This is a genomic window from Streptomyces laurentii, assembly GCF_040635425.1.
Lineage (GTDB): Bacteria > Actinomycetota > Actinomycetes > Streptomycetales > Streptomycetaceae > Streptomyces > Streptomyces laurentii.
On the sequence record NZ_JBEYHT010000028.1, the window covers coordinates 1 to 57,671 of the forward strand.

The following is a 57,671-nucleotide window of genomic DNA, read 5'->3' on the forward strand; positions in this document are numbered from 1 at the left end:
GCGGTGGGGGTACCTCCCGTGCCCGAAGGGCTACGGGGGAGTTGGCGACCGACGACAACGCGGCGAGCGCGCGTGCCGGGGCACGCGAGCCCAGCCTGATCCAAAAGAAAGGCCCTAGGGCTCGCTTCGGCGCGGAAGGCGGAGTACGCGTGGCGGGCACTCGGTGACAGGAGTTCTGTGGGGGTGGCTTCATGACCCCGGCGCGGGTCGGGCCGCCCGGTGGCCAGGCGGCCCGACCCGCGCCCTCCGTCACTTGCGGGCGACGCCGCCGTACATCGCGACGGGCTCGGCCGGGGTCTCCGGGCGCCAGGCGGAGCAGGTGACCACGCCCGGGTCGAGGAGTTCCAGGCCGTCGAAGTAGCGGGTGACGGCGGCGGGGGTGCGCTGGGTGAGCTTCGGGGTGCCGTGCTCGTTCCAGAAGGCCACGGCCTCGTCGACGTCCGGCATGTCGGGGTGGGTGACCGTGTGCGACAGGACGAGGTGGCTGCCGGGGGCGAGGGCGTCCATGAGGCGGCGGACGAGGGTGTACGACTCCTCGTCGTCCTCGACGAAGATGACGACCCCGAGCAGCATCAGCGCGACGGGCTGCGAGAAGTCGAGGGTCTTCGCGGCGGCGGCCAGGATCTCGTCGACGTTGCGCAGGTCGGCGTCCAGGTAGTCGGTGCGGCCCTCGGGGGTGCCGACCAGCAGGGCACGGGCGTGCGCGAGGACGAGCGGGTCGTTGTCCACGTAGACGACGCGGGCGTCGGGGGCGACGCGCTGGGCGACCTCGTGGGTGTTGTCGGCGCTCGGCAGGCCCGTGCCGATGTCCAGGAACTGCCGGATGCCCTGCTCCTCGGCCAGGTAGCGCACCGCCCGCCCCAGGAACAGCCGGTCCGCCTTCGCGTACGAGCCGATCCCGGGGTGCAGCTGCCGGATCCGGTCGCCGGCCTCCCGGTCGACCGGGTAGTTGTCCTTGCCGCCGGTCCAGTAGTTCCAGATCCGGGCGGTGTGGGGCCGGGAGGTGTCGATGCGCGAGGCGATGTCTGTCACGACGCCAACGTATCGCAGCGACCTGCCAACTCCCCTGCGTAGCTGACATATTGCCGACCTTCCGATCCCGCTCCCGCGCTCGTTCCCGTTATAAGGTCCGCGCCATGGCCTCGAACGCGAGCGGGCACCCGGCGTTCATTCCGGTCGGCATATGCCTGGTCGTGGGGCTGCACTTCTTCCCGCTCGCCCGGCTCTACGACCAGCGCCAGTACACCGCGACCGCCGCCCTCCTCACGGCCCTCGCCGTCGTCGGCTTCGGCCTGCTCCTCGCGGGCATGGCCGCCGAGTCCCTCCGCGCCGTGGTCGGTCTGGGCGCGGCACTCGTGCTCTGGGGCTCCGCGCTCCACGTGGGGACGCGCGGCTGAGCGGTCCGAAGCGGGTTCCTACGGCAGCAGCCAGTGCGGGTCCGGGACGACGGTGAGGAGCGCCGAGACCACGACCACGGCCCCCAGGACGCCCAGTTCGACGCGGGCCGGCGGCTGGGCGTCGGCGCCCCGCATCAACCTGCGGCGGGCGGTGAGCGCGAGCAGCGCGGTCACCCCGAAGAGGGCCAGTTTGACCAGGAGGACCCGGCCGTAGGCCGTGGTGAACAGCCCGTCGAGCGGAAGACGGCGCAAAGTCGAGAAGGTGCCGGTGACGGCGAGGGCGGCGAACAGCCAGCCCGCCATGCGCGCGTACCGTAGCAGCACGTCCCGCCCGCCGCCGCGCAGCCGTATGGTGCGCAGCACGTACAACAGGGTGCCGAACCACAGCGAGGCGGCGGTCAGATGGACCACGGTGAGGCTGATGCCGACGGCCGGGCTGTACGTCTCCGGGTGGGCGCGCATCGCCTCGGCGCCGACGGCGGCGGCCAGCGGCAGCGTGGCGAGGTCGTGGTGGCGGGTGGCGGCGCAGAGCGCGGCGAGCACGAAGGCGTTGGCGGTGATCAGCAGCAGCCGGCCCTCGCGCAGCCCGTACACGGTGCTGAGCTTGAGTCCGCTGAGGGCGGAGAGCAGGACGAGCAGTCCGGCGGAGGCGGCGAATCCGGTGACGGCGGCGGGCAGCGACCAGCGGCGCGGCAGGGGCCCGTCGCCCGCCATGCGGACGCCGGCGAGTTCGCCGATGTGGACGGCCAGGGCGGTGACGACGAGGAGCCGCAGCACGGTGATGCCGCCGGCGGCGGGGATCTCGAGTTCGCCAGTGCCCGTCTGGGCGAGCGAGTCCCCGAGCAGGGCGATGACGAGGACGGCGAGGACCGCGAGCGCGGCCGCGGCCGTCCGGCGTATCGGAGTGCCGAGGGGCCCGCGAGGTTCGGGGGGTCCGGGAGGCGTCACCGGACGATCGTCACCGGGGTACGGACGGGCGGCAACTCGCGTACGTGCGCATGGTGTACGCCGTACGGGTGACCCGAGGCGGTGTACGCCGGGGCCTGCGGGCCGCCTGTCCGTCCCCGGGAGGATCAGGCCTGGCTGAGGTGGGCCCAGAACTCGTCCCAGGAGAGCCGTCCGTCGCCGTTGTCGTCACGCTGCTTGATGAGCGCCTCCGCGACGGTCTCGGTCACGTGGAAGTCGCCCATCTCGGCCATGACGTGCTTGTACTCGGCGGCCGTGATGAAGCCGTCCCCGTCCACGTCGAACTTGTTGAATGCCGTGCGCGCCGACTCGATGTCCGCCACTGCTTCCGCCCCTTCATGGTGCTTCGATGTCGGGGCCAGATTATCGGTCGATCCTATGGCCCATGATGGGGGCATGAGCGCGGACGTGGCGGGGATCCTGGCGGCGGCGGCCCGGGGGGACTTCCCGGCACCGGACGGTTCGACGACGGTGCTGCCGCAGCCGAACGCCCGCGACGCCGGGGTGCTGGCGTTCACGGCGCACTCGGTGGTGTTCCTGGACGAGGATCCGGAGTGGATCCGGGCGGAGCTGGCGGCGGCCTGCGCCGATCCGCTGGCGGCGTCCATGAACCCGCGGTTCCTCGCCGCGCTGATGGCCCGGACGGGCCGTTCCATGAACACGATCGATCTGCTGACGGTCGCCGGCGCGCTGCCGGGCGCACCGGAGATCGCGCTGCGCGAGATCGCGGACCAGGAACATCCGCGGGTGGCCCGCGCGCTGGCGTACCGGGACGAGGTACGGGTTTGGGTCGCCGACGGCGGCATGGTGACCCTGGGCCGGGGCGTGGCGGGCCGGATGGAGGCGGCGGTCGAGGTCGACGAGGACGCCCGCCACCGGGGCCTCGGCCGCGCCTTGGCGCGGGCCGCCCGCCACCTCACCCCGGACCCGGTGGTCTGGGCCCAGCAGTCCCCCGGCAACGCCCGCAGCGTCCGCGCCTTCCAGGCGGCGGGCTACCGCCCAGTGGGCGGCGAGGCGCTGCTGACGGCACACTGAGCGTCCGGTCCGGACGCCCGGGCGGGGCCGACGGCGCGCCGAGCGCCCGGACGGAGGGTCAGCGGAACACCCCCGTGTGCCCGAGCGAGTAGCGCCCCGGCTGCGGGTAGACCGCGAGGCCGTGCGGGCCGCTGCCGACGGGGATGCGGGCGAGCTGCTTCCCGCTCGTCGTGTCGATCGCGTACACCTCGGAGTTGTAGCGGCCGGACAGCCACAGCACCTTGCCGTCGGCGGAGACGCCGCCCATGTCGGGCGAGCCGCCCTGGGGCAGTTTCCACTTCTTGGTGAGCTTGTCCTCGGTGAAGTCGAAGACGGAGATGGTGCCCTCGCCTCGGTTGGAGACGTACATCTCCTTGGAGTCGCGGGAGACGTAGAGCCCGTGGCACCCCTTGCCGGTGGGCAGCAGGGTCGGGGTGGTGAACTTCTCGCCGTCGAGGACCCACATGCCGTGCGCCATCATGTCGGCGACGTAGAAGGTCTTGCCGTCGGGAGAGATCTTCACGTCCTGGGGCATGGCGCCCTTCAAGGGCAGTTTCTGCTGCCCGACGACCTTCATCGCCGCCGTGTCGACCTTGAGCAGTTCGCCGGAGAACTCGCAGGAGACGACGAAGTAGCGGCCGTCGGCGGAGAAGTCGGCGTGGTTGACGCCGTAGCAGCTGACCGGGACGGACTTCTTCCGCTCCATGCTGTGGGCGTCGCGGAAGACCAGCTCGCGGTCGAGGGAGGCCATGACGACGGCGTACTTGCCGTCCGGGGTGAAGTAGAGGTTGTACGGGTCGTGGACGTCGACGGGCTTGCCGGCGCGGCCGGTGGCCGGGTCGATGGGGGTGAGGGTGTTGCCGCGGTCGTTGTTGACCCAGAGGGTCTTCAGGTCCCAGGAGGGGACGACGTGCTGCGGCTGCTTGCCGACCGGGATGGTCTCGATGACCTTGTAGGTGGCGGGGTCGATGACGGAGACCGTGTTCGAGTTGGTGTTGGGGACGTAGACCCGGGACGGGAAGTCCTTGACGACCGGGGAGAGCGCGTTCGGGCGGTCGGCGGCGTAGAGGTCGTGGGGGTCGAGCGGCGGGGGCATGCCGGGCAGTGCGTCCGGGTCGGCGGGCCGTTTCGGTACGGCGGGGAGCGCGGCGGCCTCCTTGGTGCCGGTGGCGGCGGGCGAGACCGGGGAGGAACCGCCGCCGCAGGCGGTGAGGCCGGTGCCGAGGGCGAGGAGCAGGGCGGCGGCCGGCAGCGTACGGGATCGGGACCCGGACAGGGAACGGGAACGGGCACAGGGGCGGGGGCGGGGGCGGGCGGGGTTCGGCATCAGCTCAGCAGCTCCGTGGTGGTCACCGCGCGCAGGCCGCGGCGGTCGAGGTCGGCGAGGAGTCGGGGCAGCGCGGCGACGGTGTCCGGGTAGCCGAAGTGGAGGCTCACGATCGATCCGGCCCGGATCCGCCCGGTGACGTTCGCGACGACGGCGGCCGCGCCGGGCGAGGTGTAGTCGAGGGAGTCGATGTCGTACGACAGGACGTGCGGGTATCCGGCGCGCCGGGCGGCCGCGCGGACGGTGTCGTTCGCGTGCTGGGTGCGCGAGGGGCGGAACCAGGTGCCGATGGAGCCGGTGAGGCGGCGCAGCCGGCGGGCACAGCCGTCGATCTCGGCATATGCCTCGGCTTCGGTCATGTCGTTGATGCCGATGTGGCGCTGGGTGTGGTTGCCGAGGTCGTGGCCGCCGTCCAGGACGCGCCGGGCCATCTCGGGGTGCCGGTCGAGCCAGTCGCCGACGGCGAGGACGGTGAGGCGGGCGCCGCCGTGTTCGGCCCGGTCGAGGACGGCGCGGGTGAGGTCGGGGTCGCCCTGTCCGTGGAAGGTGAGGGCGACCCGGGGGCGGTCGGGCGGGCCGGTGGCGATCTCGGCGGGGCGGCCAGGGTAGCGGCGCGGCGCGGGGGCGGCGACGGGCGCGGCGGGGGCGGGGCCCCGGGAACGGGCGGAGGCGGCGGGTGCGGGGGTGGCGCGGGGCTCCGTACCGCAGGCGGTGGCGAGGGCCCCCGCGAGGGCGGTGGCCGCACCCGCCCGGAGGGCGCCGCGGCGCTCGATCGGCATCACGGGACCATTTAAGGATGATTGATCCCGTAAGGCGGCGATTGGTCCGATCAAGGACGTTTGCGACCCCGCCCGCCTGTCCACCATACGGACGGGGAGAGGAAACAATCAGCGAACCCCATATTTATTCATGGTTTGAAAGGTTGGTGCTGTACATCACCGAGGATTCATCTACGATCCGCCCATGTTTGTCCGCATATTCCCGGTAAAGACTTTTGGCGACAAGGCCACCTGTCTGAGATAGTCGGTGACACGACCCCCATTGACCCGGGCCAGGTCGTCAAGCGGCCGTGGATACACCCCCCCCGTCCACGGCGCATCACACGAAAGCCCCCACGCGCCCCACCAACGGCGGACGGGGGCTTTCGTGCGTCGTGGGGCGGCAGCGGGGGCGGGTGACAGCGGACCGGCGGTGGCGGGTGGGCGCCGACGGGCGAGCGGGCACCGCTCAGCGGTCGATCACCCGCATCTCGAACCAGACGGTCTTGCCGCGCGGGGCCAGGTCGACACCCCACCGGTCGGAGAGCTTGTCGACGAGGAAGAGCCCCCGGCCGCTGGTGTCGAGTTCGTGCACCGGCATGAGGCAGGGCAGTCCGCGCGAGGGGTCGCGCACCTCGATCCGGATCCGGCCGCGACGGCGGTGCATCCGCAGGGTGAAGACGCGGGCGCCGGTGTGACGCACGGCGTTGCCGACCAGTTCGGACACGAGCAGCACCGCGTGCTCGGAGATCTGCGGCCCGAGTTTCCAGTCACGCAGGACCACCCACTGGGTGAGCCGGCGGGCCAGCGCGGCGGACTGGGGAAGCGACGGAAGCCGTACGTCCTGCTCCGCGGGGTTGCCGTACTCGGCCAGCGCCCGCGCGGCCACCCGGTGCGCCTCGGCGGTCCGCTCGTCCTCGGCGCCGGGCCCCCAACGGGCGACGACGCCCGTGCCGGGCTGCCGCGGCTGTTCCATACCTTCCAGGCCCGCCATGCCCTCCATCATGGCCGTCCGGAGCGGCCCGCGGGGCCGTTCCCCGGGAATCATCCCTCCGGAATCGGCAATTCCGGGCCATTGACAATGGCACATGCCGACGGTGGGCGAGGGCCGTTCGGCCCTATCCCGCCGAAGTACGGACATGGGAAAGCCCGCGGCCGGAATCCGGACGCGGGCCGGGTGTCACGCGCGCGGGCGCGCGACGGTCACCGAGGTGCGGGGGAGGGAGGTGCCGAAGGCGCGCCGGGAGCCGTCCGGACGGTCGTCCGGCACTCCCCCGCCTCCCCCGACTCGCCCACCCAGGCTCAGGCGAACTTCGCCTTGCCCGGCCCCTCCTCGACGAAGCTGCGCATGCCGCGCTCGCGGTCCTCCGTCGCGAACAGGCCCGCGAACCAGGTGCGTTCGATGGCGAGACCGGTGTCGATGTCCGCCTCCAGGCCCTGGTCCACGGCCTCCTTGGCGGCGCGCAGCGCGATGGCGGGGCCCTGGGCGAGCTTCGCCGCCCAGGCATATGCCTGCTCGTAGACCTCGGCGGCCGGGACGACCCGGTCGACCAGGCCGAGCCGGAGCGCCTCGTCGGCCTTCACCATGCGGCCGGTGAAGATGAGGTCCTTGGCGCGGGACGGGCCGATGAGACGGGACAGCCGCTGGGTGCCGCCGGCGCCGGGGATGAGGCCGAGCAGGATCTCGGGCTGGCCCAGCTTGGCGTTGTCGCCGGCGATCCGGTAGTCGGCACAGAGCGCCAGCTCGCAGCCGCCGCCCAGCGCGTAGCCGGTGACGGCCGCGACGACGGGCTTGGGGATCCGGGCGACGGCGGTGAAGGCGTCCTGGAGCCCGCGGGACCGGGCGACCATCGCCGCGTGGTCCATGACCTGCATCTCCTTGATGTCCGCGCCGGCCGCGAACACCTTCTCGCCGCCGTAGAGAACCACGGCGCGCACGTCGTCGCGGCGGGTCGCCTCTTCGGCGAGCTCGCGCAGCCGGTCCTGGGTGGCGACGTCCAGGGCGTTCATCGGGGGACGGTCGAGACGGATCGTGCCGACGCCTTCGGCGACTTCGAGATTCACAGTCATGCCCGGAAGGTTAGCGGCCGCTCACAGCGCGGGGCCCGGTGCTGTTGGTCACAGCACCGGGCCCCGATCCCGTGGGACTACGCGAGCGTCAGGCCTTCCAGGCCGACCAGGACATGTTCCAGCCGTTGAGGCCGTTGTCCGGCGCGATCTGCTTGTCGCGGGAGTTCTTCACGACCACGACGTCACCGACGAGCGAACGGTCGTAGAACCAGGCGGCCGGCGTCGAGCTGTCGCCCGCGCCGCGGGCGTCGCGCAGGCCCACGCAGCCGTGGCTGGTGTTCTGGCTGCCGAAGATGGAGGACGAACCCCAGTAGTTGCCGTGGATGAAGGTGCCGGAGCTGGACAGACGCATGGCGTGCGGCACGTCCTTGATGTCGTACTCGCCGCCGAAGCCGACCGTGGCCCCGTTCATCCGCGTGACCTTGTACTTCTCGCTGATGACCATCTGGCCGTTGTACGTGGTCGTGGACGGCGCGCCCGCGCTGATCGGGATCGTCCGGATGACCTTGCCGTCGCGCTCGACCTTCATCGTCTTGGCGCTGGCGTCGACCGTGGAGACCTGGCGGCGGCCGATGGTGAAGGAGAAGGACTTCTTCTGCTTGCCGTACACGCCCGGCCGGCCCTCGACACCGTCGAGGTTGAGCTTCACGGTCACCTTGGTGCCGGCGGCCCAGTAGTCCTCGGGACGGAAGTCGAGCCGGTCGTTGCCGAACCAGTGGCCCTCGATGTCGACGGCCGGCTCGGCCGTGACCTTGATGGCGCGCTCCACGGCCTCCGGGTCGGTGATGCCCCGGGTGAACCGGATGGAGACCGGCATGCCGACGCCGACGGTCTGGCCGTTCTCCGGCGTGTACTGGCCGACGAAGGTGTTCTTCGGGACGAGCGTGGTGAAGCTGGTGTCCTTCGCCGACTCACGCCCGTCGGCGTCCTTGGCGATGGCGTGCACCTTGTACTTCGTGCCGGCCGACAGGTGTGCGGTCGGCTCCCAGCTCGCGCCGTCGGCGGAGATCTTCCCGTCGACCGCGTGGCCCTCGGAGTCGGCGACCGTGACCGTGCTCAGCTTGCCCTTCTGGGCCGTCACCTTCAGCGCGCCGCTGGTGGCTACCGCGTCGGCGCCGTCCGCCGGCGCGACCGCGACGACCGCCTGGGACGCTGTGGTGTCCCCCTTGCCCGAGCCGGAACCCGCTCCGGCCCCCTTGCCGTCGCCCCCGCCGCCGCCCCCACACGCGGTCAGGACGAGAAGCAGCGTCCCTGTCGCCACGGCACCCAGGCCCCGGACGGCACGGCGACGACGTCGCCCTGCGGTCGCTGCGGATATCGGCTGCCCGTTCACTATGCTGTTCTCCCCTCACACGGCACCGGCCCCGCCGGTCCCCGCCCCCTGTGCACATCCTGACGTGCACACAGCGTCAGATAACCACACCGCTGGTCACGAGACTTCCCCTCGAATGTCACTGTTCCGTCGCAGTTCGCGCGAAGAGGCCCCGGAAACCCCGGAATCGGGGAATCCGCGGCTCTCGGGGAGTGTCACGGGGTGGTAGGGCCTGGCGTGGAGGTGCCACCCGGGGTCGGGCCGAAGGTGCCACGCGGGGTCGGCCGGAGGCGCCACGCGGGGTCCGCCACTCCGGAAATCAGCGCAGGGCCGAACCCGCCTTCCACCCGGTCCAGTCCAGGTTCCAGCCGCTGAGCCCGTTGCCCGCCCACACCACGGTGTCGCGGGAGTTCACGACCTCCACCACGTCACCGATCAGCGTCCGGTCGAAGAACCAGCCCGCCGGGGTGTCCCCGCCGCCGCCCTTCACGTCGCGCAGCCCGACACAGCCGTGACTGACGTTCGTCGAGCCGAAGGTGTCCGCCGAGGCCCAGTAGTTGCCGTGCAGGAAGGTCCCCGAGTCGGTGAGCCGCATCGCGTGCGGCACGTCCTTGATGTCGTACTCGCCGCCGAAACCGACCGTGGCCCCGTTCATCCGCGTCACGTCGTACAGCTCCGTGACCACCATCTTGCCGTTGTACGTGGTGGTCTTCGGCGCCCCCGCGGTGATCGGCAGCGTGGTGAGCGGCTCGCCGTCGCGCTGGATGTCCATGGTGTGCTTCGCCGCGTCCACGCGGGAGATCTGCGCGCGGCCGACCGTGAAGCCGACGGTCTTGCGCTGGATCCCGTACGTGCCGGGCGCGCCCTCGACGTCGCGCAGGCCGAGTGCGACGGTGACCCGGGTGCCGGGGCGCCAGTACGCGGCGGGGCGGAAGTCCAGCCGGTCCTTGCCGAACCAGTGGCCGGAGATCTCCACCGGCGGGTCGGACGTCACCCGGATCGCCCGCTCGACGGCGGCGCGGTTCTCGATCTCCTGGTTGAAGGTGACGGAGACGATCATCCCGACGCCGACGGTGGCGCGGTTCTCCGGCTTGAAGTAGCCGATGAAGCGGTGCTCCGGGACGACGGTCGTGAAGGTGGTGTGCCGGGCCGAGCGGCGGCCGTGCCCGTCCAGCGCGACCGCGTCGACGCTGTACTTGGCGGCGAGTTCGAGCCGGGTGCCGGGGCTGGGCCGCCAGCGCAGCCCGTCCGCGGAGATCTCCCCCGCGACCTGCGCCGGCTGGGCGTCCTCGATCTGGACCACCGACACCCGCTCCAGACGCCCGCTGTCCACGGACACCTCCAGCGGCCCGTCGGCGGACGCGCCGCGGCTGCCGTCCTCCGGCGTCACCCGGATCACGTCGCCGGGTGCCGGCGGCGCCCCCGGGAACTTCAGGTCGATCGTCACCCGCCCGCCCGCCACCTTGCAGCCCGCGAGACCCGCCACGCTCACCAGCAGGCCCGCGCACAGACCCGCCACCGCGAGCGCGTTCCCCGCCCGCCTCCGTACACCTGTCACGCCCCGCCCAACGACGGACACCGCCCGGGGAAACGTACATACGCGCATGTGGAGGGCGCGGAGGGCGGCTCACGCCGGACCGGTACGGAATCGAGGTGCCGCCCCTCGGGTGGTGTGGAAGCCTGGGCCGATGCCCGTGACCCTCCGTCCTCTTGACCCCGAACACTTCCCCGCCTGGCTCGAACGCAGTCGGGCCGAGTACGCCCAGGACCTCGTCGCCCTGGGGCACCCGCCCGAGGACGCCCGCCGACAGGCGGACGAGAGCATGACGCACTCCTTCCCGTCCGGGGCGTCGACCCCGGATCAGGCGGTCTTCGACGTGATCGACGAGGACGGGGAGAACGTCGGCTATCTCTGGATCGGCCCGGACCGGAGCGACGACCCCGGCGCCTGGTGGGTCTGGGACATCGTGATCGACACCGCCCGGCGCGGCCGGGGCCTCGGCCGCACGGCCATGCTCCTCGCCGAGGAGTACGCCCGGGAGCGGGGCGCGCACACGCTGGGCCTCAGCGTCTTCGGGTTCAACACCGGCGCGCGCGGCCTCTACGCGTCGCTCGGCTACAAAACGACCTCGGTGAAGATGCGCAAGAGGCTTGACCGGCCCTCGGACGACGTCCGCCCGGCCGACGAGGGCGCGTAGGCGCCGGTCGCCGGCGGAGCGGCGGATCGCGCCGCCCGTTCCCTGGGCGCGGGTCAGGTGGGGGTGCCGAGGATGGCGCGCTGGTAGCCGACCGCGACGGCCTCCGCGCGGTCCTTGACGCCCAGCTTGGCGTAGATGTGGGTGAGATGGGTCTTCACCGTGGCCTCGCTGATGAAGAGTTCGGCGGCGATCTCGCGGTTGGGGGTGCCCTGGGCGACGAGGGCGAGGACCTCGCGTTCGCGGGCCGAGAGGGAGTCGTCGGCGGGGGCCGCGGGGGTGCGGACGCGGGTGACGAGGCGGCCGGCGACGGCCGGGGAGAGGACCGTACGGCCCTCGGCGGCAGCGCGGACGGCGGCGAAGAGTTCCTCGCGCGGCGCGTCCTTGAGGAGGTAGCCGGTGGCGCCCGCCTCGATGGCCGGGAGGGTGTCGGTGTCCGTGTCGTACGTGGTGAGGACGAGGACGCGGGAACGGGCGCCGCGCCGGGCGAGTTCGGCGATCGCGTCGACGCCGCCGCCCCCGGGCATGCGCAGGTCCATGAGGATCACGTCCGGGTCGAGGCGCTGAGCGAGAGCGACGCCCTCGACCCCGTTCGGGGCCTCGCCGAGGACCCGGAAGCCGCCGTCGGCCTCGAACATGCCGCGCAGGCCGTCGCGGACCACGGGGTGGTCGTCGACGATGAGAAGGCTGATCTCAGACCGCATCGCGTGCTCCGTCTCCGTCCTGGGGCGCCAACGGTACGCGGGCGCTGATGGCCGTGCCGTGGCCGGGTTCGGACTCCACGGTGAGGGCGCCCGCGAGGCGTTCGGCGCGGGCCCGCATGCCGCCGAGACCGAAGCCGCCGGCGCGGGTGCGGGGGGGCACGGCGGCCGGGTCGAAGCCGCGGCCGTCGTCGCGTACGTCGAGGGTGATCTCGTCCCCCATGTAGGAGAGGGTGACGCCGGCGCGGGCGGCGCCGGAGTGGCGCTCGGCGTTGGCGAGGGCCTCCTCGGTGATCCGCAGCAGGGTGGCGGCGATCTCGTCGTGGAGCGGGAGTTCGGTGCCGGTGGCGGTGAACCGGGCCGTGATGCCGGCGCGTTCGGCCCAGGCGGCGACGGTCTTCTCCAACGCGACGGGCAGGGAGTCGAGTTCGAGGGCGGCCGGGCCGAGGTTGTGGACGGAGCGCCGGGCCTCACCGAGGCTGTGCCGGGCGAGTTCGGCGGCGCGGCGCAGATGGACGTCGGCGACGGCCGGGTCCGCGGTGGCGGTGACGGCCTGGAGCTGGGCGATGACGCCGGTGAGGCCCTGCGCGATGGTGTCGTGGATCTCGGCGGCCAGCCGCCGCCGCTCGTCGGCGATCCCCGCCTCCCGGGCCTGCAGCAGCAACTGGGCTTGCAGCGCCGCGTTTTCGGCGAGCGCCTGCTCCAGACGGGAGTTGGTGCGGGCGAGCGCCATGGCTTTCTCCGCCTCCTTCGTCCCGAGGTGGGAGAGGCCGATGGCGAGACTGGCGTTGATCACGAACAGGCCGCCGAACAGCACCCATTGGATGCCCGAGCGGGGCGGCAGGCCGCCCGACTGCGAACCGGCGAGCGTGAACGCGACGACGAGCAGCCCCGCCCGGGTGACGGCGGGACGGGGCGGCAGGAGGTGGGCGGTGTCGAAGTAGCCGACGCAGGCGAAGACCGCGAAGAGCGGGTTGGCCCAGGTGAGGGCGAGGGCGAGGGCGGTCCGCAGGACGAAGTAGACGACGGAGGCGGTGCCGGGTGCCCCGGGGATGAGGACGGGTGCCACCAGCGGGAGGCCGTCGCCGCTCGTCTCCGCCACGCAGGCGGGCCGGTCGCCCGGCGCCGGGTCGGGCAGCGAGCGCTGCCGCAGGGACCACCAGACGAGGAGGACCAGGGTCGCGGGGACCAGGACGGCCATCGCGGCGGGGTGGGCCTGCTCGCCGAACGCGTCGTTCGAGGCCGCGGAGATGAGGGTGGCGAGGGTGAGAAGCACGTACGGGCCCCAGCCGAAGAACTGCCGCCAGCGCTCCTCGACGGTCGTCGGCGCGGTGCCGGAGGAAGTGGCGGGCGAGGACGTGGCGGGGGCGTCCGTGGCGGAAGCGTCCCCGGAGAGGGCACCCTCGCCAAGGGCGCGCGCGGTGACCGTGACCGTGGCCGGCCGGGGCACGGGCAAAACCCCCCTCCCGGTCGCCGCGGTGACCGTGGCCGGCACCCCCGTGGCCGGCCCGCTGATCGTCGTACGCGCGCTCATCCCGTACCTCCCCCTCCGTCACTCCCAGCGGAACCAGCGGACCGCCGCCCCGGTGAGCAGGACCGTCCACAGCGTCAGGATCCCGAGCGCGGACCAGGCGGGCCAGTGGCCGCCCATGGCCGCGTCGAGGGCCTGGGAGGCGGCACCGAGCGGGGTGAACTCGACGATCCCGCGCAGCGTATCCGGCATCTGCTGGACCGGCAGCCAGACGCCCGCCGTGAACATACTGGGGAAGAACACCGCCGAGCCGACCGCCTGCGCCATCTTCTGCGTACGGGAGACCGCGCAGACCGCCGCGCCGAGCGCGAGGCTGCCGGCGACCGCGAGGAGCAGGGCGAGGACGTATCCGGGCAGGTCGCCGGCCAGTTCGACCCCGAACGCGATCCGGCCGACGCCGAGGACGAGCAGCGCGGAGACGAGCGCGGCGGCGCCGTGCAGGACGAGCTGCGCGCCGAGCAGCGCGCCGGGGCGTACGGGGGTGGTGGACAGGCGGCGCAGGATGCCGCGTTCGCGGTAGCCGGACAGGACCGGCGGCATGGCCTGCAGGCCGGACATGATCAGGGCGAAGAGGACCGCGACGGGGACGTAGAGGTCGACGACCCTACGGCCGCCGATGTCCGGCGAGGCCTCGCGGAAGGAGGGGATGGAGCCGAGGATGGCGAGCAGCACCGTCGGAGAGATGATCACCCAGAACAGGGCGGCGGGTTCGCGCAGGAAGAGCCGGATCTCGGTGCGCAGCAGGGCCAGGGAGGCGCGCGGCCGGGCGGGCGCGGAAGCGGTGGCGGCGGGGGTCGCGGTGGTGGTCACTGGTCGGCTCCGGTCAGGTCGAGGTAGGCGTCGTCGAGGGTGGCGTCGGTGACGCGCAGGCCGCGGACGGTGGCGCCGGTGCGGGCGAGGAGCTGGACGAAGGCGTTCACGGTGGCGTCGGTGCCGGTGACGGTGGTCCGGCCGTCGTGGGTCTCGGCGCCGGTCGCGCCGGGCAGGGTGGTGAGTTCGCCGTGGCCGAGCCGCGGGTCGGTCTCGAAGGAGACGGACGTGGCGGCGGTGGCGCGGCCGATGAGCCCGGCGGGGGTGTCGAGGGCGGTGACCCGGCCGCGGTCGATGACCGCGATCCGGTCGCACAGCCGCTGGGCCTCCTCCATGAAGTGGGTGACGAGGAGGACGGTCACGCCGCGGTCGCGGACGGATTCGACGAGGTCCCAGGTGTCGCGGCGGCCGCGCGGGTCGAGGCCGGTGGTGAGTTCGTCGAGGATGACGGCGCGCGGGTTGCCGAGCAGCGCGAGGGCGATGAACAGCCGCTGCTGCCGGCCGCCGGACAGCTTGCCGAACCGGGTGTCCAGCTGGTCGTCGAGCCTGAGCTGGCCGGCCAGGTCGCGCCAGTCGGCGGGGCGCTCGTAGAAGGAGGCGTACAGTTCGAGCGCCTCGCGGACCGTGAGCTTGGGCTGGAGGGCGCTCTGCTGGAGCTGGACGCCGAGCAGCCGGGTCACCTCGGTGTGCTGGGCGACGGGGTCGAGCCCGCCGACGCGGAGGGTGCCGGAGTCGGCGGCGCGCAGTCCGGCGACGCATTCGACGGTGGTCGTCTTGCCGGCGCCGTTGGGGCCGAGGATTCCGAAGATCTCCCCCTCCTCGACCGCGAACGTGACGCCGTCGGCGGCCTTGCGCTCGCCGTAGGACTTGTGCAGGTCCTGAACCTCGATCATGGGCATGACTCAAGGTTCGTCCGCGGGGCTCCTCGCCGGTATCGGCCATCGCGCTCGAAAGGTCATCAGCCGATCGGCTGATACGACGCTACGACCTGCGGGGGCGGGGGCGACCCGAGGCCGAGGCGAAGGCGGCCGGAGGGCGCCCGAGGGAGGCCGAGGGTGGCCGAAAACCAGGTGAGCGTTGTCAGGGGCGAACCTTAGGCTCGGTCCTGATGCCCGCAGAACATGTACCCACCAAGAACGCGCCGCGCGAACGCTCCACCGTGCGCGTGCTGCTGCGCCTGTGGCCGTACGTACGGCCGGTGCGCACCCGGCTGCTCACGGCCGCCCTCGTCGCGATCGTCGCCTCGCTGCTCTCGATCGTCATCCCGCTCGTCCTGAAATGGCTGGTCGACGGTCCGGTCACGGACGGCGACCTGTCCGGGGTGTGGCTCGGCGCCCTCTCCATCCTCTTGCTCGGGATCGCCGAGGCGGTCCTCTTCGGCGTCCGGCGGTGGCTGGTCGCCCGGCCCCTCGCGGGCGTCGAGGCCACCATGCGCCGGGCGCTGTACGAGCGGCTCCAGCGGCTGCCGGTCGCCTTCCACGACCGCTGGGCGTCCGGCCAGCTGCTGTCGCGGGCGACGACGGACCTGATGCTGGTCCGGATGTTCCTGGCGTTCCCGCTGACCTTCCTGCTGGTCAACGGCGTGACGATCCTCGCCGGTTACGCGGTGCTGCTCGCCCAGGAATGGACGCTCGGCCTGGTGCTGCTCGCGCCGGCCGTGCCCCTGATGATCGCGTGCACGCTCTTCGAGCGGCGGTACGCGGTGGTGGCGCGGCAGGCGCAGGACCAGGTGGGCGATCTGACGACGGTGGTCGAGGAGAGCGTCCTCGGCATCCGGATCGTCAAGGGCTTCGGGCGCCATCGCGCGCAGGCGGAGGCGTTCCGCGACCTGGCCAAGCGGCTGCGCGGCACGGAACTGGCCAAGGCCCGTCTCCTCGCCGGGATCTGGTCGCTGATCACCCTGCTCCCGGAGCTGGCGGTGGGCGCGGCGCTGGTCCTCGGGACCGTGCAGGTGGCGGACGGAGACCTGTCGGCGGGCACGCTGGTGGCCTTCCTGTCGACGGCGCTCGCGCTGCGCTGGCCGGTGGAGTCGATCGGCTTCCTGCTGGCGATGAGCCAGGAGGCCGGGACCGCGGTGGAACGTTACTTCGAAGTGATGGACGCGCCGGAGGAGACGGAGGCGGAGACCCGCGACAACGCCGTGACACCCGAGCCGGCCGCGGGCGCCGCCTCGGACGGCGTACGGTCGGACGGCGTACGGTCGGACGGCGTACGGTTCGAGAACGTCTCCTTCCGCTACCCGGACGCCCCGGCCGGCACCACGCCCGTCCTCGACGGCGTCGACCTGCACATCCGGCCCGGCGAGACCATGGCCCTGGTCGGCGGCACGGGCAGCGGCAAGACCACGCTCACCGCGCTCGTACCCCGGCTGTACGAGGCCACCGGCGGGCGCATCCTGCTCGACGGCGAGGACATCGCGCTGATGCCGCGCGAACGGCTGCGGTCGCTCGTGGCCGTGGCGTTCGAGGAACCGACCCTGTTCTCCGCGAGCGTCGGCGCGAACGTCCTCATGGGCACCGGCGGCGACGCCGGCGAACCGGAACTGCGGCGCGCCCTCGCCGTCGCCCAGGCCGACGGCTTCGTGGACCGGCTGCCCGACGGCACCGCGACCGAGGTGGGCGAACAGGGCCTCAGCCTGTCCGGCGGCCAGCGGCAGCGGCTCGCCCTCGCGCGCGCCGTCGTCGGCCGGCCGCGCTTCCTCATCCTGGACGACCCGCTGTCCGCGCTCGACGTCCACACCGAGGCCCGGGTGGAGGCGGCGCTGCGCGAGGTGCTGCGCGAGACGACCGCCCTGGTCGTGGCGCACCGCCCGTCCACGGTGCTGCTCGCCGACCGGGTCGCGCTCCTGTCGGACGGACGGATCGCCGCCGTCGGCACCCACCACGAACTGCTGCGCACCAGCGCCGAGTACGCCTGGCTGATGTCCGGCGAGAGGGGCGAGAAGCGATGACGGACACCACCTCCGGCACCGGTTCCGATATCGACACCGGCACCGGCACCGGCACCGGCACCGGCCCCGGCGCTGTCGAAGTCGCCGCGTCCCCCGCCAAGCGGGCGCCGGCCGGCGGCAAGGACCCCTTCGACCAGGACGACCTGCCCACCGCCCCCGGAGCCACCGGCCGGCTGCTGCGCTCGCTGCTCGCCGAGCACCGCCGCCGCGTCGTCCTCGCGGCCGTCGTCATCCTCCTCCAGCAGGCCGCGCTCCAGGCCGGCCCGCTGCTCGTCGCGTACGCCATCGACCGCGGCGTGCCCGCCTTCCGGGCCGGCGGCCACGGGCCCCTGATCGCCGTCGCGCTCGGCTACCTGCTGTGCGCGGCCGGCGGCTCGCTCCTCCAGTACGTCTTCATCCAGGTCTCGGCACGCATCAACCAGGACGTCCTGCTCGACCTGCGCGGCCGGATCTTCCGGCACGCGCAGCTGCTCAGCGTCGACTTCCACGAGCGCTACACCTCCGGGCGGCTGATCTCCCGCTCCACCACCGACGTCGAATCGCTGCGCGAGCTGCTGTCCGAGGGCCTCCAGGAACTGATCGGGATCGCCCTGTCGTTCGTGTCCATCGCGGCCCTGCTGCTCTGGCTCGACCTCGGCATCGGCGCGGTCGCCGTGGCCTCCTTCGGGCCGCTCTATCTGCTCGTACGGGCCTACCGGCGGCGCGGCGCCCTGGTTTTCGCGGCCCGGTCCACGGCCATCGCCGGGGTGATCGTCAAGTTCGCCGAGACGATGAACGGGATCCGGCCGGTGCGCGCTTTCCGCCGGGAGCGGGTCAACGCGGCCGAGTTCTCCGGCCTCAACCGCCGCCACGAGCGCAGCAACGGCGACGCGCTGCTCGAAATGGCCCGCTACGTCGTCGGCTCGCGCCTCGTCGCCAACACCGCCGTCGCCGGCATGTGCCTGTGGGGCGCGTGGCGCGTCGCGCACGGATCGCTCGAACTCGGCGTCCTGGCCGCCGCCGTGCTGTACGTCCGACGGCTGTACGACCCGATCGACCGGCTCGGCATGTTCCTCAACTCCTACGAGTCGGCCGCGGCCTCCCTCGCCAAGATCGCCGGACTGCTCGCGCAGGAACCCGGCATCCCCGAGACGACCGCCCCGCGCGAACTCCCCGACCGGACCGGCGACGCGCCCGGCCGCGCGGTCACCTTCGAGGGGGTCCGCTTCGCGTACCGCACCGGCGGCGAAGTGCTGCCGCGCTTCGACCTCGCGATCCCCGCGGGACAGACCCTCGCCGTCGTCGGCGCGACCGGCGCGGGCAAATCCACCCTCGCCAAGCTGCTGGCCCGCTTCTACGACCCCACCGACGGACGGGTCCTGCTCGACGGAGTCGACCTCCGCGACCTCACCACGCCCGAACTCCGGCGCGGCGTCGTCATGGTGACCCAGGAGGCGTTCCTCTTCTCCGGCACCGTCGCCGACAACATCGCCATCGGCCGGCCCGACGCCACCCGCGCCGAGATCGAACAGGCCGCGAAGGCGATCGGCGCGCACGACTTCATCGCCGGCCTCCCCGACGGCTACGACACCGACGTCCGCAAGCGCGGCGGCCGCATCTCCGCCGGACAGCGGCAACTCGTCGCCTTCGCCCGGGCGTTGCTCGCCGATCCGGCGGTCCTCATCCTCGACGAGGCGACCAGCTCGCTCGACGTACCCGGCGAACGGGCGGTGCAGCGGGCCATGGACACGGTGCTCGCGGGACGAACCGCCGTCGTGATCGCGCACCGGCTGTCCACGGTCGAAGTGGCGGACCGGGTGCTGGTGATGGAGGCGGGGCGGATCGTGGAGGACGGGACGCCGGGGGAGCTGGTGCGGGGGGAGGGGCGGTACGCGGGGCTGCATCGGGCGTGGCGGGACAGCCTGGTGGGCTGAGTGCGCGGGGCGGAGCGCTGCGCGCCGCGGTGCGGGGTGAGGTGGTGCGGGCGCGGGTTCGGGTCCGGGTGCGCTGAGGTGTGTGGTGGGTGGCGCGGGGGCCGGGGAGGGGGTCGCCCCGGCCCGCTCGTGGGGCGAGGGGGGTGGGTGGGGGTTGCCTCCGTCTTGAGGGGTGGAAGGGCTCAAGAGCCTCTCCCTAAGGGGAAGCTTGGGGTCCGCTCCGGGGGTGCGGCGCTGCCCCGCGCGCTCCGGCGCCAAACCCCCTCCTCATGCTTTCTTCCGCCCCACGCGGCCTTCCTGGCCCCCTCCGTCTCCGTCGTGACACCTATGGCGTTCGCTATCCGGACGATCGGAACAAGCCACCAAAGAGCCCCCTCAGCCGCTGATGCGACATTCGGACGACACATCACCGAAACACGGGTGAGGGGTCAACTTCCCGGATCATAGGGCTAGTTGACGATCGTCTTCCGTTTGATGAAACGTCCGGTCAACGAACGCCGACGTGCGCGCACCGGACGGCTTTCGGCCAAGTTGTTGACGCGCTCCTGACAGGCGCCGTCCGCAACTGCAACTCTCTCCCCCGGCTCATCGCACCAACGTTCACCTGATCACCCGAACGTGTTGCGCTCAGCTTCACAGCGCTGTTGCTCCGCCGGGCGGACTCACCCCGCCGTCCGGAACCCCCCTCGCCAAAGGAGTCCGCGTGAGATCCACGCCCAGCCGTCGCGCTACCGCGACCGGCGCCCTCATCGCCGCCGCGGCCATGATCGTGGTCGGCGTCCAGACCGGCACCGCCTCCGCCTCGAACGCCGGTGCCGCGTCCAAGGCACCGGTCGCCGGCAAGGAGAACCCCGGCAAGATGCCGGCCAAGCTCTCCCCCGCCGAGCGCGCCTCGCTGATCAAGGCCGCCGAGGCGGACTCGGCGAAGACGGCGAAGAAGCTCGGCCTCAGCGCCCAGGAGAAGCTGCTCGTCCGCGACGTCATCAAGGACGCGGACGGCACCCTCCACACCCGCTACGAGCGCACCCTCGACGGGCTGCCCGTCCTCGGTGGCGACCTGATCGTCGCCGAGAGCTCCGGCTCCACCGTCTCCGTCGACAAGGCGACCAAGGCCGACATCACCAAGGTCGACACCGCCGCCGCCTCCGTCGCCCCGGGCGCCGCCGAGAAGCAGGCCCTCGGCCGTGCCGCCGCGAAGGGCGCCGAGAAGACCAAGGCCGACCGCGCCCCGCGCAAGGTCGTCTGGGCTGCCGACGGCAAGCCCGTCCTCGCCTACGAGACCGTCGTCGGCGGCCTCCAGAAGGACGGCACCCCGAACGAGCTGCACGTCGTCACCGACGCCACGACCGGCGCCAAGCTGTACGAGTGGCAGGGTGTCGAGACCGGCGTCGGCAACACGATGTACAGCGGCCAGGTCACCCTGGGCACCGCCCCCTCGTACTCGCTGACCGACACCGCGCGTGGCGGCCACAAGACGTACGACCTCAAGGGCGGCAGCTCCGGCACCGGCACGCTCTTCACCAACACCACCGACACGTGGGGCAACGGCACTCCCTCCAACCGGGAGACCGCCGGCGCCGACGCGCACTTCGGTGCCGCGATGACGTGGGACTACTACAAGAACGTGCACGGCCGCTCCGGCATCCGGGGCGACGGTGTCGCCGCGTACTCCCGCGTGCACTACGGCAACGCGTACATCAACGCGTTCTGGCAGGACTCCTGCTTCTGCATGACCTACGGTGACGGCGCCGGCAACAACAAGCCGCTGACCGCCATCGACGTGGCCGGCCACGAGATGTCGCACGGCGTCACCGCCGCCACCGCGGGCCTGATCTACAGCGGTGAGTCCGGCGGCCTCAACGAGGCCACCTCGGACATCTTCGGCACCGCGGTCGAGTTCTACGCCAACAACGCCAGCGACGTCGGCGACTACCTCATCGGCGAGAAGATCGACATCAACGGCAACGGCTCGCCGCTGCGTTACATGGACAAGCCGAGCAAGGACGGCGCGTCCAAGGACGCGTGGTACTCCGGCATCGGCAACGTCGACGTCCACTACTCGTCGGGCCCGGCCAACCACTTCTTCTACCTGCTGTCCGAGGGCAGCGGCGCGAAGGTCATCAACGGCGTGTCCTACAACTCGCCGACCTCCGACAACCTGCCCGTCACCGGCATCGGCCGCGCCAAGGCCGAGAAGATCTGGTTCCGGGCGCTGAGCACCAAGTTCACGTCCTCCACCAACTACGCGGCCGCCCGCACGGGCACCGTCGCCGCGGCCACCGACCTCTACGGCGCGGGCAGCGCCGAGGTCACGGCCGTCGAGAACGCCTGGGCCGGCGTCGCGGTCGGCGCCCGTCCCGGCGGCGGCAACCCGCCCGGTGACGGCAAGGTCTTCACGAACGACACCGACGTGGCGATCGCCGACGGCGGCGCCGCCGCGGTCACCTCGACCCTGAACGTGACCGGCATCACCGGCAACGCGCCCAGCAACCTTCAGGTCGGCGTGGACATCGTCCACACCTGGCGCGGTGACCTCAAGATCGACCTCGTCGGCCCCAGCGGCGCCGTCTACGCCCTGAAGGCCGCCAACATCAGCGACTCGGCGGACAACGTCACGGAGACCTACACCGTCAACGCCTCCAGCGAGGTCGCGAACGGCGCCTGGAAGCTCCGTGTCCAGGACATGTACTCCGGCGACACGGGCTACATCAACAGCTTCAAGCTGACCTTCCCGTAACCCCGGGAGGCAGACCGCCGGAATCCTTACCACCGGCCTTGATGCGACAGCAGAATGACGGTCCCCCGGGCGACTTCGCCCGGGGGACCGTCATCTGTCGTACGGGGGCATCGAGTCGAGCACGTCGGGTAGAGACCGGATCGACCGCGTATCGGGCATCGGGCATCGGGCGGATCGGCACCGCGGAGACCTCCACGACGTCCGTGCCCCTGCCGTCCTGTTCGGGAGCGTCTGCCGGTGATGACTAGGCTGATCGGATGATCAGGGTGGTGCTGGCGGACGACGAGACGATGATCCGGGCGGGGGTACGGGCGATCCTCGCCACCGACCCCGGGATCGAGGTGGTCGCGGAGGCGGGGGACGGCCGCGAGGCGGTCGGACTCACCCTCCTCCACCGGCCCGACGTCGTCCTCCTCGACATCCGGATGCCCCGGCTCGACGGGCTCGGCGCGGCCGAGGAGCTGCGGCGGGTGGCGCCCGACGCGGCGCTCGTCGTCCTCACCACCTTCTCCGAGGACGCGTACATCGAACGGGCGCTGGGCTGCGGGGTGAGCGGATTCCTGCTGAAGTCCGGGGACCCGCGCGAACTCCTCGCGGGGGTACGGGCGGTCGCCGAGGGCGCCGCGTTCCTCTCGCCCGCCGTCGCCCGCCGGGTCATCGACACCCTCGGCGGCCCCCGTCTCACCCGCGCCGCCGACGCCCGTACCCGCCTGACCGGGCTCACCGGACGCGAGCGGGAAGTGGTCGCGCTGGTCGGCGCGGGTCTGTCGAACCAGGAGATCGCCGAGCGTCTGCACGTGGTCGAGGCCACCGTGAAGGCGCACGTCAGCGCGGTCCTGGGCCGGCTCGGGCTGCGCAACCGGGTGCGGCTCGCGATCCTCGCGTACGAGGCGGGCCTGGTCCCGGATGCGTGAGGGCGTCCACGAGCGGGTGTTCGACGGCCTGCTGTGGCTGCTGCTGTGCGTCCCCGTCGTCCTCCTCTCCGCCCCGGACGACGGCGGTTCCTGGGCGCGGGTCGCGCTCGGCGCGGCCCTGCTCGCGGCCGGGGTGGCGCTGGGCCGGCGGTGGCCGATGGTGCCGCTCGTCCTGACGGTCGCGGGATCGCTGGCCGTGAGCCCCGAGCTGTTCACGCCCGCGTACGCGCTCGCGCTCGTCGCCTTCGGCTATCTCGCCGGGCGCCGCGCGGAGCGGACCCGGCCCGCGCTGTGGCTGTTCGCGGCGGTCCCGCTGGCCGGCCTCGCCCGGATCCTGGCCCTCGACGGCACGCTCCCGCAGTGGTTCGCCCTGCTCCTCTCGGGAGCACTCGCGGTCGTCGCGCCGTGGCTGATCGGCCGTTACGTACGGCAGTACGACCGGCTCGTCCGCAGCGGCTGGGAACTGGCCGACCGGATGGAACGCGAGCAGGAAGCGGTCGCGGACCGCGAGCGGCTGCGCGAACGGTCCCGGATCGCGGGCGACATGCACGACTCCCTCGGCCACGACCTGGCCCTGCTCGCGCTGCGCGCGGGCGCGCTCGAACTCGACCCGGCGCTCGGCGCCGCGCAGCAGCGCGCGGCGGGCGAACTGCGCCGCGCGGCCGCCGACGCGACCGGCCGGCTGCGGGACATCATCGGCGTCCTGCGCGAGGACGGCGAGGACGCCCCGGTCGCCCCGCCGGACGAGACGATCGCCGACCTGGTGACCCGCGCCCGCGCCTCCGGTCTGACGGTCACGCTCGACGACACGACCGGCCCGGCCTCCGAGATGACCGCCCGCGCCGTCCACCGTGTCATCCAGGAGGGCCTCACCAACGCCGCCAAGCACGCCCCCGGCGCCCCGGTCCAGGTCCGCCTCCACGCCTCCGGCGGCGCCCGGGTCCACGTCCACGTGACCACCCCGCCCACCGACGGCACGCCCGACCCCGGCCTCGCGTCCGGCGGCACCGGTCTGGTCGGCCTCGACGAGCGCGTACGCCTCGCGGGCGGCACCCTCCGGCACGGGGCGACCCCCGACGGCGGCTTCGCCCTGTCGGCCGTGCTCCCCCTCCGCGCGCCCATCCCCCGCCCGACCGCGCCCCGTTCGGCCCACGAACTGGACCTGGCCCGCCGCCAGGTCCGGCGCGGCCTCGCCCGCGCCATCTGGATCCCGCTGGCCCTGCTGGCCGGCCTCGGCCTCCTCATGGCGGGCGTGGGCCTCTACACCCAGTACCAGACCTACCTGGAGCCGGAGGACTACGCCCGCATCCACACCGGAACCGCCCGCCCGGACATCGCCCACTCCCTCCCCTCCCGCCATCTCGACGGCCCGCCCCACGCCGTCCCGGCCGAGCCCCCGGGCATGGACGAGTGCCTCTACTACCGCTCCACCCTCTTGGCCGCGATCCCGGTCTACCGCCTCTGCTATACGGACGGCCATCTGGCGAACAAGGCCCGGCTCCCCTGATTCCCCCCTCCCCCCCCCACTGGCGAACAGGGGCCCACGACGCCGTCTCCCACCGCCTCACCGCCTCACCGCATCACCGCATCAAGACCCCCGCACCCCCGCCCCGCCCTTCCGACGGCACCGCCACCAGCCCCAGCTCCGCCACCCCCGCCAGCAGCGGATGCGCCGGCAGCACCCGCACCGTGCACCCGAACGCCCCCGTCCGGTCCAGCGACAGCGCCCCTTCGTACGGCATCCGGTCCTCCAGGTCGGGCCCGCCGCCCGCGGGTTTCAGGACGGTGGTGCGCGGGTCGAGGAGCCGGTCGTCGGCGTCGACGCGCCCGGTGACGGCCTGGACCTCGACGTCTTCGGGGCGCAGGCCGCCCAGGTCGACCCGTACCCGGACGGCCGGGGTCGCGCCGAGCTCCACGTCACCACCACCGCCACCGTCGCTGTCACCGCCACCGTCGGCGACGCCGACCCCCGCTCCGACCTCCACATGGTCGACGGACACCCCCGGCCACGCGTCCCGCACCCGCGCCTTCCACGCGGCGAGTTCACGCGCGGCGGCGGGCCCGAGGGCCCGGTGCGCGGCGGCGGCCGGGGCGTAGAGCCGCTCGACGTACTCCTGGACCATCCGGTCGGCGTGGACCTTGGGCCCGAGGTCGGCGAGGGTGCGCCGCACCATCGCGGTCCAGCCGCCGGGCACTCCGTCGGCGTCGCGTTCGTAGAAACGCGGCGCGACCCGGTGCTCGATGAGTTCGTAAAGCGCGGCGGCTTCGAGGTCGTCGCGACGTTCGGCGTCGCCCGCCTCGTCACGGCCCTCGTCACCCGCGAGGGCGCCGTCGGCGGTGGGGATGGCCCAGCCGAAGTCGGGTTCGTACCACTCGTCCCACCAGCCGTCGAGGACGGACAGGTTGAGGCAGCCGTTGAGCGCGGCTTTCATGCCGCTGGTGCCGCAGGCTTCGAGGGGGCGCAGCGGGTTGTTGAGCCAGACGTCGCAGCCGGGGTAGAGGCCGCGGGCCATCTCCATGCCGTAGTCGGGGAGGAAGACGATGCGGTGCCGGACGCGGGGGTCGTCGGCGAAGCGGACGAGTTCCTGGACGAGCCGTTTGCCGCCGTCGTCGGCGGGGTGGGCCTTGCCGGCGACGACGAGCTGGACGGGCCGGTCGGGGTGGAGGAGGAGTTCACGCAGCCGGTCCTTGTCGCGGAGCATCAGGGTGAGGCGTTTGTACGAGGGGACGCGGCGGGCGAAGCCGATGGTGAGGACGTCGGGGTCGAGGACGGAGTCGGTCCAGCCGAGTTCCGCGGCGGCGGCGCCGCGCTGCCGCCAGGAGGCGCGGACGCGTCGCCGTACGTCGGTGACGAGCCGTTCGCGCAGCCGGCGGCGCAGGCCCCACAGGTCGCGGCCGGAGGCGTCGGGGCCGAGCCGGCCGAGGTCGGGGGCGGTCCAGGTGGGGGCGTGGACGCCGTTGGTGACCGAGGTGAGGGGGAGTTCGTCGGGGTCGAGGCCGGGCCACAGGCCGGCGAACATGGCGCGGCTGACGGCGCCGTGGAGGGTGGAGACGCCGTTGGCGCGCTGGGCGAGTCGCAGTCCCATGGCGGCCATGTTGAAGACGGCGGGGTCGCCGCCGAGCGGGGTCTCGTCGCCGAGGGCGAGGACGCGGGCGGTGTCGACGCCGGGGAGGGCGCCGTCGTCGCCGAGGTGGCGGGCGACGAGGGCCTTGTCGAAGCGGTCGATGCCGGCGGGGACGGGGGTGTGGGTGGTGAAGACGGTGCCGGCCCGGACGGCTTCGAGGGCGCTGTCGAAGTCGAGCCCGATTCCGGCTCCGGAGCCGGAGCCCGAGCCCGAGCCCGAGCCGGAGCCGGAGGCCCCGAGTTCGCGGATGCGTTCGAGGCCGAGGAAGCCGGCGTGGCCCTCGTTGGTGTGGAAGACCTCGGGCGCGGGGGTGCCGGTGAGGCGGCAGTACGTACGGACGGCGCGGACGCCGCCGATGCCGAGGAGCATCTCCTGGAGCAGCCGGTGCTCGCTGCCGCCGCCGTAGAGCCGGTCGGTGACCTCGCGTTCGCCGGGGGCGTTCTCCTCGACGTCGGAGTCGAGCATGAGCAGCGGCACGCGGCCGACGTCCGCGAGCCAGATATGGGCGTGGAGGCGGCGGTCGCTGGGGAGTGCGAGGGTGACCCGGGCGGGGGTGCCGTCGGGCTCGCGGAGGAGGGCGACGGGCAGCTCGCCGGGGTCGAGGACCGGGTAGTGCTCCTGCTGCCAGCCGTCGCGGGAGAGCGACTGGCGGAAGTAGCCGCGGCGGTAGAGGAGTCCGACGCCGACGAGGGGGACGCCGAGGTCGCTGGCGGCTTTCAGGTGGTCGCCGGCCAGGATGCCGAGGCCGCCGGAGTACTGGGGCAGGGCGGCGGCGACGCCGAACTCGGGCGAGAAGTACGCGATCGAGGCGGGAAGCGGGTCGGCCGTCCCGGCGGCCTCGGCGGCCCGCCGCTGGTACCAGCGGGGTTCGGTGAGGTAGCGGTCGAGGTCGTCGGCGGCGGCCCGCAGCCGGGTGAGGAAGTCCTGGTCGGCGGCGAGGGCGGCGAGCCGTCCGGCGTCGAGGGCGCCGAGCGCGCGGACGGGGTCGTCGTGGTCGCTGTCGACGGTGGCGAACAGGTCCCGGGTGGGTTCGTGCCAGGACCAGCGCAGATTGCGGGCCAGGCCGGCGAGGGGGCGGAGGGGCTCGGGGAGGACGGGGCGCACGGTGAATCGACGGATTGCCTTCACATGGTCCACCTTGGCAGGCGGTGCCGGGGCGGAGCGGAAGCACCACGCGCGGGCCGGGTCGGCGCCCCGCAGACGGCGCAGGGTCCGGGTGTCCCGGCCCCCTCCCCTGTCTGCCGTCGTCTGCCCCCGTCCGTCCCGCCCGCGCGGATCGGCCGCCGCGTGTCGGCCCCCGCGACCAGCCCGGCGGCCGGCCCGGCGGTCAGTGCCCGTGGGCGCCGTCGTCGGCCCGGTAGACGCCGGGCGTCGTGCCGTACCACTTGCGGAACGCGAGGTGGAAGCCGACCGCGCTCTGGTAGCCGACCCGGGCGGGCAGGGCCGACTGGGGCAGCGAGGTCTCGGTGAGCAGCCGGGCGGCCTCCCGCATCCGGCAGGCCGTGAGGTGGCGGGCCGGGGAGACGCCGACGAGGTCGCGGAACGCGGCGGTGAACGCGGAGCGCGACATGCCCGCCTCGCGGGCGAGTACGTCGAGGGTCCAGGGCTCCGCGAACCGGGTGGCGATCAGGACGAGGGCGCGCCGGATGCCGGGGTTGCGCAACAGCGCCGGGTAGACCGGGTGTTCGGGGTCGGCGGCGAGGTCGCACAGCAGGGGGCGCAGCGCCAGGACGAGGGCCATCTCGAAGGCGCGCAGGGTGATGAGCCGGTCGCCGGGGCCGACGGGCCGGGTGGCGCAGGCGAGCAGCAGCAGGGTGTCGCGGAGCAGCGGTTCGCGGGCGACCTGGGAGCGGTCGAGGACGAGGACCCCGGGCAGCGAGCGGTAGAGGTCGGTGGTGGCGCCGGCGTCGTACGGGAGTCCGGCGGACAGCAGCCGGGTCTCGGCGCCGGTGCCGCCGATCCGGATCTCGCCGGGTCCGCGCACGGCCCGCCGCGCGGCGCGCTGCACGGTCTCGCGCCGCGGCCTCGGGCCCTGTGCCTGCGGCTGCGACCGCGACTGCGCCTGCGCCTGCGCCTGCCCCGGAACCGCCCCCTGTCCTTGGCCGGTTCCGTCCGGTCCCGTACGCCGGGTGGCCCGCTGCCCCGGCACGTAACCGGACCGCTGTTCGGACCGCTGTCCGGGCCGCAGGGCCTTGACCGGCTCGGCCCGGCTGCCGGGGTGGTCGGCGAGCCGGTGGGCGGCTCCGGTGGGCAGCACGACGAGGTCGCCCGCGCCGAGCCGCAGCGGGGGCCGGCCGGTGCCGGTGATCCAGCAGTCGCCCTCGACGACGTAGTGGAGGACGGCGCAGTCGCGTGTGGCGTCGCCCTCGATCGCCCAGGGCGCGGCCGCGCGCCAGCGGCTGTCGAGGACGCCGGTGAGGCGTAACGGGGTGAGGAGCTCGCTTAAGAGGTCGTCGTGATCTGTCTCGTTCCGGTCGTCCGGCCCGCGGGGGGCGGGTCGCTGGTCGGAACGGTGGGACATGGATTCCATGGACGATCCTTCAATTTCCGCCCCAATTTGTTAATTGAACGGAGGACGCCGCCGCCACAGCCTGGAAGTGGCCGGTCACGGCAGCGCACTCACCATATCGAAGGGCCTCCTCCACACATGTCCAGTCAGAACACGACGCCCGCGCCGTGGCCGATGCGGGTGGCGGTCGTGGGGGCGACCGGCTTCCAGGGCGGGGCGGTGGCCCGGCTGCTGGTCGACCGGGGGCACCGGGTGCGGACGCTGTCGCGCCGCCCGGAGGGGGACCGTCCGCCGCTGCCGGGCGCCGAGTTCGTGGCGGGCGGGCTCGCCGACGAGGGGGCCGTGGGGCGGCTGTTCGAGGGGGCGACGCACGCGGTCGTCTCGATGCCGCTGGTGTACGAGCCGGAGCGGGTGCGCCGGTACGCGAGCAACCTCGCGCGGGCGGCCCGCGCGGCGGGGGTGCGCCGGCTGGTGTTCAACGCCAACACCCGGCTGCCGCAGGAGCCGACGGGGGTGCCGGCGTTCGAGACCCGGCGGATGGCGGAAACGGTGCTCCGGGGCAGCGGGGTGCCGCTGGTGGTGCTGCGGCCGCCGGTGTACCTGGACAACCTGTTCTCACCGTGGAACGGTCCGGCGCTGGTCGACGAGGGCGTCCTGGCGTATCCGCTGCCCGCCGCGGCGCCGGTCGCCTGGCTGTCGCACACGGGCCTGGCGGAGGCGGTGTACGCGGCGCTCGCCCGGGACGGGGTGGAGGGCGGGGTCTTCGACATCGGCGGGGCGGCGACGCTGACGGGCACGGATCTGGCGGAGGCGTTCGGGTACGCCCTGGGGCGGCCGGTGCGCTACGCGCCGCTGCGGCCGGCGCTGTTCGAGCGGTGGCTCGCGCAGCTGCTGGGCCCGGACACGGCGGAGGGGGTGACGGGGCTCTACCGCTATCTGGCGGCCGGCAGTGATCCTCTGCTGCTCGCGGGCGACGACGGGATGTCGGCGGAGGCGCTGGGGGTGGCGCCGGCCCGGGCCGAGGAGTGGGCGGCGGAGCAGCCCTGGCACGTCTGGTCGAACCATCCGGAGGACCAGCCCGCCTGAGCCGTACGCGAAGAAGCCCTGCCGCGGCCCACCGCCCACCGCCCTCCGTCCTCCGCCCTCCGCCCTCCGCCCTCCGCGGGGACCATCGAGACCCCTGGGACCGGAGCCACGGGCCGGCCCCAGGGCGAGCCGGCCCCGTCCGCCCAGGACGGGGCCGGTCTCGCGTTCGTGCGGAGTACGTCAGGTCCGCGCCGCTACCCCCGTGGGCGCGCTTCATAACCGCCGTCCGGGTGATCGTGCGGCGGCCCGGCGCTGCCCGCCTCCGACGCGCCGTCGGCACGGCTAGAAAGAGCGCAGCACCGCTCATACGCACACAAACCGTCAGGTGATGCCGTGAACCCGCTCCCGCTCATCGGCCGCATTCCCGTCCTGGACGTCCGCCCGCTGGTCGACTGCGGCCGCCGCCCCGCGAAGGCCGTGGTGGGCGAGACCTTCGAGGTCACGGCCACCGTGTTCCGGGAGGGGCACGAGGCGGTGGGCGCCAATGTGGTGCTGCGCGATCCGGCGGGGCGGCCGGGCCCGTGGACGCCGATGCGCGAGCTGGCGCCGGGCACCGACCGGTGGGGCGCCGAGGTGACGCCGGACGCCGAGGGGCAGTGGACGTACGCGGTCGAGGCGTGGGGCGATCCGCTGGAGAGCTGGCGGCACGCCGCCCGGATCAAGATCCCGGCCGGCATCGACTCCGAACTCGTCCTGGCCGAGGGCGCGGAGCTGCACGAGCGGGCCGCGAAGGGGGTGCCGAAGCGGGGCGGTCACCGGGAGGCGGTGCTCGCCGTCGCGGACACCCTGCGCGACGACGCGCGGCCGGCGGCGGTACGGCTCGCGGCGGCGCTCGCGCCCCGCGTCCTCGCGGCCCTCGCCCGCCACCCGCTGCGCGAACTGGTCTCCGCCTCCCCCGCGTTGCCGCTGCGGGTCGAGCGGGAGCGGGCCCTGTTCGGCTCCTGGTACGAGTTCTTCCCGCGCTCGGAGGGCGTCCGGAAGGTCCGCGGCAAGACCGTCCCGGGCACCTTCCGTACGGCGGCGAAGCGGCTGCCCGCGATCGCCGCGATGGGCTTCGACGTGGTGTACCTGCCGCCTGTCCATCCGATCGGGTTCACCCACCGCAAGGGCCCGAACAACGCGTTGACGGCGGGCCCCGAGGACGTGGGCGTGCCGTGGGCGATCGGTTCGCCGGAGGGCGGGCACGACGCGGTCCATCCGGACCTGGGCACGCTCGACGACTTCGACGCCTTCGTGGCCCGGGCGCGCGAACTGCGCCTGGAGATCGCGCTGGACTTCGCCCTCCAGTGCTCGCCGGACCACCCGTGGGTGGAGAAACATCCGGAGTGGTTCCGGCACCGCCCGGACGGCTCGATCGCGTACGCCGAGAACCCGCCGAAGAAGTACCAGGACATCCACCCGCTGGCGTTCGACGAGGCGGGCGACGGGATGGACGGCATCGTCGCCGAGACGGTGCGGATCCTGCGGCACTGGATGGACCACGGCGTGCGGATCTTCCGGGTGGACAACCCGCACACCAAGCCGGTGGTGTTCTGGGAGCGGGTGATCGGCGCGGTCAACGGCACCGACCCGGACGTGATCTTCCTGGCGGAGGCGTTCACCCGGCCCGCGATGATGCGGACGCTGGGCGCGGTCGGCTTCCAGCAGTCGTACACGTACTTCACCTGGCGCAACACCAAGGCCGAACTCACCGACTATCTCACCGAGTTGACGGGCGAGCTGGCCGCGCACATGCGGCCCAACCTGTTCGTGAACACCCCGGACATCCTGCACGCCTATCTCCAGCACGGCGGCCGGCCGGCCTTCGAGGTACGGGCGGTGCTCGCCGCGACCCTCTCCCCCGCGTGGGGCATGTACGCCGGGTACGAGCTGTGCGAGAACACCCCGCTGCGCGCGGGCGGCGAGGAGTACCTGGACTCCGAGAAGTACCAACTCCGGCCGCGCGACTGGAAGTCGGCGGAGCGCGCGGGCACCTCGATCGCCCCGCTGATCACCGCGCTGAACCGGATCAGACGACGCCATCCGGCCCTGCGCCGGCTGCGCGGTCTCACCTTCCACACCACCGACAACGACGCCGTGATCGCGTACAGCAGACGCTCCGGTACGGACATCGTCATCGTGATCGCCAACCTGGACCCGCACCACACCCAGGAGGCCACGGTCTCGTTGAACATGCCGGAACTCGGCCTCGCCTGGCACGAGACCGCGCCGGTGCGCGACGAGCTCACCGGCGAGAACTATCACTGGGGCAGGACCGCCTACGTACGCCTGGAGCCGGGGGTCGCTCCCGCGCACGTGCTGGCCCTGCGACCGTCCCCGCAGACCGGAGGGTCACCCGCATCATGACCACTGTCAACGAACCCGTCCCCGACACCTTCGAGGACACCCCGGCCCAGGACCGCGACCCCGAATGGTTCAAGCGGGCGGTGTTCTACGAGGTCCTGGTCCGCTCCTTCCAGGACAGCAACGGCGACGGTGTGGGCGACCTCAAGGGCATCACCTCGCGCCTGGACTATCTGCAGTGGCTGGGCGTGGACTGTCTGTGGCTGCCGCCGTTCTTCCAGTCCCCGCTGCGCGACGGCGGCTACGACGTCGCCGACTACACCGCGGTGCTCCCGGAGTTCGGGGATCTGGCCGACTTCGTGGAGTTCGTCGACGCGGCGCACGCCCGCGGTATGCGCGTGATCATCGACTTCGTCATGAACCACACGAGCGACGCGCACCCGTGGTTCGAGCAGTCGCGCACCGACCCGGACGGGCCGTACGGGGACTACTACATCTGGGCCGACGACGACAAGCAGTTCGCGGACGCCCGGATCATCTTCGTCGACACCGAGTCGTCCAACTGGACCTTCGACCCGGTCCGCGGGCAGTACTACTGGCACCGCTTCTTCTCGCACCAGCCCGACCTCAACTACGAGAACCCGCGCGTCCAGGAGGAGATCCTGTCCGCGCTGCGGTTCTGGCTGGACCTGGGCATCGACGGCTTCCGGCTCGACGCGGTGCCGTACCTCTACCAGCGCGAGGGCACCAACTGCGAGAACCTGCCGGAGACCCACGCCTTCCTCAAGCGGGTCCGCGAGGAGATCGACACCCACTACCCGGACACGGTGCTGCTCGCCGAGGCGAACCAGTGGCCGGAGGACGTGGTCGACTACTTCGGCGACTTCCCGTCGGGCGGCGACGAGTGCCACATGGCGTTCCATTTCCCGGTGATGCCACGGATCTTCATGGCGGTACGGCGCGAGTCGCGCCACCCGGTCTCCGAGATCCTGGCGAAGACCCCGGCGATCCCGGCGGGCTGTCAGTGGGGCGTCTTCCTGCGCAACCACGACGAGTTGACGCTGGAGATGGTCACCGACGAGGAACGCGACTACATGTACGCCGAGTACGCCAAGGACCCGCGGATGCGGGCCAACATCGGCATCCGGCGCCGGCTCGCCCCGCTGCTCGACAACGACCGCAGGCAGATGGAGCTGTTCACCGCCCTGCTCTTCTCGCTGCCCGGATCGCCGGTGCTGTACTACGGCGACGAGATCGGCATGGGCGACAACATCTGGCTCGGCGACCGGGACGGGGTGCGCACCCCGATGCAGTGGACGCCGGACCGCAACGCCGGCTTCTCCTCCTGCGACCCGGGCCGGCTGTTCCTGCCCGCGATCATGGACCCGGTACACGGCTACCAGGTGACCAACGTGGAGGCCGGGACGGCGTCGCCGTCCTCGCTGCTGCACTGGACGAAGCGGATGATCGAGGTGCGCAAGGAGAACCTGGCCTTCGGGCTCGGCTCGTACACCGAACTGCCGTCGTCCAACGGGGCGGTGCTCGCGTTCCTCCGCGAGTTCGAGGACGACCTGGTCCTGTGCGTGCACAACTTCTCGCGCTTCGCCCAGCCCACCGAACTGGACCTGCGGCGCTTCGCCGGGATGCGGCCGGTGGAGCTGATCGGCGGAGTGGAGTTCCCGGCGGTCGGGGAGTTGCCGTACCTGCTGACGGTCGGCGGGCACGGCTTCTACTGGTTCCGGCTGAAGCCCTCCTGACGCCCTCCCGGCACCGCCCCCGCACTCTCCCGGCACCTCCCCGCACGGGCGCGGGCCGTCCCCTGATCGGCCCGCGCCCGTCCGGGCCCATCCGGGCGCGCGCGACGGGCCCAAACGGATCTTCCCCTCCGACACGTCCCCCCACAGCCGGACACTCCACGCCGCCATCCGCGACACTCGGCGCATTTGAAAGCAAACACATACAAACGACACGTGTGTGCCCCGGGGAAAGGACGCGCTGCCATGCCGGAGACCGCATCCACCACCGAGTCCACCGCGTCCGCGGAGGTCATCGGATCCGCTGAAGCCACCGGATCCACCGAGGCCGACGCAGCCGTCGAGACCACCGCGTCCGTCACGTCCGTCACGTCCGCCGGCCCGCGACGCGCCCTCCTGCCCGCCCTCGCTCCCCTGCTGCGCACCTGGCTGCCCCGCCAGCGCTGGTTCGCGGGCAAGGGCCGCCCGGTCACCGGCTTCACCCTGGAGTCGGCCACCGAGCTGCTGCCCCTCGACGGCACCGGCCCCGGGCTGCTGCACCTGCTCGTCCGGGTGGAGCAGCCCGGTCGGCCGGCCGGCGCCCCGGCCGACTGTTACCAGCTGCTCCTCGGCGTACGGCCGGAGCTGCCGCCCCGTCTCGCGCCCGCCCTGATCGGCCGGATCCGGCAGGGCCCGCTGGCCGGCCGGACCGTCTACGAGGGGCTGCGCGACCCCCGGCTCGCCGGGCTGCTGTACGAGCGGCTGCGCACCCCCGGCCGGACCGGCCCGCTGCGCTTCCACACCGGCACCGCGCTGCCGCCCGCGCTCGCGCCCCGGGTGCTGGACGCCGAACAGTCCAACTCCTCACTGGTCTTCGGGGAATCGTTCATTCTGAAGATCTTCCGGCGGGTCTCGCCGGGCGCCAACCCGGACCTGGAGCTGCCGCTCGCCCTCGCCCGGGCCGGCTGCGCCCGGGTCCCCGCGCCGGTCGCCTGGTTCGAGGCGGGCGCGGCCACGCTGGGGGTCCTCCAGCCGTATCTGCGCGGCTCGCGGGACGGCTGGCGGCTCGCCCTCGACGCGCTCGCCGACGGCCGGGAGTTCACGACGGAGGCGCACGCGCTCGGCCGCGCCACCGCCGAGGTGCACCTGGCGCTCGCGACCGCGCTGCCGACCGAGCGGCTGGAACGCGACCGGGCCGCCTCGCTCGCCGCCGCGATGGGCACCCGCCTGGACGCCGCCGCGCAGGCGGTGCCCGCCCTGCTGCCGTACGTCCCCGGTCTGCGGGCGGTCTTCGCGGCGGCCGGCGACGCGACCGGCACCGGCCGGCTCCAGCGCGTCCACGGCGACCTGCACCTCGGGCAGACGCTGCGCGGCTCCGACGGAGCCTGGACGGTCATCGACTTCGAGGGCGAGCCGGCGAAGCCGCTGGACGAGCGGCGCACCTCGCACCCGCCGGTCCGCGACATCGCGGGCATGCTCCGCTCCTTCGACTACGCGGCCCGCACCCACCAGCCGTGGAACCCCGACTGGTCCGCCCGCTGCCGGGACGCCTACTGCGCCGGATACGCCGAGGCGTCGGGCGCCGACCCGCGCGACGACCCGGCGCTGCTGCGCGCGTACGAGACGGACAAGGCCGTGTACGAGGTGCTCTACGAGGCCCGGCACCGCCCCGACTGGCTGCCCGTCCCGATGGCGGCGATCGCCCGCCTCGCCACGGTGCCATGACGCCCCGCCCCGTGACCGACCCGCCCCCACCCCCACCCAGGAGGCCCTTCCGGTGACCGCTCCCCGCCCCGCCCGACCCGACCGGACGGCCCGCCCGGCGCCGGCCCTCGACCCCCACGACCGCGCCCGGCTGCTGGCCGGCGAGCACCACGACCCGCACGCGCTGCTCGGCGCCCATCCGGTGAAGGGCGGGGTCGTCTTCCGCACACTGCGCCCGTGGGCCAAGGAGGTCGCCGTCCTGCTCCCCCAGGGCCGCCGCGTCCCGCTCCGCTCCGAGGGCGACGGCCTGTTCTCCGCGCTGGTCCCGCGGCTGCGGAAGATCCCCGCGTACGAGCTGCGGGTGCGGTACGACTCCGCCGCCGAGCTCGCCGTCCACGACCCGTACCGCTTCCTGCCGGCCCTCGGCGCACTCGACCTGCATCTGATCGGCGAGGGCCGGCACGAGGAGCTGTGGACCGCCCTCGGCGCCCGGGTCATGACCCACGACGGCACGGCGGGCACCCGGTTCACGGTCTGGGCGCCGAACGCCCGCGGGGTGCGGGTCGGCGGCGACTGGACGTACTGGGACGGCACCGCGCTGCCCATGCGCTCGCTCGGCTCGTCCGGGGTCTGGGAACTGTTCGTGCCGGGGGTCGGCGAGGGCGCGCTGTACAAGTTCGACATCACCCGGCCCGACGGCACCCACACCCTGCGCGCCGACCCGATGGCACGCCGTACCGAGTGCCCGCCGGACACCGCGTCCGTGGTGACCGCCGACCATCACGTGTGGCAGGACGCGGACTGGCTGGCCCGGCGCGGGGCACGGCCGCACCACGAGGCGCCGATCTCGGTCTACGAGGTCCATCTGCCGTCCTGGCGACCCGGCCTGACGTATCGTCAACTCGCTGAGCAGCTGCCCGCGTACGTCGCCGATCTGGGCTTCACCCACGTGGAGTTCATGGCCGTCGCCGAGCACCCCTTCCACGGTTCCTGGGGCTATCAGGTCACCGGTTTCTACGCGCCGACCGCCCGCATGGGCACCCCGGACGACTTCCGCTTCCTGGTCGACGCGCTGCACCAAGCCGGGATCGGCGTCCTGATGGACTGGGTGCCGGCCCATTTCCCGCGCGACGACTGGGCGTTGGCCGAGTTCGACGGGCGTCCGCTGTACGAGCACGAGGACCCGCGCCGGTCCGCGCACCCCGACTGGGGGACGCTGGTGTTCGACTACGGGCGCAAGGAGGTGCGCAACTTCCTGGTCGCCAACGCGGTGTACTGGTGCGAGCGGTTCCATCTCGACGGGCTGCGCGTGGACGCGGTCGCCTCCATGCTCTACCTCGACTACTCGCGCGAGGGCGGCGACTGGCTGCCCAACGAGTTCGGCGGGCGGGAGAACCTGGACGCGGTGGCCTTCCTCCAGGAGATGAACGCCACGCTGTACCGGCGCTGTCCGGGTGTCGTCACCTTCGCCGAGGAGTCCACCGCCTGGGACGGCGTGACCCGGCCGACCAACCAGGTGGGGCCGGGCGGCTTCGGCGGTCTCGGCTTCGGGCTGAAGTGGAACATGGGCTGGATGCACGACTCCCTCGGCTACATGACGAAGGACCCGGTGCACCGCAAGTACCACCACCATGAGATGACCTTCTCGATGGTGTACGCGTACAGCGAGAACTACATCCTGCCGATCTCGCACGACGAGGTCGTGCACGGCAAGCGGGCCCTTGTGTCGAAGATGCCCGGCGACTGGTGGCGCCGGCGCGCCGACCACCGCGCGTACCTGGGCTTCATGTGGGCCCACCCCGGCAAGCAACTCCTCTTCATGGGGCAGGAGTTCGCTCAGGGATCGGAGTGGTCGGCGGACCACGGCCCGGACTGGTGGCTGCTCGACCCGTCGTACGGGGCGGAGGCCGACCACCGCGGCGTACGGGATCTGGTGCGCGACCTGAACACCATGTACGCGGCGACGCCCGCACTGTGGGAGCGGGACTCCTCGCCCGAGGGCTTCGAGTGGATCGCGGGCGACGCGGCCGAGGACAACGTCTTCGCCTTCCTCCGCTTCGACGCGACCGGCACCCCGCTGCTCGCGGTGTGCAACTTCTCGCCGGTGGTCCGGCACGACTACCGGCTCGGGGTGCCCGACACCGTCGCCGCCTGGGCGGAGGTGCTGAACACGGACGCGGCCCGGTACGGGGGCGGCGGCGTCGGGAGCACCGACCCGGTGAAGACCGAGTCGGTGCCGTGGCACGGCCGCCTGGCGAGCCTGCGGACGACGCTGCCGCCGCTGGCGACGGTCTGGTTCAAGCCCGCCTGATCACCCCCCGGCGCCGGGCGGGTCAGTCCGCCCGGCGGACGATCCCGAGCCGCTGGGTGGCCCGGGTCAGCGCCACGTACAGGTCGTTGACGCCGTGCGTGGCACCGTCCCGGATGCCCTCCGGGTCGACGACGAGGACCGTGTCGAATTCGAGGCCCTTGGCCTGGCGGGGGTCGAGCAGCACCACCCGCCGGGTCAGGTCGGGCTTCGCCCCGTACGCGGCCCCGGGCAGCGCGGTGATCAGCCCGGGGTGCAGGTCCTCGGGCGCGATGACCGCGAGCCGTCCGTCGGCGTGCGCCGCCAGCTCCGCCGCGACCGCGTCGGCGGTCTCCTTCACCGGGTCCTCCACGCTGCGGTCCCAGGGCTCGACCCCGGTCGAGCGGACCGAGCTGGGCGGCTCGAACCCCGGGTCCTCGACCCGGCGCACGGCGGCGGCCACGGCCATGATCTCGGCCGGGGTGCGGTAGTTGACGCCGAGCCGGACGTGTTCCCAGCGGTCCTCGACGTACGGCGCGAGGATCCCCTCCCAGGAGCCGACGCCGGCCGGGTCGCCGGTCTGCGCGGGGTCGCCGACCAGGGTCATCGAGCGGGTGGGGCTGCGGCGCATGAGCAGCCGCCACATCATCGCGGACAGCTCCTGCGCCTCGTCGACGATGATGTGGCCGAAGGCCCAGGTACGGTCGGCGGCGGCGCGTTCGGCGGCGCTGCGGTGGTCGGCCTCCTCGTGGCGGTCGGCGAAGCGTTCGGCGTCGATGATGTCGTGCGCGGACAGCACCTCGGAGGCGTCCTTGTCGAGCTCCGTCTTGTCCTCGAACTCGTAGGTCCGGGAGGCGAAGGACACGTCGAGGACGCCCTGGGCGTACGCGATCCGCTTCTGCCGCTCGGCCTCCTCGGCGGCGCGGGCGGCGGAGTCGTCCTCGCCGAGGAGTTCGGCGGCCTCGTCGAGCAGCGGGACGTCGGCCGGGGTCCAGGCGGCGTCGCCGTCCGGGCCACCGTCCGAGCCACCGTCGGGGCCGCTTTCGGGGCGCCGGATCGCGGCCAGGTCGGCCGGATCGTCCAGGTGGGTGGGCTCGGCGAGGTAGTCGGCGAGGAAGCGCTGCGGGGTGAGGGCCGGCCACAGGCCGTCGAGGGCCGCGTGCACGTCGGGGTTGGCGGCGACGCCCTTGGCGAGCTGCGCGCGGTCGTCGGGGCCGAGGAAGTTGGGGCCGCCGTACGGGTCGGCGCCGATCCGGTCGGCGAGCTGCTCGGCGAGCGCGTCGAGGATGTGGAAGACGAAGTAGGGGCGGGCCAGGTTGTGCGGGAGCCGGGTCTCGCGGGCCTTGTGCCGGGCTTCGAGCGCCATGCCCCAGTCGATGACCAGATCACCGTCGTCGTGCGGGACGGTCAACGGAGCGTCGCGCTCGGGGACGCGCTGCTGGTCGCGGACGGCGGCGGCCAGCGCGCCGGCCATGGCCACGGAGCCCTTGACCGCGGCGGCGCGCGGGGTGTCGGTGCCGGTGGCCTCGACGCCGGGGAAGAGTTCGCCGGGGGTGGCGAGCAGGACGCCGGTCTCGCCGAGGGACGGCAGGACGTTGCTGATGTAGCCGAGGAAGGCGGGGTTGGGGCCGACGATCAGCACGGCGCGCTTGGCGAGCTGCTCACGGTGCGCGTACAGCAGATACGCGGCGCGGTGCAGCGCCACGGCGGTCTTGCCGGTGCCGGGGCCGCCCTCGACGACGAGCACCCCGCGGTGCGGGGAGCGGATGATGCCGTCCTGCTCGGCCTGGATGGTCTGCACGATGTCGTGCATCCGGCCGGTGCGGGCGGCGTCGAGCGCGGCGAGCAGCACCTCGTCGGCGTCACGGTTCTCGTGGCCGGTGCGCGTGGTGTCGGCGAGGTCGAGCACCTCGTCGTGGAGCGAGACGACCTCGCGGCCCTTGGTGGTGAGATGCCGGCGACGGCTCAGGCCCATGGGGGCGTAGCCGGTGGCGAGGTAGAACGGCCGGGCGACCTCGGCGCGCCAGTCGACCACGAGCGGCGTGCGGTGCTCGTCGTCGGCGCGGATGCCGATCCGGCCGATGTGATGGTCGCGCCCGTCCCGGAACACCAGCCGGCCGAAGCACAGCCCGCTCTCGCCCGCGTCGAGCGCGGCGAGCAGCCCCGACTGCTCGGCGACCAGCACGTCCCGCTCCAGGCGCGCCTGGGCGCTGCCCGCGCCGGGGGCGGCGAGGGCGGCGGCGACACCGGCCTCCGCCTGGTCCCGCAGGTCGTCGAGACGTGCGTAGAGCCCGGTGATGAATTCCTGCTCTTTCCGAAATTCCTCGGTTGACAATTCGACTCCCGACGCGATACAGTACTTTCAGGGATGGTTCCCGCGCCTTTTTATCTGGACACGGAATCCATCAATATACGTGACACACAACCCCGACTGCCATTCTAGTCGGGGTATTTTCGTGTTTCATGGGAAGCGACTCGGCTGCCTTCGATGCGGCCCATGACCTGCTGATCCGCTGCGGCGCCGCCGCACTCCCCCATCCCGGCGGCACCCTCCTCGCCCACCTCGGGCGGGTCACCTCCCGCCTCGCCGCCTGGAACGCCCGCCCCGACCTGCGGCTCGCCGGCCTCTGCCACGCCTTCTACGGCACCGACGGCTTCGCCGGCAGCCTGCTCCCCCTGGAGCGGCGCGGCGAACTGGCGGCGGCGATCGGGGCGGAGGCGGAGGAACTGGTCCACTTCTACGCGAGCTGCGACCGGGAATTCTCCTACGCCGGCCTGACCCGCCACGACGGCCTCTTCCGTGACCGCTTCACGGACCGCGCGTTCCTCCCGACGGCACGGCAGCGGGCCGACTTCGCGGAACTCACCGCCGCCAACGAACTCGACCTCGCGGCCGTCGACCCGGAATTCCGCGAACGGTGGGGCGGGGAACTCCTGGAGCTGTTCACCCGGTGGCGGCCGCTGCTGAGCGAGGCGGCGGCCGAGGACGTACGGGGGCTGCTCGCACGGGACGGCGAAGAACGCGCGCCTTCCCGCGCGGGCTCCGGTCAGGTGAGGTCCGCGCCGGGGTCGTGTCACGCGTCGAGCCCTGGGGAGTCTTCGTCGAACTCGGTGGCGTCGAGGGCATGATCAGCGCGGCCGGGCTGTCCTGGGAGCGCTTCGGGCACGACGAGGACGTGGTCGTCGTGCGCGAGGAGCCGGACGTCGAGGTGGCCGCGATCGACCTGCCGACCCGCCGGGTCCGGCTCGTCCCGGCGTGATCCGCGCCGGTGGGACCTGACGGGAGCCCTGGTGCGGGGTCGGACGATGTCAGGCCCGGGTGGTTCGTTGTGCGGTGTCAGCCGCGAGACCTGCTGCTTCGGTCCGCTCATCGGCCTCGCTCCGTGTGGTGGCGGTGAGGTCGGGGCGCAGACGGTGGTGCAGGCAGATGAAGAAGAAGACCAGCGCGAGGGTGAGGAGGATATGGCCCATGCCCGCGATTCCGGAGATCGCGGGGCTGGTGTCCTTGCCGAGCACGGTCAGGGTGCCGTGGACGGTCATGAGGCCGGTGGTGAGGACGAGCCCGGCGTGGTAGGTCCAGAAGAACGCGGAGAAGAACCGGCCGCGGGTCAGGTGCAGGGTCTTCTCCAGGGCGATGGTGATCAGGAAGACCAGCGTGCCGAGGGTGAGCAGGTGGGTGTGGACCACGGCCAGCTGGGTCGGTCCGGTGAAGTCGTTGGCCTTGGTCAGTTCCCGGTAGGAGAGGCCGGCGGCCAGGCCGAGGACGGTGTAGAGGACGGCGGAGTAGTAGAGCTTCCTCATGAGGGGGTGGGCTCCTTGCTTGTGGTGGGGCCGTGGTGTCCGCAGTCGGCGGGGGTGGGGAGCGGGCGGGTGTCGGAGAGCAGGCCGGGCGTGTGGTGGCCCCGGCGAGGCGGCACGCCCCGGCCGGGACCACGGTTCAGCTCTGGGCGGGGACCACAGTTCAGCTCTGGGCGGGGTGGCGGAGGCGGCCGTCGTGGACTTCGGCGATCTGGTCGACGGCGGTGAGGTGGGTGCGGTCGTGGGTGACCAGGACGGTGGCGGTGGCCTGCTGGTGGGTGAGGCGGGTGATCAGGTCGATGATCGCGGCGCCGCGTTCGTGGTCGAGGGCGCTGGTGGGTTCGTCGACCAGGAGGACGGTGGGGTCGTTCATCAGCGCGCGGGCGATGTTGACGCGCTGGCGCTGGCCGCCGGAGAGCTGGTGCGGGCGGCGGCCGGCGAGGTCGGCCAGGCCGACCGCGTCGAGCAGGTCGAGGGCGCGGGTGCGGGCCTTGGCCGGTGAGCGGCCGTCGAGCTGGGCCATGACCTGGAGCTGTTCGGCGGCGGTCAGCGAGGGCAGCAGGTTGGGCTGCTGGAAGACAATGCCGATCTTGTGGCGGCGCAGGTCGGTGAGCTCGCCGCGGCTCATCCCGGTGGTGAGAGTTCCGTCGATGGTGACGGTGCCGCTGTCGGGGGTGATGAGGGTGGCGGCGACGGCCAGGAGGCTGGACTTGCCGGACCCGGAGGGGCCGATCACGGCGGCGAGACTGCCCTTGGGGACGTCCAGCGTGACCTGGTCCAGGGCGGTCAGGCGGCTGTCGCCGTCGGGGTAGGTGAGGGTGATGTCGGTCAGGTTGAGGCTCATCGGGCGCTCCCCAGGGCGGTCAGCGGGTCGACGGAGGTGATGCGGCGGATGGACAGGCCCGCGCCGAGGGCGCCGAGGAGGATCATCACGGCGGCCGGGAACAGAACGGTTGCGGGGGTGAGAAGGAAGGGCACCGCGCTGCCGGAAACGAGCGCCCCGAGACCCGCGGCGATGCCGGTGCCGAGCAGGGTGCCGCCGGCGAGCAGGACCACTGCCTGGCCGAGCGCGTCCTTGAGGAGGTTCGCGGTGGAGGCTCCGAGCGCCTTGAGGACGGCGATGTCGCCGCTGCGCTGGATGGTCCACACGGTGAAGAAGGCGCCGATGACCAGGGCTGAGATGGCGAACAGGAAGCCGCGCATCAGCTGCAGGGAGCCGTTCTCGGAAGTGTAGGAGCCGATCGCGGACAGCGAATCGTCCTTGGAAAGCGTCTTGGTGCCCGCGGCCTTGTCGGCGGCGGCCGTGTCGGTGCCGGAGGTGGTGTTCAGGGCGATCACGGTCGCTACCGGGCCGTCACCGGTGGTGGTGGTGCGTGCGGTCTTCTGCCAGACATCGAGGCTGGTCCAGATCACCGGGGTGTGACTGAAGGAGGCGTCGCCCTTGACGGCGGCCACGGTCAGCTTCTGTCCGGCCAGGGTGAAGGCGTCACCCGCCTTGATGCCGAGGTCGTCGGCGGCCGTCGTGGACAGCACCACCGACCGGCCGTCGATCGTGTCGCCGCCCGGGGCGAGGGGGGAGCCGGGCCGGACTCCGAAGGCGGATACTCCGGTGCTCCGGTCCCCGGCAGTGGCCTTGGTGGTGGTGATGCCCAGCGGTTCGGCGCTGGTGATGCCCGGCGCCTTGGACCACTGCTGCCACTGCTTCTCGGTGACGGTGGAGTTGGCGTACGACACGTCCTGGCCGCCGCTGGGCGCCTGGAAGACGATCTTGTCGGCGGGCAGGCCGGTGATGGCGGAGATGTTCTGCTGGCCCAGTCCGGCGGTCAGACCGGACAGCAGGCCGACCAGCAGGGTGATGAGGACGATGACGGTCCCCATCAGGGCGAAGCGCCCCTTGGCGAACTTGAGGTCTCTCCAGGCGACGAACACGGCTTTGGCCTGCCTCTTTCTGGCGGTGGAAGCGGTATGCCCCCACCATCGCCGTCAGCCCCCCGTGCGCACATCCGGCGCAGGACTGCACTTGGCAGGCCGAAGGACGGCGCGCGAGTTGTAACTTTCGATGGAGGCCGCGTCGGGGCGTGCGTCCTTAGGCTGGAGGCACTGTGAACACCACCGCTCCCTCCCTGACCCCGACCACCCGTGCACTGGCCTGGTGTCTGCACCTGCTGATCGTCGCGCTTCTCGTCCTGGCGGCGGGCCGGGCCGTGGCCGACAGCGAGCCGCACGCCGCGATCACCGTCGCCGTGGCCGCGATGTGCGCCGTGGTGTACGCGGCAGGGCCGGCCCTGCCGCGTATCCGCCGCTCCGCGTGGGCCGCCGCGGTCTGGCTGTTCACCGTGGGTGCCTGCTGGCTGGTGCTGCTGACACTGTCCGCCGACGCCGTCTGGGTGGCCTTCCCGCTGTTCTTCCTCCAGCTCCACCTGCTGCCGCGCCGCGCGGGCCTGGCCGCCGTAGCCGCGACCACGCTCGTGGCGGTCACCGGATTCGCGGCCCACCAGGGTTCCTTCGGCCTCGCCATGGTGATCGGTCCCGCCCTGGGTGCGGCCGTGGCCGTCGCGGTGGTGTGGGGCTACCAGGCCCTGTACCGCGAGAGCGAAGAGCGCCGGAAGCTGATCGAGGAACTCACCGCGACCCGCGCCGACCTGGCCCGCGCCCAGCACACCGCCGGCGTGCTGGCCGAACGCGAACGCCTGGCCCGCGAGATCCACGACACCCTCGCCCAGGGCCTGTCCAGCATCCAGCTGCTGCTGCGCGCCGCCGAACGCGCGCTGCCCAGCGCGGAGGAAAGCCCCGCCGCCCGCTACGTGGACCAGGCACGCCAGGCCGCCGTGGACAACCTGGCCGAAGCCCGGCGCTTCGTCGCCGCACTCACGCCGCCGGCCCTGGAGGACTCCACCGCGGCGGGCGCCCTGGAACGTCTGTGCGCCACCACATCCGCCCGCCACCCCGTCACCGCACGCTTCCACGTCACCGGTGAACCCGTGCCGCTGCCCACCGCGCACGAGGTCGCGCTGTTGCGGGTCGCCCAGTCCGCGCTCGCCAACACCGTCCGTCACGCCGGCGCCACCCGCGTCGAGGTCACCCTCAGCCACCTCGGTGACCATGTCGCCCTCGATGTCGTCGACGACGGCGCCGGCTTCGACCCGGACGGCCTTCCCGCCCCCGACCCTGGCAGCGGCGGCTTCGGCCTGGCCGCCATGCGCGCCCGCGTGCACGCTCTCGACGGCACCCTCACCGTCGAATCCGCGCCCGGCCGCGGCACCGCGCTGGCTGCCCAGCTGCCCCTGTCCGCCCCCGCCGACACAGAACGCGAGGACCACCGGTGACCGATCACCCCATCCGCCTGCTCCTGGCCGACGACCACCCGGTGGTACGGGCCGGGCTGCGTGCCGTTCTGGAGACGGAGCCCGGTCTCGCTGTCGTCGCCGAGGCCGCCACCGCCGAGGACGCGGTCGCCCGCGCGGCCCAGGGCGACATCGACGTCGTCCTCATGGACCTCCAGTTCGGCCGGGGCATGGGCGGCGCCGAAGCCACCGCACAGATCACCGCGCGTCCGGGAGCCCCGCGCGTGCTGGTCGTCACGACCTACGACTCCGACGCGGACACCCTGCCCGCCATCGAGGCCGGCGCCACCGGCTACCTCCTCAAGGACGCCCCGCCCGAAGACCTGGCCGCCGCGGTCCGTACCGCCTTCACCGGCCGGACCACCCTGGCGCCCGCCGTCGCCGACCGGCTCATGAACCGCCTCCGTGCCCCCGCCACGTCACTGACCCGACGCGAGACCGAAGTCCTCTCTCTGGTCGCCGAGGGCCTGTCCAACCAGACGATCGGCCAACGGCTCCATCTCACCGAAGGCACCGTCAAATCCCACCTGGCCCGCATCTACGCCAAACTCGGAACCGACTCGCGCACCGCCGCCGTGGCCACCGCCACCGACCTCGGGCTCATCCGCCGCTGAACGGCCCGGTGCCCGCCGCTCTGGACCATGGGAACACGCAGGGCCGGTTCGGTCCGCACACGAACCACCTCGACCCGGCCGCCCCGGGCCAGGATGCCCGGTTCCCGTTACCTGATCTGCCCGTACGGCGACGGCGGTGAGCACACCGCCGTCGCCGACCGAGCCCCACTGCGACGTGCGGCAGGCGGCTACAGGGCGGGAGTCCGGCTCGGGGCCGCGGCCGGCTGGGGAAGCCTGCCGGTGCGGCGGGCCCAGACTTCGAACGCGACAGTCATGAACGGGGGTACGGCGGCCAGCAGGGCGAAGATCGTGGTCCTGCCCAGCCGCCACTTCAGCCGGATCGCGACCAGCACGGTCAGGAGCACGTAGACGATGAAGGCGGCGCCGTGGACGGCGCCGAAGATCCGTACGCCGAGTTCGGTGGTTTCGGGAACGTACTTGAGGTACATCCCGACCAGCAGACCGGCCCACGTGCACGCTTCGATGACCGCGATCCAGGTGAACGCGCGCAGCAGGCGCCCGGAGCCGGTTTCGGCGGCCCGTGCGGCCGGCACGTCGGCGGCGGGCGGTTCGGAGGCGGGAGTGGAAGGCGTCTGCGGGTTGCCGGGGCGTGCGGGCCACAGGGCGCGGTCGCCGAGCAGGCGGACGAGGGCGGGGACCAGGAGCGGGCGGATGAGGAAGGTGTCCAGCAGGATGCCGAAGGCCATGGCGAAGCCGAACTGGAAGAGTTCGCGGATCGGCTGGGTCATCAGGACGGCGAAGGTCGCGGCGAGGATGAGTCCGGCGGAGGAGACGACGCCGCCGGTGCGGGTCAGGGCGGCGGTGATCGCCTTGGCCGGGGGCTGGGTGCGCAGTTCCTGCTTGAACCGGCTCATGATGAAGATGTTGTAGTCGACGCCGAGGGCGACGAGGAAGACGAAGACGTAGGCGGTGACGCGGTTGCCGATGCCGTCGTCGCCCAGGACGGTCACGGTGAAGAAGGTGGTGGCGCCCAGGGTGGCCAGGAACGACAGGATCAGGGTCGCGACCAGGTAGAGCGGGGCGAGGAGCGAGCGCAGCAGCAGGATCAGGACCGCGGTGACGATGGCCAGGACCAGGAGCACGATGAGGGTCGTGTCGCGGTCGAGAGCGGAGCGGATGTCGGCGTTCTGCGCGCTCTCGCCGCCGACGTACACGGTGGCGTCCCGCAGTCCGGCCCCCGCCGCCGCGTCCCGCGCGGCCTGTTTGAGGGGGTCGATCGCGTCGAGTGCCTTCGAGCTGTACGGGTCGAGGTCGAGGACGACGTCGTAGAAGACGGTCCTGCCGTCCTTGCCCATGCGGGGGGCCGCGACGCGGCTGACGTGATCGGCGTCGGTGAGCGCGGTGGCGATGCCGGCGGGTGCGGGGCTGGAGCGCAGGCTGTCCTGGGAATGGACGACGACGGTGCTGGGGGCGATCTCGCCGGGCCCGAACTCCTCCTGGATGAGGTGCTGCCCGTGCTCCGACTCGGTGGCGGCGCGGAAGCCGCTGAGGGTGTTGAAGCTCTCCTGGTAGCCGAGCAGTCCCGCGCTCAGGACCACGAGCAGTGCGATCACGGCCGAGGCCACCTTGACCGGGGCACGCGCGACCAGGGCGGCGACGCGGTGCCAGATGCCCGCTCCGCGGCTGCGTTCGGCGGCCTTGTCCACGCCCCCGGGCCAGAACACGCCCCTGCCCAGCAGCAGGACCAGGGCGGGGATGAAGGTGAACGCCACCAGCGCCATGACGGCCACGCCCAGGGCGAGGTACGGTCCGAAGCCGTGAAGTGCCGGGGAGACGGCCACGAGCAGGGCGAACATGGCCAGGACGATGGTGGAGGCGCTGGCGAGGACGGACTCGGCGGTGCGGCGCACCGCGGTCTGCATCGCGCGGGCGCGGTCCGGCTCGTCGAGCAGGGTCTCGCGGTAGCGGGCGGTGATGATCAGCGCGTAGTCCGTGCCCACGCCGAACAGCAGCACGGTCATGATCGAGGCGGTCTGGGAGCTGACCGTGATGACCCCGGCGTCCGCGAGGATCGCGCCGAGCGTCTCCGCCACGCGCATCGCCACGCCCACGGCGAGCAGCGGTACGAGCGCCATCAGGGGCGAGCGGTAGATCGCCAGCAGGATGATCAGGACGAGCAGGATGGTGGCCAGCAGCAGGACCTTGTCTCCGCCGCTGAAGACCTTCACGGTGTCGGTGGCGATCCCAGCGGGACCGGTCACGGCGACCTCGGTGGGCCCGGCACGGTCGGACGCGAGGGCACGCACCTCGTCGACCGTGTTCCGGAAGGACTCCTCCGAGGGGCTCCCCTTCATGGGCACGATGACCAGCTGAGCACTACGGTCCTGCGAGACCAGCTCGGCTGCGGCATCGGGAGCGTTCACCGTGGAGACCACGCCCGCGACGTGGTCGGGCCGGCTGGTTCCGGAGAGGGCCGAGGTGATGGCGGCGACCGCCTGCGTGGCGCTCGCCGCGGCGTCGGTGCCCTTGCCGCGGACCACGATGATCGCCGGCGTCGCGTCCTGGCCCGGAAGCTGGGCGCGGACGAGATCGCGGGCCTTCATGGAGTCCGAGGCGGCGGGCGGCAGGTTGGCGGACGCGTTGTCCTCGACGGATTCCAGGGCCGGGGCGACACCGGCGAGGAGGCCCGCGATCAGGACCCAGAAGGCCACCACCACGGCGGCACGCTTCTTCGATCCCAGGAGGCTTCGGAGCACAGGGGAGTTCTTCGGTTGCATCGGGCAGCCTTCGGCAGGAAGCACGGACAGAACTTAGGGACAGGGTGTCTCTAAGTTGCGTCAAGCTAACACGCCCCCTCGGCCGCCCGGGCGTGGGGGTAGGTTGGCGGGAGACGGCACAGCGACCGAGGTGAAGCGGAGAAAATGCCCAAGATCGAGGCCGGCAGCGTCCGGGAGCACCGCGCTCAGCGGCTCGCCCAGCTGATCGACGCGGCCGAGGAGCTCCTGGAAGAGGGCGGCGCCGAAGCCCTCACAGCCGGAGCGGTCGCCGCGCGAGCCGGGATCGCCCGCAACAGCATCTACCGCTACTTCAACTCCATCGACGACCTGCTCGAACTCGTCGTCACCCGCGAATTCCCCGCTTGGATCGACGCGGTGGAGCAGGCCATCGCGGCCGAGACCACGCCCACCGCCCAGGCCGCCGCCTACGTCCGGGCCAACCTCGAACAGGCCGCCCGAGGCACCCACGGCTGGCGGGCCGCGCTCTCGCGCGGCTCACTCTCCCCGTCAGCGAGGGAGCGGGTGAGAAATCTGCACGTCTCGCTCCACGAAGCGCTCGCCCGGGTCGTACGCGAACTGGGGCAGCCGCAGCCCGAGCTGACCGTGGCGGTGCTCCAGGCCGTCGTCGACGCGTGCATCCGCAGAATCGACCAGGGCGACGACCTGGCGACCGTGTCCGACTTCGCGTCGGGAGCGACGCGTCGACTGCTCGCGGACGACGACTCGCCGAAGCGCCCGTGACGCACTCCTCCCGGGCGGCTCGCAGGCCCGTCGACAGCGAAGCCCCGGCAGCCCGATCTTGAGCCGCCCCGGACCGTGCCCCGGACCGCCGCCGGCTCATACGCGGGCAAGAGTCATGGACTGCACACGCGAACTCCACTCCCACAAACGGTCCTTTGCGCGAGCAAGATCAATCACGGGCCGCCGGACCCCCGCCGGACCCGGATTCGTTCGCGGGCGGTGCCGTAGCCGCGATTCCGGGAGGACCATGCGAACGGGGCGGTGGGACCGTACGAGGGGGGAAGCGCATGGTTCGGGCACGTACACGCCGGCGGACGGACGCGGGGGACGCCGGCGAGGAACTGGACGCGTACGCGTACGCCTTCCTCGCGGGCGGCACATTGCGGGTCGCGGAGAGCGCCGTCATCGCGCTCACCGCGCGCGGGATGCTGTCCTTGGGGACCGCCCGGCTGCGGGTCGTCGGCGACGAGCGTCCCGGGCATCCGGTCGAACGCGCGGTGGTCACCGCCTGCCCCCGCAGCAAACCCGTGCGGGACGTGGTCGAGGCCGTCCGGAACTCCCCCGAGGTCGCCGAACTCGCCGCCCGGCTCCTCGCCTTGGGCCTGATCCGCGACTGGCGCCGTCGGCCCACCCGGGCGGGCCGGCGGCGCCTCGACGCCGCCAGGGCCGAGGACGCTCTCCTCCCGGCGTACGTCCTCGACGGTCCGGCCGCCCTTCTCGACCCCGGCCCGACCCAGTACGGCCCGTCGGGCGTCCAGACCCTCCCGGCCGGCCTCGGCCGCACCCTGGTCCGCATGGGCCGGGCCCTCGACCGCGACCGCGAGTACCACGACTCGGACGGCGGCTTCGACGGCGGTGGGAGCGGTGGCGGCGGTTTCGGCTGCGGATCGGGCGGGAGCGAGAGCAGCGGCGGGTGACGGGGCGCTCCCGCTCGGGAAGGCGCGGTGCCGGCGTGACCCGGCCCCGGAAAGGGCCGGCGCGCGGTGACCTACGCGCCGAGGTCGGCGGCGAGGACAGCGTCGACGAAGACCTGGGGCGGACGGTAGCCGTGCGCCGCGACGTAGTGCGTGATCAGGTCCGGGGCGGCGTACGTGATGCCGGACTCGCCCGGGACCCGTATCTCCCCGTTCCCTCTCGGGGCCCCTGACCGGGCCCGCAGGCACAGGTTGCAGACGTGGAAGCCACGGTAGAAGTCCACCCGCCGGACGGCCTCCAGTCTCTCCGCGAAACCCTCGGGAAGAGGACCGCGGGGGTACCGCTTGCGGGCGCCCGGGCAGTACCACTTGCGCGCGCTCAGCCAGCCGATGTTCAGACGGCGGTACGCGGGGCGGAACGCCTCCCGGCCACCCTCCGGCCCCCCGACGGTGTCCGGCCCCCGCCGCCGTGGTCCCTGTGCCCGTAGGCGTACTCGCTGAGATCTTCGTGGAACACCCGCTCATCATCGCCGAACGCGTCCTCGCCGAACAGGCGTTGGAGAGCGGGGGCGTGGATACGCTCGGAGCATGTCTGTGACGATCCATCTCAACTATCCCGCGGCGATACCCGTCGGCCACGTGATCGAGGTGACCGAGTTCGCCGATACCCGGCCCGAGAAGAAGCGCAAGCTCGGGAGCCCCAACCGGGGCGAGCCGTTCCGGATTCCGGTCGTGCTCGACCTGGACACCGGGATCCGGTACATGAACGAGCGGCACACCGCCCACCGAGTCGGCGCCGTCGCCTTCTTCGACGTGCCCGCGTACCCGACCCGGCCGTCGGCCGCCCTCCCCGTCGAGCGCGTCTACCGGGCCCGGGTGACGGCCTGCACGCTGGTGAGGGCGGAAAGCACCGACAGCCTTCTGACCACCCTCATCGCCGATCCCCTCCCGGACGCCGCCCCGGGCTCCTGAGCCCCAGGAATCAGGAGCCGTCCTCGAAGAGCGGGGCGAGCGCCGTGACGAGGCGGTCGGCGAGGGCCTGGCGCGCGGCCAGGACCTCGGGGGCGGGCGCGATGCCTTCCGAACGGCCGGCCTCGGCGTCGAGGTCGGTGTTCCAGTCGACCTCACGGGCGGCGGTCTCGAACACGGGGAGACCGAGGGGTTCGTCCCGGTTGCCCGGCCACTCGTCCGCCGTGCGCATCACCGTCTCCAGGAGCGGGAGGCGCAGCGCGCTGTGCTCGGCGAGAAGGACCGCGTCGTAGAGGTCCTTGACCGCCGGGTACAGGTCGCAGGCCAGCCACATGAGCTTCCAGGCCAGGGAGAGTTCGCGGTCGGCCGCGAGGACGCGGACGCCCGCGACCTCGGTCCGGCGCGGCGGCGTCGGGAGGGGTTCCTGGAAGACGAAGTCGATCTGGACCTGGCCGCCGGGGAGGCCCGGGGCCGTCCACGGGATGACCAGGCGCCGGCCGGGGACCCGCTCGTACGTCCAGATGCGCTCGGATACGGCTTCGGAGGCGGAGAGCGCGAGTCCGGTGCCACGCTCGGCGGCGAGCCGCTCGGCCGCCTCGGCGATGCCGTCGAGCATGGCGTCCGTACGGGCGTCCTCGATGCCCCAGGTGTCGGGGACGACGACGAAGTCGATGTCCTTGGGGGCGCGGGCGGCCGGGCCGAACCAGGCCGACATCAGCATGCTGCCGCGCAGCACGAGCGAGTCCGCCCACGGCGATCCGGCGACGGCCGCGAGGACGAGGTCGAGGGCCGAGCGGCGGGCGGTCTGCCAGCGGGCCCGCAGGCCGGGATCCTCGACCACGCCGTCGCCGGGCCGGAAGGCGTCGTCGAACTGCTTGAGGGCCGGGTCGAAGACGCCGTGCCGGACGGCCGCCTCCCCGACGCCGGCGGTGAGGGTGACGGGCAGGCGGCTCATGCGGTACTCCTCTTCGGCGCGGGCATGGGTCTGGGCACTCGGGAAGGACGGCATCGACGGCGCCGGCAACCACGGGGCGTCGCCGCTCACGCGCTCGCCTCCAGCCAGCCCTCGTCCACCGACAGATCGCTGTCGGACAGGACGAGCTCCCGTTCTTCGGCGACGACCTCGTATCCGGCCGCCAGCAGCGTGGCGGTGAACGTGTCGCAGGCCCCGGCCGCCTCGGCCGCCGGGCCCGGGTGGCGCCGGGTGACGAAGCGTTCGTGCCGGCCGCCCGGGCCCGGCAGGACCCGGCGGGCGTTCCACGAGACGTGCGCGCCGTACGGGACGACGAGGGCTTCGAGCGCGGCGCGGTCGTGGCCGGCGGGCAGCGCCAGCTTGACGTGATGCTCGAAGTAACCGCCGCCCGGGCCCGCCGGTTCCGTGCTCCACGGCACCGTCTCGACCTTGACCCGCACCGGCTCGAACCCGGCCGCGCGCAGCCCGGCCACGACCGCCGGGTGGCCCGTGCGGTCGGGCAGGGTCAGCATCGGCTGGACGGTCATCCGGCCCCGGGCCAGGACGATGGTGCCGAGCTTCAGGCCCCGCTCCGCCGCCCACGCGCCGAGCCGGGCCGCCTCCGCCTCGCTCGGACAACGGACCGTCACATGCGTCTCGTACACCCGGGCGATTCTGGCAGAGGGGGCCGTCACCCGGGTACGGGGTTTCCTCGCACCGCCTCGCCCCGGGTCAGCGGACGGCGGCCAGCTCGTCCAGGAGACGGCGCTTGGGGCGGGCGCCGACCATCGACGTCACGGGTTCGCCGGACCGGAAGACCATCAGGGTCGGCATGGACAGGACGCCGTAGCGGATGACGGTCGCCGGGTTGGTGTCGGCGTCGATCTGGACCACCTTCAGCCGGCCGGCCTCCTCCTCCGCGACCGCGCTCAGCACCGGCGCCAGCTGACGGCACGGGCCGCACCAGTCGGCGGTGAACTCCACGAGCACCGGCAGCTCCGCGCCCAGCACCTCGGTGTCGAAGTCGGCGTCGGTGACCTCGGCCACGCCCTTCGCTCGGATCATCGTCCTCACCCTCCCAGTCCGTGTTCGTGTTCGTGATCGTGATCGTGATCGTGATCGTGTTCGTGATCGTGATCGTGTGCGTCGTCGTCCGGTGTGAGCGCGCAGCGCGGCACGGGGCCGCCCGGCAGTTCCGCCTCGGCGAGCAGCACCTGGGCGCCCAGACGGGCGCGCACGTCCTGGAGCCGGGCGATGATGCCGTCGAGTTCGGCGAGCTTGCGCCGGTAGACGGCGATCGACGCGGGGCACGCGTCGCCCGCCGGATGGCCGGCCCGCAGGCACTCCACGAACGGCCGGGTCTCCTCCAGTTCGAACCCGAAGTCCTGCAGGGTCCGGATCTCCTGGAGGAGCCGCAGGTCGTCCTCGTCGTAGACGCGGTGTCCGTGTTCCGTCCGCCGTGCGGTGAGGAGGCCCCGGGACTCGTAGTACCGCAGAGCCCGCGTGGTCGTCCCCGCCCGCTCGGCCAGTTCGCCGATGCGCATGTCCCCGAACGTACGGCTTGACGCCGACGTCAAGGCAAGGAGCCCAGGCGAACGGGCGAACGGGCGAACGGGCAAGGGCGGCACACCACGCGAACGCCCCCGGCCACGCGCCGCTGCTGCGGCTCGCGACCGGGGGCGTTCGCTCCCGTGGGGGGAAATCAGACGCCGGCGGGCACCTTCGTGTCGCCGTCACCCGACGCGCCACGCTGGTCCGGCACGTCGGCGTCGGCATCGGCGCCGGCGGGCGCGCCGTGGCCGTCGTCGACGAGGGTCGTCTCGTCGAACGGGGCGTGGCCGGCCAGCACCTCGGTCACCCGGGCCTTGTCGATCTCCTTGGTCCAGGTGCCGACGAGGACGGTGGCGACGGCGTTGCCCGCGAAGTTGGTGAGGGCGCGGGCCTCGCTCATGAAGCGGTCGATGCCGACGATCAGGCCGACGCCGTCGACCAGCTCGGGGCGGTGCGACTGCAGGCCGCCGGCCAGGGTCGCGAGGCCGGCGCCGGTGACGCCCGCCGCGCCCTTCGAGGCGATGACCATGAAGACGAGGAGCGAGATCTGCTCGCCGATCTTCAGCGGGTTGCCCATGGCCTCGGCGATGAACAGCGAGGACATCGTCAGGTAGATGGCGGTGCCGTCGAGGTTGAAGGAGTAGCCGGTCGGGACGGTGATGCCGACGACCGGCTTGGAGACGCCCAGGTGCTCCATCTTCGCGATGAGGCGCGGCAGCGCCGACTCGGACGAGGAGGTGGACAGGATGAGCAGGAACTCCCGGCCCAGGTACTTCAGCAGGGAGAAGATGTTCACGCCGGCGATCAGCCGCAGCAGCGCGCCGAGGACGACGAAGACGAACAGCGCGCAGGTGATGTAGAAGCCGATCATGATGACCGCGAGCGACTTCAGGGCGTCGACGCCGGTCGCGCCGACCACGGCGGCCATCGCTCCGAACGCGCCGACCGGGGCGGCCCACATGATCATCGCGAGGATGCGGAAGACCAGCCGCTGGATGTGCCCGATGCCGCGCAGCACCGGCTCGCCGGCCTTGCCCATCGCCTGCAGCGCGAAGCCCGCGAGGAGGGCGACGAGCAGGGTCTGGAGGACCTCGCCCTCGGTGAAGGCGGAGACGATGGTCTTCGGGATGATGCCGAGGATGAAGTCGGACGTGCTCTCGCTGGCGCCCTCGGCCTGCGCGGCACCGGCCTCGGCGAGGTCCTTGGTGAGGTGGAGGCTCGAACCCGGCTCCAGGATGTTGCCGACGACCAGGCCGATGGCGAGGGCCACGGTGGACATGACGAGGAAGTAGCCGAGGGCGAGACCGCCGACCGCGCCGACCTTGGCGGCCTTGCGGACCGAGCCGACGCCGAGCACGATCGTGCAGAAGATGATCGGCGAGATCATCATCTTGATGAGGTTGACGAAGCCGGTGCCGATCGGCTTCAGCTCGACGGCGACGCCGGGCGCCAGGAAGCCGACGGCGATGCCGAGCAGGACGGCGCCGATGACGGCCAGATACAGATAGTGGGTGCGGTCCCGTCGGGCTGCCACGGGTTCCCTCCTCGTACTCGGGGGTGTCCACCTCGCGGTGGACCCCCGCGACTATCCATCAGGCTGTGACCGCCGTCACCGTTGCGTTCGTTTCGTTCACAGAACGATTCGGGCACATCGCACGGGGGAGCAAATCGGGCGGGGCACACTTGCTCGCATGCGCCTCCCCCTCTCCCGGCCCCGCAGCCTCGCTGGTCAGCTCTTCGCCATGCAGGTCGTGCTGATGGCCGCCGTCGTCGCGGGATGCGCCGTATTCGCGTACGTGACGGATCGCGAACAGGCCGAGGAGACCGCCCGCCGGCAGACGACGGCCACCGCGAACGCCGTCGCCGCCTCACCCACGGTGGTGGCCGCGGCGCGCGCGGCGGACCGGACGGATCCGACGGCCGGGCTCCAGCCGTACGCGGAGTCGCTGCGGGTACGGACCGGCGTCGACTTCGTCGTGATCATGGCGCCGGACGGAACGCGCTGGACGCATCCGGAGCCGGGACGGATCGGCCACACGTACGTCGGGCACCTCGAACCCGCCGCGCACGGGCAGTCCTTCTCCGAGACGCACCTGGGCACCCTCGGCGTCTCGGTCCGCTCGGTGGCGCCGGTCAGCGACGGGGGCCGGGTGATCGCCCTGGTCAGCGCGGGCATCACCATCGACCGGATCAGCGAGCAGGTACGGGAGCAGGTCGCGGCGCTGCTCGTGATGGCGTGCGCGGCGCTCGTGGCCGGCGGCGCGGGGACGTACGTCGTCAACGCGCGGCTGCGCCGGCACACCAAGGGGATGAACGCGACCGAGCTGAGCCGGATGCACGACTACCACGAGGCCGCGCTGCACGCGGTGCGCGAGGGTCTGGTGATGCTGGACGGGCAGCGGCGGATCGCGCTCATCAACGACGGGGCGCGGGAGCTGCTCGGGCTCACGGGAGACGGGGCCGGGTCCGGATTCGGGTCCGGGTCCGGGTCCGGGGACAGCGGTCTGGTCGGGCGGTCGGCCGCCGAACTGGGCCTTCCGGCGGCGCTCACCGGAGCCCTGCTCTCCTCGGAGCCGCGCGTCGACGAGCTGCATCTGACGGACGAACGGGTGCTCGTGGTCAACACCCGGCCGGTGGTGGGCGGCGAGCGGCGCGGCACCGTCGTCACCCTGCGGGACCGCACCGAGCTCCAGGCGCTGTCGGGCGAGCTGGACTCGGAACGCGGGTTCTCGGAGGCGCTGCGCTCCCAGGCCCACGAGGCGGCGAATCGGCTGCACACCGTCGTGTCCCTCATCGAACTGGGCCGGGTCGAGGAGGCGGTCGGCTTCGCCACCGCCGAACTGGAGCTGGCACAGGAGCTCACCGACCGGGTGGTGAACGCGGTGGGCGAACCGGTCCTGGCCGCGCTGCTGCTCGGCAAGGCCGCGCAGGCCAACGAGCGGGGCGTGGAACTGGTCCTGACCGAGGACAGCCGCATCGACGACGGGGTGCTGCCGGAGGCCCTGGCCGCCCGCGACCTGGTGACGATCCTCGGCAACCTGGTCGACAACGCGGTGGAGGCGGCGGGCGGGGCGACGACGGCGGACGCGGGCGGGGCCCCGCACACGGGCGGGACGATGTACCTGGACGAGACCGCGTACGAGGACGAGATGCCGTACGACGAGGGGACGGCGTACGAGGCGAGCACGGCGTACGAGAAGGAGATGGTCCACAAGGAGGGCGGCGCCGGCCCCGACGCGCCGCCGCTGCTCGCGGGCATCCCCGCCCCGCGCGAGCCGCTCCCCTCCACCCCGCGTACCGCCGCCGCGCCGGCCGCCCCGCGCAGCCCCCGGGTCACCGTGACCGCCCTCGCCGACGACGGGGAACTGCTGCTGCGCGTCGGCGACACCGGCCCCGGGGTACGGCCGGAGGACCGCGCCGCCGTCCTCGACCGCGGCTGGTCCACCCACGGCCCCGGCCGCGGCCTCGGCTTGGCCCTGGTCCGGCAGGCCGTCAGCCGCGCGTCCGGAACCCTGACACTCGCCGAATCCCCGCTGGGTGGCGCGGAGTTCACGGTCCGGCTGCCGCTCGTGCGGAGCGCCGCCGGGGAGGTGCGCGCGTGACCGGCCGGGAAGCCGCCGACGGCATCCGGGTGCTGGTCGTCGAGGACGACCCCGTCGCCGCCGACGCGCACGCGCTGTACGCGGGCCGGGTGGACGGCTTCCGGGTGGTCGGGGTGGCGCACTCGCGGGCCGCCGCCGTCCGGATCCTGGACCGGATGCCGGTGGACCTGATCCTGCTCGACCTCTATCTGCCCGACGGGCACGGGCTCCAGCTGCTGCGGTCGCTGCGCGCCGCCGGGCACGCGGCGGACGTGATCGCGGTGACCTCGGCGCGGGATCTGTCGCTGGTGCGGGAGGGCGTGTCGCTGGGGGTCGTGCAGTACGTGCTCAAGCCGTTCACGTTCGCCACGCTGCGGGACCGGCTCGGCCGGTACGCGGAGTTCCGGGCGGCGGCCGGGGAGGCGTCGGGGCAGGACGAGGTGGACCAGGCCCTCGCCACGCTGCGCGCCCCGCAGCCCGCCGCGCTGCCCAAGGGGCTGAGCGCGCCGACCCTGACGGCGGTGACCCGGACGCTGCGGGCGGCGGACGAGGGGCTGACGGCGGCGGAGGCGGGCGCGGCCCTCGGGATCTCGCGGATCACCGCGCGCCGCTACCTGGAACACCTGGTGACCTCGGGCCGGGCGGTCCGGGCCCCGCAGTACGGGCAGATCGGCCGCCCCGAGCTCCAGTACCGCTGGCTCGCGGCGGCCGACCGCCGGCCCCGGGGCCACTGACGGGGGGACACTGACCGGGCCCCCGGGGCCGGGCCCGGTCCGGGCCGCCGCACGCACCGGCGGGAGGGCGTGGACACGCCGACTACGACCTGGTTCCGGCGTGGGTGAATCCGGTCCTGGTCGCCTTCCTGTGCCGGCCGTCGGCTCTCTGGCGTACTCCGGACGACTGGTCGTCGTACGCCTGCGCCGCAGCCGGGAGCCGCGGCCGGCCGGGGCTCCCGGCTGGGCTCAGCTCCAGCGGTCGAAGCTGAAGAGCTGGCCCCGGGCGTCCGCGCGGCACGGCGACTGAGCGAGCCGGGACCACTCGGCCTTCGGGTCGCCGAGGACGGTGACGCAGGTGTCCGGGGTCGCCGAACCGGCCGGGCGGACCCGATAGCCGGTGACCGGAGTGCCGTACGGCTCCAGGGTGAAAC

At 72.9% G+C, this 57,671-nt stretch carries 48 protein-coding genes and 1 pseudogene (1 of these 49 running past the window's edge); 22 read left to right on the forward strand and 27 right to left on the reverse strand.

The features are described from left to right. Window positions 1-249: 249 nt before the first annotated feature. A complete protein-coding gene (locus ABZ693_RS18850) occupies window positions 250-1,032 on the reverse strand; it encodes an SAM-dependent methyltransferase (protein ID WP_359878253.1) in 783 nt (260 codons plus the stop codon). A gap of 104 nt (window positions 1,033-1,136) precedes the next feature. On the opposite strand from ABZ693_RS18850, the gene ABZ693_RS18855 reads away from it, so the two are divergent. Further along, window positions 1,137-1,397, forward strand: a complete 261-nt coding sequence (locus tag ABZ693_RS18855) for a DUF7010 family protein (RefSeq protein ID WP_359878256.1) — start codon at window positions 1,137-1,139, stop codon at window positions 1,395-1,397. Window positions 1,398-1,415: 18 nt separating this feature from the next. Here ABZ693_RS18855 and ABZ693_RS18860 read toward each other — a convergent pair whose 3' ends face one another. Further along, window positions 1,416-2,345 carry a CopD family protein gene (locus tag ABZ693_RS18860; protein WP_359878258.1) on the reverse strand — a complete coding sequence of 310 codons (930 nt, stop codon included), beginning with the start codon at window positions 2,343-2,345 and terminating at the stop codon, window positions 1,416-1,418. 125 nt (window positions 2,346-2,470) lie between these two features. Then, the gene (locus tag ABZ693_RS18865; protein ID WP_359878261.1) at window positions 2,471-2,686 is read right to left on the reverse strand and encodes an EF-hand domain-containing protein; all 216 of its coding nucleotides are present in this window, start codon (window positions 2,684-2,686) and stop codon (window positions 2,471-2,473) included. 73 nt (window positions 2,687-2,759) lie between these two features. Here ABZ693_RS18865 and ABZ693_RS18870 point away from each other — a divergent pair, with 73 nt between their 5' ends. Next, window positions 2,760-3,398 (forward strand): GNAT family N-acetyltransferase, encoded by a 639-nt coding sequence (locus ABZ693_RS18870; protein ID WP_359878264.1) that lies wholly within the window; start codon window positions 2,760-2,762, stop codon window positions 3,396-3,398. 58 nt (window positions 3,399-3,456) lie between these two features. On the opposite strand, the gene ABZ693_RS18875 is transcribed toward ABZ693_RS18870, so the two are convergent. The 6 genes from ABZ693_RS18875 to ABZ693_RS18900 all read right to left on the reverse strand — a co-directional run bounded on the left by ABZ693_RS18875 (window position 3,457) and on the right by ABZ693_RS18900 (window position 10,402). Then, entirely contained in the window at window positions 3,457-4,704 is a 1,248-nt protein-coding gene (locus tag ABZ693_RS18875) for a YncE family protein (protein ID WP_359878266.1), read from the reverse strand. Then, complete coding sequence (locus ABZ693_RS18880; RefSeq protein ID WP_359878268.1) at window positions 4,704-5,483, reverse strand: polysaccharide deacetylase family protein; 780 nt, start codon at window positions 5,481-5,483, stop codon at window positions 4,704-4,706. Before ABZ693_RS18880 ends, ABZ693_RS18875 begins: the two co-directional genes overlap by 1 nt. Before the next feature lie 448 nt (window positions 5,484-5,931). After that, window positions 5,932-6,456, reverse strand: a complete 525-nt coding sequence (locus tag ABZ693_RS18885; protein ID WP_359878271.1) for an ATP-binding protein — start codon at window positions 6,454-6,456, stop codon at window positions 5,932-5,934. Window positions 6,457-6,764: 308 nt separating this feature from the next. Beyond that, window positions 6,765-7,532, reverse strand: coding sequence for an enoyl-CoA hydratase/isomerase family protein (locus ABZ693_RS18890; protein WP_359878273.1), 768 nt, complete (start codon window positions 7,530-7,532; stop codon window positions 6,765-6,767). Window positions 7,533-7,620: 88 nt separating this feature from the next. Next, the gene (locus ABZ693_RS18895; protein WP_359878276.1) at window positions 7,621-8,865 is read right to left on the reverse strand and encodes a L,D-transpeptidase; all 1,245 of its coding nucleotides are present in this window, start codon (window positions 8,863-8,865) and stop codon (window positions 7,621-7,623) included. A 298-nt stretch (window positions 8,866-9,163) separates the two neighbouring features. Continuing rightward, complete coding sequence (locus tag ABZ693_RS18900; RefSeq protein ID WP_435842466.1) at window positions 9,164-10,402, reverse strand: L,D-transpeptidase; 1,239 nt, start codon at window positions 10,400-10,402, stop codon at window positions 9,164-9,166. Between the two features lie 130 nt (window positions 10,403-10,532). Here ABZ693_RS18900 and ABZ693_RS18905 point away from each other — a divergent pair, with 130 nt between their 5' ends. Beyond that, a complete protein-coding gene (locus ABZ693_RS18905; RefSeq protein ID WP_359878281.1) occupies window positions 10,533-11,042 on the forward strand; it encodes a GNAT family N-acetyltransferase in 510 nt (169 codons plus the stop codon). Between the two features lie 53 nt (window positions 11,043-11,095). On the opposite strand, the gene ABZ693_RS18910 is transcribed toward ABZ693_RS18905, so the two are convergent. Genes ABZ693_RS18910 through ABZ693_RS18925 form a run of 4 tightly spaced genes read right to left on the reverse strand, consistent with a single transcriptional unit; the run spans window position 11,096 to window position 14,980 of the window. Continuing rightward, the gene (locus ABZ693_RS18910) at window positions 11,096-11,743 is read right to left on the reverse strand and encodes a response regulator (RefSeq protein WP_359878284.1); all 648 of its coding nucleotides are present in this window, start codon (window positions 11,741-11,743) and stop codon (window positions 11,096-11,098) included. Further along, on the reverse strand, window positions 11,733-13,274 hold the full coding sequence (locus ABZ693_RS18915) for a sensor histidine kinase (protein ID WP_359878287.1): 1,542 nt from the start codon (window positions 13,272-13,274) through the stop codon (window positions 11,733-11,735). The genes ABZ693_RS18910 and ABZ693_RS18915 overlap by 11 nt, the downstream gene beginning before the upstream one ends. Before the next feature lie 18 nt (window positions 13,275-13,292). Next, window positions 13,293-14,081 carry an ABC transporter permease gene (locus ABZ693_RS18920; RefSeq protein WP_359878290.1) on the reverse strand — a complete coding sequence of 263 codons (789 nt, stop codon included), beginning with the start codon at window positions 14,079-14,081 and terminating at the stop codon, window positions 13,293-13,295. Beyond that, on the reverse strand, window positions 14,078-14,980 hold the full coding sequence (locus ABZ693_RS18925; RefSeq protein WP_359878293.1) for an ABC transporter ATP-binding protein: 903 nt from the start codon (window positions 14,978-14,980) through the stop codon (window positions 14,078-14,080). The genes ABZ693_RS18920 and ABZ693_RS18925 overlap by 4 nt, the downstream gene beginning before the upstream one ends. Window positions 14,981-15,189: 209 nt before the next feature. Here ABZ693_RS18925 and ABZ693_RS18930 point away from each other — a divergent pair, with 209 nt between their 5' ends. The 5 genes from ABZ693_RS18930 (at window position 15,190) to ABZ693_RS18950 (ending at window position 24,102) form a co-directional block, all read left to right on the forward strand. Further along, window positions 15,190-17,031 (forward strand): ABC transporter ATP-binding protein, encoded by a 1,842-nt coding sequence (locus tag ABZ693_RS18930; protein WP_359878296.1) that lies wholly within the window; start codon window positions 15,190-15,192, stop codon window positions 17,029-17,031. Next, window positions 17,028-18,944: an ABC transporter ATP-binding protein gene (locus ABZ693_RS18935; RefSeq protein ID WP_359878298.1), complete on the forward strand. Its 1,917-nt coding sequence runs from the start codon at window positions 17,028-17,030 to the stop codon at window positions 18,942-18,944. Before ABZ693_RS18930 ends, ABZ693_RS18935 begins: the two co-directional genes overlap by 4 nt. 703 nt (window positions 18,945-19,647) lie before the next feature. Continuing rightward, window positions 19,648-21,681, forward strand: a complete 2,034-nt coding sequence (locus tag ABZ693_RS18940; protein WP_359878301.1) for a M4 family metallopeptidase — start codon at window positions 19,648-19,650, stop codon at window positions 21,679-21,681. 257 nt (window positions 21,682-21,938) lie between these two features. Further along, a complete protein-coding gene (locus ABZ693_RS18945; RefSeq protein WP_359878304.1) occupies window positions 21,939-22,595 on the forward strand; it encodes a response regulator in 657 nt (218 codons plus the stop codon). Continuing rightward, window positions 22,588-24,102, forward strand: coding sequence for a sensor histidine kinase (locus ABZ693_RS18950; RefSeq protein ID WP_359878307.1), 1,515 nt, complete (start codon window positions 22,588-22,590; stop codon window positions 24,100-24,102). The genes ABZ693_RS18945 and ABZ693_RS18950 overlap by 8 nt, the downstream gene beginning before the upstream one ends. Window positions 24,103-24,175: 73 nt before the next feature. Here the strand turns inward: ABZ693_RS18950 and glgP are convergent, their stop codons facing one another. Both glgP and ABZ693_RS18960 read right to left on the reverse strand, forming a co-directional pair. Further along, window positions 24,176-26,848, reverse strand: a complete 2,673-nt coding sequence (gene glgP, locus ABZ693_RS18955) for an alpha-glucan family phosphorylase (RefSeq protein WP_359878310.1) — start codon at window positions 26,846-26,848, stop codon at window positions 24,176-24,178. A 199-nt stretch (window positions 26,849-27,047) separates the two neighbouring features. Beyond that, a complete protein-coding gene (locus tag ABZ693_RS18960; RefSeq protein ID WP_435842467.1) occupies window positions 27,048-28,250 on the reverse strand; it encodes an AraC family transcriptional regulator in 1,203 nt (400 codons plus the stop codon). A gap of 117 nt (window positions 28,251-28,367) precedes the next feature. Between ABZ693_RS18960 and ABZ693_RS18965 the strand changes: the two genes are divergently transcribed. From ABZ693_RS18965 to glgB, 5 genes are all read left to right on the forward strand, one after another. Then, window positions 28,368-29,315, forward strand: a complete 948-nt coding sequence (locus ABZ693_RS18965; RefSeq protein ID WP_359878311.1) for an SDR family oxidoreductase — start codon at window positions 28,368-28,370, stop codon at window positions 29,313-29,315. Window positions 29,316-29,648: 333 nt separating this feature from the next. Then, the gene (locus ABZ693_RS18970; RefSeq protein ID WP_359878313.1) at window positions 29,649-31,661 is read left to right on the forward strand and encodes an alpha-1,4-glucan--maltose-1-phosphate maltosyltransferase; all 2,013 of its coding nucleotides are present in this window, start codon (window positions 29,649-29,651) and stop codon (window positions 31,659-31,661) included. Next, window positions 31,658-33,355, forward strand: coding sequence for a maltose alpha-D-glucosyltransferase (gene treS / locus ABZ693_RS18975; protein WP_359878315.1), 1,698 nt, complete (start codon window positions 31,658-31,660; stop codon window positions 33,353-33,355). The genes ABZ693_RS18970 and treS overlap by 4 nt, the downstream gene beginning before the upstream one ends. A 243-nt stretch (window positions 33,356-33,598) precedes the next feature. Further along, the gene (locus tag ABZ693_RS18980) at window positions 33,599-35,056 is read left to right on the forward strand and encodes a maltokinase N-terminal cap-like domain-containing protein (protein WP_359878317.1); all 1,458 of its coding nucleotides are present in this window, start codon (window positions 33,599-33,601) and stop codon (window positions 35,054-35,056) included. Window positions 35,057-35,108: 52 nt separating this feature from the next. Next, complete coding sequence (gene glgB / locus ABZ693_RS18985; RefSeq protein WP_359878320.1) at window positions 35,109-37,346, forward strand: 1,4-alpha-glucan branching enzyme; 2,238 nt, start codon at window positions 35,109-35,111, stop codon at window positions 37,344-37,346. Window positions 37,347-37,368: 22 nt separating this feature from the next. On the opposite strand, the gene ABZ693_RS18990 is transcribed toward glgB, so the two are convergent. After that, complete coding sequence (locus ABZ693_RS18990; protein WP_359878322.1) at window positions 37,369-39,657, reverse strand: HelD family protein; 2,289 nt, start codon at window positions 39,655-39,657, stop codon at window positions 37,369-37,371. A 128-nt stretch (window positions 39,658-39,785) separates the two neighbouring features. Between ABZ693_RS18990 and ABZ693_RS18995 the strand changes: the two genes are divergently transcribed. Further along, a complete protein-coding gene (locus ABZ693_RS18995; RefSeq protein ID WP_359878325.1) occupies window positions 39,786-40,451 on the forward strand; it encodes a DUF6817 domain-containing protein in 666 nt (221 codons plus the stop codon). Next, entirely contained in the window at window positions 40,394-40,582 is a 189-nt protein-coding gene (locus tag ABZ693_RS19000) for a S1 RNA-binding domain-containing protein (RefSeq protein WP_359878327.1), read from the forward strand. The genes ABZ693_RS18995 and ABZ693_RS19000 overlap by 58 nt, the downstream gene beginning before the upstream one ends. Window positions 40,583-40,631: 49 nt before the next feature. On the opposite strand, the gene ABZ693_RS19005 is transcribed toward ABZ693_RS19000, so the two are convergent. The 3 genes from ABZ693_RS19005 to ABZ693_RS19015 all read right to left on the reverse strand — a co-directional run bounded on the left by ABZ693_RS19005 (window position 40,632) and on the right by ABZ693_RS19015 (window position 43,049). Continuing rightward, window positions 40,632-41,123 carry a DUF2871 domain-containing protein gene (locus ABZ693_RS19005; protein WP_359878329.1) on the reverse strand — a complete coding sequence of 164 codons (492 nt, stop codon included), beginning with the start codon at window positions 41,121-41,123 and terminating at the stop codon, window positions 40,632-40,634. A 160-nt stretch (window positions 41,124-41,283) separates the two neighbouring features. Beyond that, window positions 41,284-41,964, reverse strand: a complete 681-nt coding sequence (locus ABZ693_RS19010) for an ABC transporter ATP-binding protein (RefSeq protein ID WP_359878330.1) — start codon at window positions 41,962-41,964, stop codon at window positions 41,284-41,286. Then, entirely contained in the window at window positions 41,961-43,049 is a 1,089-nt protein-coding gene (locus ABZ693_RS19015) for an ABC transporter permease (protein ID WP_359878333.1), read from the reverse strand. The genes ABZ693_RS19010 and ABZ693_RS19015 overlap by 4 nt, the downstream gene beginning before the upstream one ends. A gap of 173 nt (window positions 43,050-43,222) precedes the next feature. Here ABZ693_RS19015 and ABZ693_RS19020 point away from each other — a divergent pair, with 173 nt between their 5' ends. Both ABZ693_RS19020 and ABZ693_RS19025 read left to right on the forward strand, forming a co-directional pair. Continuing rightward, window positions 43,223-44,446, forward strand: coding sequence for a sensor histidine kinase (locus ABZ693_RS19020; protein WP_359878336.1), 1,224 nt, complete (start codon window positions 43,223-43,225; stop codon window positions 44,444-44,446). Further along, a complete protein-coding gene (locus tag ABZ693_RS19025) occupies window positions 44,443-45,078 on the forward strand; it encodes a response regulator (protein WP_359878339.1) in 636 nt (211 codons plus the stop codon). The genes ABZ693_RS19020 and ABZ693_RS19025 overlap by 4 nt, the downstream gene beginning before the upstream one ends. A 188-nt stretch (window positions 45,079-45,266) precedes the next feature. Here the strand turns inward: ABZ693_RS19025 and ABZ693_RS19030 are convergent, their stop codons facing one another. Beyond that, window positions 45,267-47,795, reverse strand: coding sequence for an MMPL family transporter (locus tag ABZ693_RS19030; RefSeq protein ID WP_359878341.1), 2,529 nt, complete (start codon window positions 47,793-47,795; stop codon window positions 45,267-45,269). Between the two features lie 165 nt (window positions 47,796-47,960). On the opposite strand from ABZ693_RS19030, the gene ABZ693_RS19035 reads away from it, so the two are divergent. Beyond that, window positions 47,961-48,557, forward strand: a complete 597-nt coding sequence (locus ABZ693_RS19035; protein ID WP_359878344.1) for a TetR/AcrR family transcriptional regulator — start codon at window positions 47,961-47,963, stop codon at window positions 48,555-48,557. 287 nt (window positions 48,558-48,844) lie between these two features. Continuing rightward, window positions 48,845-49,474, forward strand: a complete 630-nt coding sequence (locus ABZ693_RS19040; protein WP_359878346.1) for a TIGR04222 domain-containing membrane protein — start codon at window positions 48,845-48,847, stop codon at window positions 49,472-49,474. Window positions 49,475-49,545: 71 nt separating this feature from the next. Here the strand turns inward: ABZ693_RS19040 and ABZ693_RS36270 are convergent. Then, a pseudogene (locus ABZ693_RS36270) lies at window positions 49,546-49,881 on the reverse strand (DUF7919 family protein); the annotation flags it as partial. A gap of 178 nt (window positions 49,882-50,059) precedes the next feature. On the opposite strand from ABZ693_RS36270, the gene ABZ693_RS19050 reads away from it, so the two are divergent. After that, window positions 50,060-50,443, forward strand: a complete 384-nt coding sequence (locus ABZ693_RS19050) for a hypothetical protein (protein ID WP_359878351.1) — start codon at window positions 50,060-50,062, stop codon at window positions 50,441-50,443. Window positions 50,444-50,453: 10 nt separating this feature from the next. Here the strand turns inward: ABZ693_RS19050 and ABZ693_RS19055 are convergent, their stop codons facing one another. The 5 genes from ABZ693_RS19055 to ABZ693_RS19075 all read right to left on the reverse strand — a co-directional run bounded on the left by ABZ693_RS19055 (window position 50,454) and on the right by ABZ693_RS19075 (window position 54,477). After that, window positions 50,454-51,395: a nucleotidyl transferase AbiEii/AbiGii toxin family protein gene (locus ABZ693_RS19055; RefSeq protein WP_359878354.1), complete on the reverse strand. Its 942-nt coding sequence runs from the start codon at window positions 51,393-51,395 to the stop codon at window positions 50,454-50,456. 86 nt (window positions 51,396-51,481) lie between these two features. After that, window positions 51,482-52,057 (reverse strand): hypothetical protein, encoded by a 576-nt coding sequence (locus ABZ693_RS19060; RefSeq protein ID WP_359878356.1) that lies wholly within the window; start codon window positions 52,055-52,057, stop codon window positions 51,482-51,484. Between the two features lie 67 nt (window positions 52,058-52,124). Beyond that, window positions 52,125-52,457 (reverse strand): thioredoxin, encoded by a 333-nt coding sequence (gene trxA / locus ABZ693_RS19065; protein WP_359878359.1) that lies wholly within the window; start codon window positions 52,455-52,457, stop codon window positions 52,125-52,127. A 5-nt stretch (window positions 52,458-52,462) separates the two neighbouring features. Next, window positions 52,463-52,936 carry a MerR family transcriptional regulator gene (locus tag ABZ693_RS19070; RefSeq protein ID WP_359878362.1) on the reverse strand — a complete coding sequence of 158 codons (474 nt, stop codon included), beginning with the start codon at window positions 52,934-52,936 and terminating at the stop codon, window positions 52,463-52,465. Window positions 52,937-53,094: 158 nt separating this feature from the next. Further along, window positions 53,095-54,477 (reverse strand): cation:dicarboxylate symporter family transporter, encoded by a 1,383-nt coding sequence (locus ABZ693_RS19075; protein ID WP_359878364.1) that lies wholly within the window; start codon window positions 54,475-54,477, stop codon window positions 53,095-53,097. Between the two features lie 157 nt (window positions 54,478-54,634). On the opposite strand from ABZ693_RS19075, the gene ABZ693_RS19080 reads away from it, so the two are divergent. Both ABZ693_RS19080 and ABZ693_RS19085 read left to right on the forward strand, forming a co-directional pair. Continuing rightward, the gene (locus ABZ693_RS19080; RefSeq protein ID WP_359878366.1) at window positions 54,635-56,545 is read left to right on the forward strand and encodes a sensor histidine kinase; all 1,911 of its coding nucleotides are present in this window, start codon (window positions 54,635-54,637) and stop codon (window positions 56,543-56,545) included. Further along, entirely contained in the window at window positions 56,542-57,258 is a 717-nt protein-coding gene (locus tag ABZ693_RS19085; RefSeq protein ID WP_359878368.1) for a response regulator, read from the forward strand. The genes ABZ693_RS19080 and ABZ693_RS19085 overlap by 4 nt, the downstream gene beginning before the upstream one ends. Before the next feature lie 228 nt (window positions 57,259-57,486). Here the strand turns inward: ABZ693_RS19085 and ABZ693_RS19090 are convergent, their stop codons facing one another. Further along, window positions 57,487-57,671, reverse strand: partial view of a helix-turn-helix domain-containing protein gene (locus tag ABZ693_RS19090; RefSeq protein ID WP_359878370.1) — the final stretch only. It continues 874 nt past the right edge of the window; only the last 185 of its 1,059 coding nucleotides appear in the window; its start codon lies off the right edge, out of view — the gene reads right to left on this strand; the stop codon is at window positions 57,487-57,489.

Coding starts and splice junctions, on each gene's coding strand:
- ABZ693_RS18960 (WP_435842467.1), bottom strand. CDS start 28,250: ATGGAATCCATGTCCCACCGTTCCGACCAGCGACCCGCCCCCCGCGGG.
- ABZ693_RS18925 (WP_359878293.1), bottom strand. CDS start 14,980: ATGCCCATGATCGAGGTTCAGGACCTGCACAAGTCCTACGGCGAGCGC.
- ABZ693_RS18935 (WP_359878298.1), top strand. CDS start 17,028: ATGACGGACACCACCTCCGGCACCGGTTCCGATATCGACACCGGCACC.
- ABZ693_RS19010 (WP_359878330.1), bottom strand. CDS start 41,964: ATGAGCCTCAACCTGACCGACATCACCCTCACCTACCCCGACGGCGAC.
- ABZ693_RS18870 (WP_359878264.1), top strand. CDS start 2,760: ATGAGCGCGGACGTGGCGGGGATCCTGGCGGCGGCGGCCCGGGGGGAC.
- ABZ693_RS18915 (WP_359878287.1), bottom strand. CDS start 13,274: ATGAGCGCGCGTACGACGATCAGCGGGCCGGCCACGGGGGTGCCGGCC.
- ABZ693_RS18930 (WP_359878296.1), top strand. CDS start 15,190: ATGCCCGCAGAACATGTACCCACCAAGAACGCGCCGCGCGAACGCTCC.
- ABZ693_RS18910 (WP_359878284.1), bottom strand. CDS start 11,743: ATGCGGTCTGAGATCAGCCTTCTCATCGTCGACGACCACCCCGTGGTC.
- ABZ693_RS18980 (WP_359878317.1), top strand. CDS start 33,599: ATGCCGGAGACCGCATCCACCACCGAGTCCACCGCGTCCGCGGAGGTC.
- ABZ693_RS18950 (WP_359878307.1), top strand. CDS start 22,588: ATGCGTGAGGGCGTCCACGAGCGGGTGTTCGACGGCCTGCTGTGGCTG.
- ABZ693_RS19050 (WP_359878351.1), top strand. CDS start 50,060: ATGTCTGTGACGATCCATCTCAACTATCCCGCGGCGATACCCGTCGGC.
- ABZ693_RS19070 (WP_359878362.1), bottom strand. CDS start 52,936: ATGCGCATCGGCGAACTGGCCGAGCGGGCGGGGACGACCACGCGGGCT.
- treS (WP_359878315.1), top strand. CDS start 31,658: ATGACCACTGTCAACGAACCCGTCCCCGACACCTTCGAGGACACCCCG.
- ABZ693_RS18945 (WP_359878304.1), top strand. CDS start 21,939: ATGATCAGGGTGGTGCTGGCGGACGACGAGACGATGATCCGGGCGGGG.
- ABZ693_RS18995 (WP_359878325.1), top strand. CDS start 39,786: ATGGGAAGCGACTCGGCTGCCTTCGATGCGGCCCATGACCTGCTGATC.
- ABZ693_RS19080 (WP_359878366.1), top strand. CDS start 54,635: ATGCGCCTCCCCCTCTCCCGGCCCCGCAGCCTCGCTGGTCAGCTCTTC.
- ABZ693_RS18965 (WP_359878311.1), top strand. CDS start 28,368: ATGTCCAGTCAGAACACGACGCCCGCGCCGTGGCCGATGCGGGTGGCG.
- ABZ693_RS19035 (WP_359878344.1), top strand. CDS start 47,961: ATGCCCAAGATCGAGGCCGGCAGCGTCCGGGAGCACCGCGCTCAGCGG.
- ABZ693_RS19005 (WP_359878329.1), bottom strand. CDS start 41,123: ATGAGGAAGCTCTACTACTCCGCCGTCCTCTACACCGTCCTCGGCCTG.
- trxA (WP_359878359.1), bottom strand. CDS start 52,457: ATGATCCGAGCGAAGGGCGTGGCCGAGGTCACCGACGCCGACTTCGAC.
- ABZ693_RS18905 (WP_359878281.1), top strand. CDS start 10,533: ATGCCCGTGACCCTCCGTCCTCTTGACCCCGAACACTTCCCCGCCTGG.
- ABZ693_RS19040 (WP_359878346.1), top strand. CDS start 48,845: ATGGTTCGGGCACGTACACGCCGGCGGACGGACGCGGGGGACGCCGGC.
- ABZ693_RS18890 (WP_359878273.1), bottom strand. CDS start 7,532: ATGACTGTGAATCTCGAAGTCGCCGAAGGCGTCGGCACGATCCGTCTC.
- ABZ693_RS18875 (WP_359878266.1), bottom strand. CDS start 4,704: ATGCCGAACCCCGCCCGCCCCCGCCCCCGCCCCTGTGCCCGTTCCCGT.
- ABZ693_RS19055 (WP_359878354.1), bottom strand. CDS start 51,395: ATGAGCCGCCTGCCCGTCACCCTCACCGCCGGCGTCGGGGAGGCGGCC.
- ABZ693_RS18885 (WP_359878271.1), bottom strand. CDS start 6,456: ATGGCGGGCCTGGAAGGTATGGAACAGCCGCGGCAGCCCGGCACGGGC.
- ABZ693_RS18880 (WP_359878268.1), bottom strand. CDS start 5,483: ATGCCGATCGAGCGCCGCGGCGCCCTCCGGGCGGGTGCGGCCACCGCC.
- ABZ693_RS18855 (WP_359878256.1), top strand. CDS start 1,137: ATGGCCTCGAACGCGAGCGGGCACCCGGCGTTCATTCCGGTCGGCATA.